Genomic DNA, 55,492 nt, shown 5'->3' on the forward strand with positions numbered 1-55,492 from the left:
TCATGATCCTATTTGATGAGGGCATCAGATTTTTAATCGCCACGAGTCGTTTCTGCGGGTTTTCCCAATAACTCGCTTCAGCAATTCCATCCGTATGGATCTGTTGGGAAAAAGTAACGGCTGCTCTTATCGTCACCACACAGATGTAGATGAAATCGATAAAAATAATAGAAACGTTTCTACGAACAACTATTGCATTTCTACCTGTCATGAAAAACCGCCAATGGCCTCCGGGAGCCGCTTCCCTGTCGCCTGAAATCAACAGCAGAATGGATTGTGGGGGATTGAATGAATAAATGGCTTGGCAATATTAGCGTCAACCTGAAGCTGGCCCTGGGCTTCGGCCTGGTATTGGCACTGACCACGGTCCTTGCCCTGACCGGCTGGATCAGCCTGGACAAGTTGATTTGGCGCAGCGACCGAATGAGCGATATCACCTTGTTGAACACGTTGCTGGATAAAGTGCGCGTGGCTCGCCTGCAGTACACGCTGAGCAATGGCGATGAAACCGCGGCACAGAACGTTCAGCTCAACATGGATGCATTCAGCACCCAGGACCAAAAGCTGATCAGCACGTTCAAGAGCCCGGTATTTGTCAAAATACTCCAGGAACAGTCGGTCATTATCGCCAAATTCCAGCAGTCGCTGAATAAGCTGCATGACGCCTATCGAGCCCGTAATAGTGAACGCCAAGCCTTCGGCGACAGCGGCGAAGTGGCCCTCAAGCTGATCGATGCGATCCGTGCTGGCGTGCTGCAAATGCCCCCAGGCGAGGTGGAGCGTTTCGAACGCTTCCAGGCCATCACCCAAGTCAAGGAACAGTTCCTGCTGAGCCGTTTCGAAGTGCGTGGTTACATTGCCAGCAACACGCCCGAGACCGAGCGCAAGGCTTTCGAGCAACTGGATAAAACCGTTGATGGCCTGAAACAACTGGGCGAGCATTTCAGCTCGTCCCAACCCGATGCATGGCGCCAGATGGAAGCCGCCCTGGGTAACTACCGAACGGCCTTTCTGGCCTACAGAACAGCGAGCAACACCGTTACCCTGACGGACAAGGAACTGGCCGAGCAAGTGGCCGCGATCTCGGCTCACAGCGATGCCCTTTACCAGGGGCAACTGGATAACCGCAATGGCGAAGTCGTCCAGACGCGCACGCTGCAATTGGGTAGCACCCTGTTGATCCTGCTGTTCGGCATTCTGGCCGCCGTCATCATCACCCGGCAGATTACCCGACCTATCCGCGAAACCCTCGGTGTCGTCGAACGCATCGCCAGCGGCGACCTCACCCACAACCTGATGGTCATCCGCCGCGATGAACTGGGGGTGCTGCAACAAGGCATCCAACACATGGGCGAGACCCTGCGCAACCTGATCAGCGGGATTCGCGATGGCGTCACGCAGATCTCCAGTGCCGCCGAAGAGCTGTCGGCCGTGACCGAGCAGACCAGCGTCGGCGTTAACAACCAGAAAGTCGAGACCGATCAGGTCGCCACCGCCATGCACGAAATGACCGCGACCGTGCAGGAAGTCGCGCGTAACGCCTCGCAAGCCTCGCAAGCCGCCGCGGATGCCGATAGCCAAGCCCGTGAAGGTGACAAGGTGGTTGCCGAGGCCATTGCGCAGATCGAGTGCCTGGCGGCGGAAGTGCTGCGTTCAACCGAGGCCATGACCCTCCTGCAACAGGAAAGCAACAAGATCGGTAGTGTCATGGACGTGATCAAGGCCGTGGCCGAGCAGACCAACCTGCTGGCGCTCAACGCCGCCATCGAAGCCGCCCGTGCCGGTGAGGCTGGTCGTGGTTTCGCCGTGGTCGCCGACGAAGTTCGCAGTCTGGCCCAGCGTACCCAGAAGTCCACCGAGGAAATCGAAGGACTGGTCTCCGGCCTGCAGAGCGGTACTCAGCAGGTGGCCAACGTCATGAACAACAGTCGCGGCCTGACCGACAACAGTGTTGAACTGACGCGCAAAGCTGGCGTGTCACTGGGAAATATCACCCGCACGGTGTCGAACATCCAGTCGATGAATCAGCAGATCGCCGCCGCCGCCGAACAACAAAGCGCCGTGGCCGACGAGATCAGCCGCAGCATCGTCAACGTGCGCGATATTTCCGAGCAGACCGCCGCCGCCAGCGACGAAACCGCCGCCTCCAGCGTCGAACTGGCACGGTTGGGCAACCAGTTGCAGATGATGGTCAGCCATTTCAAGGTTTGACCCAGCGCGGACTCACAATTTTGCCGGCGATCCTCTCACCAGGATCGCTATGCCCCGCGAACGCTTTGGTCGCGCGGACTCGACCAGGCGCCCTCGCGCGCTATGTGTCTAGCGGTCCGGTCATATGCGGTGAGGCGTCTCGGTTGGGAGCGTCAGGGGGCGGGGCGTAATGGAGCGTTCGTCGGAGGGAGGGTAAGCCGATCCTCGTCCAACGCTCGAAGTGGCAGATCTCCATCCAGGTAAAACTCGTCAAGCTGTGGAGGTGCAACACGGGTGCCGGACAGCATCGCGTGAACTTGTCCCCGGTGATGGATCTGATGCTGGAATAGGTGCAGCAGCAGGCGGTCAACCCGCTCCAGTACTATTCCCTCCGCCCGCACAACCCCTGCTTGGCGATCCAGTGAGCTCTGATCCAAGCGTTCGCAATAAGCTATCAGTCGGCTGTCTATAGCCGATTGAAGCTGTGCTATCTGATGAAGTGACAAGTCTAAAGGAAGTTCCTTACGTTGCCCTTCCAGATCAAACTCCAGTGCCGCGAGGTAGAACTGATCCACGTCCAATATATGCAACAGTGTTCGTTCAATAGAGGGAAAGAAACCCGTTCGTGCAGCCACGTATTCCTCGTGGCTTAACGCGAAGCATGCGTAAAGCAAGCGTCGGTTCGACCACTGGTTGTTTTGTGCCTGCGCCAGGAAGCTATTCATTGGGAATGGCCTAAAGGTTTGCTTGGGTCACAATGATAGTGTGCTTCTGCTCGACTCTGTTGAAAAAGTCGACCCGGGCTGGCGGTCCATGCATTGAGCGGTGAAAACGTCATTTTTGCACGCTGCTACGTGAAATCTGAGTTCTGTACCCTCTGCTCAAAACACGGATTTCAATCGCTGACGCGTACTTTTCTGTCGTGAAAACCGAGACCGACTTTCTCAACAGCGTCGGCCAAATGCAGCCGCTCACAATCGTTAGCGGATCGATGCAGGCGGGTGCCGTCTATCCTCTAATGTCAGACAGTATTTCCTGTGTATCCCTGTGGAGCAGTGCATGTTCAAAAACTTGAGTGGCCAGGTCGCGTTGGTCAGTGGAGCTGGCAGCGAACATGGGATTGGTCTCGCCATCGCGAGGCGGCTTGGTGACTCGGGTGCAAAGCTGATCATCACCGGCAGCAGTGCCCGCATCCATGATCGCGTCGCACAACTGAGCGCGGCAGGTTATAAGGTGGAAGGTCGCGTTGCAGATCTCACTCAGCCAGCTCAGGTCGTCGAACTGGTGAAATGGTCTGAATCACTATGGGGGCGGATCGATGTGCTCGTGAACAACGCGGGTATGGCCATTCAGGGTGAAGCCGAGGTGTTCTCCGACGTGGCCAATATGAGCGTCAATGTCTGGAACACCTCTATTGCCCGTAATCTGACCACTGCATTTTTGCTGACCCGCTCAGTGTTGCCGGGGATGCAGAATCGTCGTTACGGACGCATCGTCCATATCAGTTCTACGACCGGCACCCGCGTCAGCAACCCTGGTGAGGCAGCCTATGCGGCGGCAAAAGCCGGGCTTGTGGGGATGAACATGAGCTTGGCGCTGGAAGTCGCGCCATATGGCATCACCGTGAACTCTGTTGCCCCTGGGTGGATCGCGACGCAATCCAGCACAGCCGAGGAAATGACTGCCGCGCAGTATGTTCCAGTCGGGCGTGCCGGTAGGCCCGAGGAGGTTGCCGCCGCGGTAGCTTTCCTTGCTTCTCCAGAGTCCAGCTACATTACGGGCGAGCTTCTTGTGGTCGACGGTGGCAACTGCCTCTCTGAGAACAAAAGCCGCCGTTGAGGGCCGAGGAGCTTGGAGGATAAAGGGGGATCAGTTACAACGAGCAGTGGTCGCTATTCGACCCCATGCGGCCTGTCTGTGGCTGAGCTGGAGAACTTGTCAATATTGAAGGAGATAAAACATTGCAGCTTCTCCTGCGGATTCCATGAGCATCTGGACACCCATTCCACCAACATCCGGACACTGATTCCACGCTGATCACCTCTGCCCACTCTCTTGGGGTTGATAAAACCTCAACGCCTCGGCACTAGTTAACGCCTGAAAGCATGCCCCTTGGCTATCGAAACAATCAACAACGCTGGTAGCAACAATGCCAGCGTTACCCAGGGAATAGCACCTGCCCCCCATGTTTCCAGGAGAATGCCGCCGATCACACCACTGCCTGCAAACGCCAGATTGAAGACGGTCACCAACATTGATTGCGCAATATCAGCGCCGTCACTGGCAACATCAGCCAAGGAGGTTTGCAATAAGGTTGGCGCACCACCGAAGCTCATCCCCCACAGGACGATGCCGGTATAGATCACACTGGCGGGCAGGTCACCCAGGCCCAGGGCAAACGAAACGAGGATGAATGCTGTCAGGCTGAGCAATACCAGACTCCGAAGCCTGCCATCAATCAGCGTGCCGATCATCCATAGACCAAACAAGGCCGCAATACCGAATGAAAGGAGGCCCCGATCTATCTGATCGGCCAATCCAACGGAGGCCAGGAACGCGGCAATATAGGTATAGAGAGTGTAGTGGGCCAGGATCCAGAGCATGACCACCGCCAGCACTGGCCGCACGCCTGGGGTTTGCAGGACCTTGCGTAGCGGCAAGCGTCGATCGGAGCGTTGTCCGGGATAATCAGGCACTTTCAGATATATCCAGGCCATCAGCAAAAGGCTGAGTCCTGAGAGAGTCCCGAACACGCAACGCCATCCCAGCAGCTTGCCGAGCCAGGCACCTAGCGGTACGCCTAGGGCAAGTGCCAAAGGGATGCCGAGCATGGCCAGCGCCATAGCGCGACCGTGCTGCTGTGGGGCGACCAATCGTCTGGCGTAGCCGGCCAGCAGGCTCCAGGCCAGACCGGTTGCGATACCCACCATGAAGCGGGCAGCCTGCGTCAATGAAAACCAGGGCGACAGGGCGGTTACCGCATTACAGACGCAAAACACCCCGACAGCCAGTAATAGCACCAAGCGTCGACGCCAGCCCTGCAACGCGAGAGTCAATGGAATAGCCGCTAACCCTGAGCCCAGTGCACATAGGGTCACCATCTGACCAGCCCACGCTTGCGACACACCAAATGCCTCGGCGATTTGCGGCAAAAGTCCTGCTGGCACCGTTTCGTTGGCGGTGGCGATAAAGCTCCCCATTGTCAGCGCCAACAGGGCCGCCAATGGGAGACGCCCGGTAGTGAGGTATTCGGTATTGTCCGATGTCGTGAAAGAGCCATTTTCAAATTGCGATTTACCGGTCATGACCTGTGCTCGGAGGAATGGGAGACGTGAGTGTGATGAATTGCTACGGATTTGATAATTGGTCTACCATTTGATGAAACATCAAATTTGAATTGAATATGGCTACTGACCGATTGGGCGACATGCGTTTGTTTGTCGAAGCGGCGGCACTCGGCAGCTTGTCTGCCGCAGGGCGCAAACTGGCGCTGTCGCCGGCCGCGGCCAGCGCGCGACTTATCAAGCTTGAGGCGGCGCTGCGCACCAAGTTGTTTGATCGCACAACGCGACAGTTGCGCCTCACGGAAGAAGGTCGGTTTTATTTGCAGCAATGCTGGGTCGCATTGCGGGCTATCGATGAGGCGGAAGCGGGGCTTCAAGCCAGTCAAACAGAGGTGCGTGGCAAGGTTCGGATATCCGCATCTGCCGATTTTGGCCGCAATCTTTTAAATGACTGGCTTGAGACATTCAGTACATTGCACCCGGAACTGTACGTCGCGCTGACGTTGTCGGACTCGGTGTCAAATCTGATGCAGGACGATGTCGATCTGGCAATCCGGTTTGGACAGCCGCATGACAGCTCGATGATCGCCAGGCAGTTGGCTCCCAACTGGCGAGTACTGTGCGCTTCGCCTGATTATCTGGCGCGATACGGTGAACCCCAAACCCCTACTGACTTGCCTAGCCACAAGTTCATCGTGCTGGTGACGTCTGCAGGTCCATTGAACACCTTTCACTTTGTGGTGGATGGTCAGGAATGGAACCACACCGTTCCCATGAGCCAGGCATGGGAAACCAACGACGGCGCCCTCGCGCGCGCATGGGCGTTGGCTGGACATGGCATCGCACGCAAGACCATTTGGGATGCGGCAGCCGATGTCCGTGCTGGACGACTGAAAGTCCTGTTACCTGACTTTTGTATCCGAGAGGCCGGCGTCTACGCGGTATTGCACGGCAATCGTTACCGGATTCCCCGCGTGCGTGTATTGCTGGATTTCCTTACCGAGCATTTTGATCGCGCAACCGATGAGCTGTTGTCCGACCTTAAAGTACCTAATGCCTAATGTTAGGAAGTTGTCAGCCACGCCATACCGGATAAGCGTTGCCGTCAAGTGTGCAATGAGGTTGCCTAGGTCGGTTGTGCGGATTCCATGACCATCCGGACACCCATTCCACCAACATCCGGACACTTTCAGGCAGGCAGCAACGCAGGATTATTCACTACCATCGGCCTCTTTTCTCGAAGCGGTGTCCAAGTGGTCGAGCACTGGATCCTGGCGGTGCTGCGCAAAACCGGACGTGCCTGCTGATCTCTGGAATTTTATCCTGAATCTGAGCAACTGATGTCTGACCCGGGCTGACTAGGGCAAAACACTCCGGTGTGGAAGCAGCCAACAAGGGTTTTGACACACCCTGGGCCAGGAGTGGTCACAGGACAAAGCGCCCTCAATAGCGAACTCCCCAACGCTATAGTCACGAATCATGTCGGTCGCTGACAGGCGCATGTTGTGCCATCAGCTCAGCAACCCAATCGATGAACACGCGTAGTTTGATGCTGATATGTCGGTTTGGGGGAAATGCCACATAGATGGGCATTGGATCGAGGCTCCAATTCTCGAACAAGGGTACTAACTCACCGCGTGCTTCGAAGCTCTTGGACATGTACTTTGGCAGCCAAAGTACACCCAGCCCAGCAAGGCCGGCCGCGAGGTAGGCATTGCCATCGTCGACTGCCAGCGCGTAGCGACCTTTGATCTGGAGACTTTCAACGTGGTTGTGCATGGCATAGGGAACGGCTTTACCGGTACGCGCCCACAAGAAGCCGACGATACGATGATGCGAATCTTCCAGCTCCCGTGGATGCGTGGGCATACCGACACGTGCCAGGTAGCTCGGTGCTGCAAAAACGCCAAGCTGGAGGTCGCCTACCCGCCGAGCCATTAACGACTGATCCGTCAGCTCGCCGCCGCGCACCACGCAATCGACGTTCTCATCGATCATGTCCACGATACGATCGCTAACGCCCATGTCGATCTGGATGTCAGGGTATCGCACATAAAACGCAGGCAATGCTGGTACGAGAATCATGCTGGCCAGCGGGCTCGGCACATCCACTCGCAACCGGCCCCTGGGCAGCGTCGAGGCGCCGGAGAGGCTGGTCTCGGCGTCGTCCATGTCGGCCAGCAGCCGTAGCACTCGCTCGTAATAGACGGCTCCATCGGCAGTGACGTTGACTTTGCGAGTCGTGCGGTTGAGCAATTTGACGCGCAACCGAGCCTCCAGTTGCTGTACCAGTTGCGTCACGCTGGTCTTGCTCATATGCAGTGTTTCGGCCGCCTTGGTAAAGCTGCCCGCTTCTACCACTCGAACAAATGCCTGCATCGCATCAAAACGGTCCATTGCTACCCCAGGTATGGATCAGATTGTTTGGATTTCACAAACAGTGATAGTTAAGGTTGCTTGTTTATCGCCCAGGCGCAAGTCCTTACAGTCGCTCCATCGATAGTTTCGGGCCGGCTTTGACCCATTGATGGAGGTACTTATGACGCAACGTGATGTTGTTTTTCCGCCTGGACGCCAGGCGCTTTACGAGCTCAATCGCTATTCGCCGGCTATCAAGTCCAATGGCTTTCTATTTGTGTCGGGGCAAGTTGGTAGTAACCAAGACGGCTCGCCCGAACCCAATCTGGAGGCCCAGGTCCGACTCGCGTTCAGCAATCTGAATGCAATTCTGCTTGCTGCCGGTTGCACCTTTGATGATGTCATTGACGTCACGGTCTTCATCGTCGATCCCGAATCAAAGTTCGAGACGATCTGGAAGGTTGTGCCAGAGTTCTGGGGTAACGCGCCGCACCCGACGCTGACCGGCGTTGGCGTCACGTGGCTCTATGGTTACCAGTTCGAGATCAAAGTGATCGCCAAGCTTCCAGAAACTACCAGGAGATGATCTGACCCGCGATTACGTAAGCAAGAGCCGAACATGGATAAAACGGTTATGGCGGGTGAGACGGGTGGGTTCGAAGTGGTGTGAGTTGTAAGAAAAGGCTTTGTTCTTCTGTTCACCTTTTGTCCAGGAGCTCGCTGTCTCAACCGCCAAGACTCTGTACCAGACTCTCGAGCATTTCAGCGGTTGCACTATCCTGCGTCGGTTCCGCGGCTACAGGTACTCCGCGCTGACGCGCCAGACGGTATTCGCTCGGGGTGCAGTTGGCGAATTGCTTGAAGGCGCGGGCGAAGTAGGACGGGTCCTTGAAGCCGGCCTCATAGCCGATGCTGGTAATCGGCATCTGGCTGTTGTCGAGCAGCTCCTTGGCGAAGTTCATGCGCTTGTTCAAGATGTAGTCCGTGAAGCCGAGTCCGTAGGCTTCCTTGAACAGGCGGCTGAAGCGAAAGGTGGTCATGCCGCAGCGCTTGGCCAGTTCCTTCTGGTCGATGCTGTCGCGAAAATACTGGTCGATGTACAGCTGTACATTACTGAGCGCCTGGTGTTTCTGATGGCCGGGCGTCATTCGGATGCTGCCCGGCAGGGTCGGGGAATGGTCGATCTGCGCCGTCTTGCGTTGGTCGTTGACACGGCGGCGCAGCTTGTGGAGCTGGGCCACAGCCGCCAGGTAGCGATTCTTCTCGAAGGCTGAAAGGGGCAGCACCAGGTATTCCCAGACACAGGAGCGCATCGCCCATACGGCCAGTTCTTCGGAGTGCTGTACGGTGAACATGGTGATCGGAATGGTGGGGGCGGCGCGTTTGATCTCCAGCAACATCCTCAGGCCTGGTGTGTCAGGACGGTCAAAATGGATGCAGATCATGTCGGCTTGGATCTGGCTGGTGCACACGGGGTCTTTCGCCAGTCTGCAGTCGCAGGCGTCCTCAAACTGCTTGATCAGTTCGTGCGTGGAGCGATCGTGGGTCCGATCGAACCAGAGTAGTGACGGTTTCCTGATTTCGTTTGACGTCATGTGCTTGGCTCTGGGATTCGTACTGCCGTCCACTGAGTAGTATTGTCAATGTGATATCACTTTTCAGACTAAATCCTGATAAGAAGGTCTGAGTTTAGTTCTATGCGCTCTATGTTTTTCCCTGAAGACGGGGCTGGGTGGTTGTTTATTGTCAGGTTGGCGATGTCCTCGGGATCAACCGCTCGTCGCTTGTGAATCAACGACGTCGTATTTGCGAGTCATTCCTTGTTTTAAGTCTTTCCTTTCCCTGCCGTAGACGCTGATTACCCGGTCGTTGGCCGTGCCCGCAAAAAAGTCCTAGCGATAGGCAAAATCCTCCTAACCCTCTTGGCGGTGCGCTGACTAAGGTAGCCACAAGCAGTGCAAAAAGAGCTGCTTCCCCCGAAAGAACAACTATCGAAAATGAGGTGTACAAAATGACTCTGCAAACCATCAAAACTTCGGTAATGAAGTTCGCCAAAGATGAAGACGGCCTGACCATTGTGGAGTACGCAGTGGCCGGTGGGTTAATTACGGTATTGGTTGCCGCCGCATTCGTTCTTTTGGGCGGTGCCGTGAATACCAAGATCAGAGCGCTTTGCCAGGCCGTTAATGGCAACGTTGCCTGCTGATAACGGCAACATACGGGCGGGGCGCGATGATGTCCGTGGCGTAATCGGTTGTGATTGTTTTTTTGATAAAACTAGCCGATAGCTCAACCAACTTCACGTTGTCCCTGCCAATGTAGGTGCTGGGCCGTATGACTGCTGAAGTGAGGTGATAAAAATGACTCTGCAGACAATAAAAACTTCGATACGAAAGTTCGCCGAAGATGAAGAGGGCCTGACCATTGTCGAGTACGCGGTGGCCGGTGGGCTGATTACAGTCGCTGTTGCCACCGCGTTCACGCTATTGGGTGGCGCCGTGGATACCAAGATCAGGGCGCTGTGTCAGGCCGTTAATAACAACGTTGCGTGCTGACAATTAATCTCCAGTAGGGAGAAGCCCGATGTCCACGGAAATGCTGGTTTCGACTGTTTTGCTGATAGGACTGCTGGGCATGGCGGTGGTGAGCGATCTGCTGCGCCACCGTATTCCCAATACCTTGGTCCTGTTGGGACTTGCCTTGGGATTGGCCGGTCAGATGTATTCAGGGGGTGTGAGCGGATTGGGAGACGGTCTGTTGGGCCTCTTGATCGGTTTTGCCCTGTTCCTGCCCATGTACGCTCTCGGTGGCATGGCCGCCGGGGACGTCAAGTTGATGGCCATGGTCGGCAGTTTTCTACCCTTCCATTACGCGTTGTGGGCTGCGTTGTTCAGCCTGATAGCCGGTGGCGTGTGCGGTTTTCTGATAGTGCTGGTTCGCGGTCAATTGTTTAAGACCCTGGGGCGCTATTGGCTGATTCTGAGGGCGCAGGCCTACCTGGCGCCGACCTCGGATGAAGTGGCCGGCAAGCCGTTCCCTTATTCGATTGCCATTTTGCTCGGTACTTTGAACACCGTTCATTGGCAACTCTTTGCCAGTGGATTGGGAGGTTAGTCATGCACGTCGTCGAGAGTGATGCCTACCACAGTGAGCGTGAAGCAGTGCAGCGACTGGCGCCCCAGCCGTGCACGATCAGCGAGACGGGTCTGACGGATAGTTTTCTCGGCGAGTTGGTGTGCAAGCACTTGTACGACGCCGGTGTGCTGGACATGTCGCGGCTGGTGGAGCGCCTGGCGCTGACCGGTGCCGTCATGGAGGAGGTCCTGGCGTTTCTACGCAAGGATGGCCGGGTCGAGGTACTGGGTCAGTTGGGCGCGCAAACAGGCGGGCAATCGCTGCGTTATGGCCTGACTGAACGCGGCCGCGGCGCCGCCCGCGATGCCCTGTCGCGTAGCGGTTATATCGGCGCGGCACCCTTCCCGGTGAGCACCTACCGTTCCCTGCTCAAGGTGCAGACCATTCACCATGGACACATCAATGCTCACGATATGCGCACGGCGCTCAATGGCGTGGTGCTCACCGAGGAGATGCTCGATCAACTGGGGGTGGCGCTGAATTCCGGGCGCGCGATCATGATTTATGGCCCCGCCGGTACTGGCAAGACCTATGTCAGCAGTCGCTTGATTCGCCTGTTTGCCGAGGCCATCTGGGTGCCCCAGGCCATCGTGATCAATGAGTCGGTGATCGAGATCTATGACCCACAGGTGCATCAGCGCCTGGATGACAACGGTCAACAGAACAACCTGATGCTCAACGAAGGGATCGATCGTCGGCTGCTTTGCTGCAGACGCCCCATCGTCATCACCGGCGGCGAGTTGAGCATGGAACAGCTGGACGTACGTTATGACCCCTTCACCCGTCAGTACCAGGCCGCGTTGCAACTCAAAGCCAGCAATGGCCTGTTCATCATCGATGACATGGGCCGCCAGCGCATGGCGCCCGCCGAGTTGTTGAATCGCTGGATCGTCCCGATGGAGGAGAAGCGCGACTTCCTCAACCTGGGCGGCGGGCGGCATTGCGAGCTGCCGTTCGATCTGATTCTGGTGTTCTCCACCAACCTCAATCCCCTGGAGTTGGCCGATGAGGCTTTCCTCCGGCGGATTGGCTACAAGCTGCAATTCGGTTACCTGAAGCCCGATGAGTACGAACGGATCTGGCAGCAGGAGTCCGAGCGCCTGGGTATTCGTCATGACCCGCTGCTGGTGCGCTACGCGCTGCAGAAACTCTACGCCATTGAAGGCATGCCCCTGGTGCCTTGCCATCCCCGTGATCTCCTGAGCATGGCGCTCGATCGTCAGCGTTACCAGGGCGGTTCCGGGCCGCTGTCGCCGCAGGAACTGGAATGGGCCTGGCGCAACTACTTCGTCCAGCTCGACTTTCTTTGAGTAGGAGATACAGATATGAGCTCTCGTACTGTCACCCTGATTGGTGTTTCCCTGGTCATGGGCCTGGGTGCCGCCTGGATGGCCAACTCCTGGCTGAGCGCACGGCTCAATGCCAGCCCGGACGATCACCTTCGCAGCGTGGTCGTCGCCACGGTCGAGATTCCTTTCGGGCAGATGGTCGAGGCCCAGCAGGTCACGACCGTCCGCATGCCCATGGACACGATCCCGGACGATGCCTTCGATTCCAGCGACAAGGCGGTGGGCAAGATCGCCACGTTCGACATTCTGCGCGGGGACATCGTGCGCGGTGCGCGATTGAGTGAACACTTGGGTGGCAGCACCTTGGCCTCGCTGATTGCACCCGACAAACGGGCCATTTCGGTTCGAGTGGACGACGTGGTCGGTGTCGGCGGGTTCCTGTTGCCCGGTAACCGGGTCGATGTGCTGGCTACCAAGCACGCCGATGGCAACGGCAACAATGCCGTGTCCAGGACCATCCTCGAGAACTTGCGCGTGTTGGCGGTGGATCAGACCGCGGGCACCGACAAGACCCAGCCGGTGGTGGTGCGTGCGGTGACACTGGAAATGACCGCCGCCGAGGCGGAAGCCCTGGTCACGGCGCAGACCGAAGGGAAGTTGCAACTGGCCCTGCGCAATCCGTTGAACACCGAGAAAAAGCCGGCACCCGCCGCACCTGTTGCGCAGGCCGTCGCGATGGTGACCGAAACGACGCCAAGACGCGTGGTGCACCGTAGCGGCGCTGGCGCTGGCGGCGCTATCACCATTATCCGTGGCATCGAAGCCCATGTAGTCAATGTTCACTGACAGGACGTCATCGGCGCCTGGACACCCAGGCAGTAGTCTCGGCAAGTGAGGGATTGATGATGTGTCCTCGAATTCAACAGCCGTTTTCGATAACGCCAAGGCGCCAGCGGGGATCGGTGACCGTACTGATGGTGATCGCGTTGGCGGCGATCACCATGATGGCGGCGTTGGCGCTGGACGGCGGCCACCTGCTGCTGAACAAGACCCGCCTGCAAAATGCGGTGGACGCCGCGGCCCTGAGTGGCGCCAAAACCCTGAGTCAGGTCACCGGCGGTAGCGGCATTGCCAGCACCACGCGCACTGCCGCGCTGAATACGCTGACGCTCAATGCCAATGCCAGCGGCAACAGCGAATTGGCCACGGCCATCGGCGGCGGCGCGGGCACCTTCGCGGTGGTGGAACTGGCCAACAGCGTCTATGGGCCGTTCTCCTATCCGGGGCCGGCGAATGCCACCTATGTTCGGGTAACGGTACCGAGCTATCGCCTGAGCGGTTTTTTCTGGAGTTTCGTCCAGTCATTGGGCACTGCCGGTCTGGGCAACAAGGCGGTGGCGGCGATGGCCACCGCCGGACCGAGTCCGACCAGCCCCTGTGATCTCGCCCCGCTGATGGTCTGTGGCGACCCGACCAAGTACAGCCCGAGCACCGGGGTGTTCTGGGGCTACCACTTCGGCGATTTGCAGGATTTGAAAACGGGCTCCGGCACTTCGTCCGCGATTGGCCCAGGCAACTTTCAACTGCTCGATTTTGGTTCGGGTGGCAGTACGGTCCGGGATGACCTGGCCGGAGGCGGCTCGGAGTGCCGCAGCGTCGGGCAAAATGTCACGACCGCGCCGGGCAACAAGGTTGGCCCGACATCCCAGGGTTTGAACACCCGCTTCGGTCAGTACAACGGGCCGGTCAGCGCCGCGCAGTATCCGCCCGACCTGATCGTCAGCTATAGCACCCCCGTGATTATCTGGAACAGCTCAAGCACACCGCCGCGGGCGGAGTACAAGGGCCAGCCCGTCACGGCGAGCAACGGCACGCTCACCGCTGGCGGCAACGCAGTGCTCGGTTACAACGACTGGCTGGCGAGCTCTGCCGCGTGTGTCGCCGGCACAGGCAGTGGTTGCCAGAGCGGTGGGGTCTTCGAACGACGGATGCTGAAAGTCGTGATTGGCAACTGCACTGGACAAAATAACGGCGCCACTTCGATTCCCGTCCTGGGTTTTGGCTGCTATTTCGTGGTGCAGCCGGCCGGTAGCACGGGAAGCACCTCAGAGATCTTCGGCCAGTTCGTGCAGGAGTGCGAAGGCGACAACGTGCCGGGTCCCAATCCTTCGGGTGATACCGGCCCGCAGATCATTCAGCTCTATAAAACCTATATCAATGGTAGCGGCACTCCGAGCAACGACTCGTAGGAGGCGTCATGGGACTTCGTGCGTTTAAACAGCCCAAGGACGAGCAAGGCATGGCATTGGTGGAGTTCACCCTCATCCTGCCATTGCTGTTGCTGCTGTTGCTGGCCCTCGGTGAGTTTGGCCGAATGCTGTTTCAGTACAACACCCTGTTGCAGGCCAGCCGTGATGCGGGTCGTTACGTGGCCAGTCAGGCCTGGAATTCGACGCTCGGAACTGTCGCCCTGAGCAGCACGTTGCAGACCAATACGAAGAACGTGGCGGTGTATGGCGTGCCTGCCAACACCGGGACCGCAGTGGTGTCGGGGTTGACGACCGCAAATGTGGCGGTCTCCGCGTTGGGCACCGACCACGTGCAGGTCACCATCACCTACACCTTCTGCCCGGTGATCGGCGCAGGCAATTGTACCGGCTCGATTAGCGGACTGTTCCCCACTCCGATTGCGCTGAGTATTCCGCTGGTTGCCACGACTGTCATGAGGGTTCTGTGATGAATCGCAAACAGATGCGCGGGGTCTATGCGGTGGAGTTCGCCTTCATCGGCTTGTTGGTGTTCATTCTGTTGTTCGGCGTGCTGGAAATGGGCCGCCTGTATTTCACCGTGAATGCCCTTGATGAATCCGTGCGGCGCGGCGCGCGCCTGGCGGCGGTGTGCAATATCAGCGACCCGATCGTCTTGCAGCGGGCGATCTTCAATGCCGCGGGCAATACCGGTTCGAGCCAGCTGATCAGCAATCTGAACACCGGCAATCTGACACTGACCTATCTGGACAGCAACGGTGCCGTGGTCGCCAACCCCACCGACACCACCAGCGCCACGGGCTTCCGTGCGATCCGTTATGTCCAGCTGAGCCTGCAAGGCTACGTGTTCAATTTATTCATTCCCGGGTTTGGCGTGCCCATTAGCTTGCCCACCTTCAGGGCGACCTTGCCACGCGAAGCCCTTGGGCATCACTCCGAATCGGGGGAGGTCACTCCATGCTGAATATAAAGGAAACTCCATTAACTCTAGCGACCGGCAAACCCGGGCTGCGATTGCTGATCAGTAGTCGTGATGCCACGGCGTTGCGTGATCTGCAAGGCGTTTGCCAGCGCGTACCGAGCCTGGAAGTGAGCACTCGCCTGGTCAGCAATGGACATGTCGACCCACTCTACGGCCTGGAGCGGATGCCCGATCTGTTGTTGGTGCGCGTCAGCCACCTGTGGCGCGAGGAGCTGGCCGCGCTGTTACAGCGTCCGGCCCATGAGCGTCCGCCGCTGTTGGTGTGCGGTCTGCCGGGCGAGCAGGATGGTATGCGCCTGGCGATGCAGGCCGGCGCTCGCGATGTCCTGCCGGAGCCGATCGCCGAGACGGAATTGCTTGCCGCCTTGAGCCGCCTGGTCATTGAGGTCCGGGTCGGCAGTGGCACGGAAGGCAAACTGATCGCCGTAATGAGCGCCAAGGGTGGCTCCGGCGGTACCTTGCTGGCCTGCAACCTGGCTCACCAGCTCAGCGTCCAGGGTGGCAATACCCTGTTGCTGGACATGGACCTGCAATTTGGCAGCGTGACGCATTACCTGGATGTGGCGCAGTCGCACAGCCATCTGGAGGTGTTGCAGCAGGTCGAGGACATGGACGGTGTCGCGTTACGTGGATTTTGCAGCCACTTCAGCCCGACCTTGCATGTGCTGGGAGGGCGGGCCGGCGAGCTGGGTCTGCCGCAGGATGCCCAGCCCGAACAACTCGATACCTTGTTGCATCTGGCCAGCTCAAGTTATGACTGGGTGGTTGTCGACCTGCCGCGGCAAATCGACCACCTCACCAGCTCCGTGCTGGAGCAGGCGGACCGGGTCTACATCGTGGTGCAGCAGAGCGTCAGCCATCTTCGCGATGCCAGCTCCCTGATGCGGATTCTTCGCGAAGATCTGGGCGTGCGCGGGGATCAGTTGCAGGTGGTGGTCAATCGTTATGACAAGGCGGCGGCGATCAGTCTCAAGGATATCGGCGAGGCGCTGCGCTGCGTGAATCTGTTGAAATTGCCCAACGACTTCAACCTGGTCAGCCAGAGCCAGAACTCTGGCGTGCCGTTGGGGCTGCAAGCACCGCGGGCTCCGATCACCGTCGCCGTGCGCGCGATGACCGAGCAGTTGGCCGGTAACCAGATGGCTGGGAACAAAGGCTTACTCAAACGCGCCCTTAACCGTTTTTTCAGGGGATGAGCCATGATCAGCGACTTTCGTAACCGCCTGCGCAAACAGTCCGCCAAACCCGTCGTATCGTTGCTTGCCCCGCAGGGCGACGACCCGCTGGATCCAGCGGAGGAATTGATGGCATGGGAGCGCGCGGCGCCGGACGTTCTTTATGAGACCAAGAGCCAGGTCACCCCGGTGGAGGCCGAGTGGCGGGAAAAGATCTATCAGCAATTGCTTAAAGTCATGGACCTGTCCTTGCTCGATTCGCTTGAGCAGGCCGAGGCGACACGGCAGATTCGTGATATTTGCCAGCGTCTGCTGGATGAGCATTCAGCTCCCGTGAGTTCGATCAGCCGCCAGTTGATCATCAAGCAGATCACCGACGAGGTGCTTGGTCTTGGCCCGCTGGAGCCGCTGCTGGCGGATCACAGCGTGTCCGATATCCTGGTCAACGGCCATGCCTCGGTCTATGTCGAGCGCTTCGGCAAGTTGCAGAGGACCGATGTGCGTTTTCGCGACGATCAGCATTTGCTGAACATCATCGACCGCATCGTTTCCAGCCTGGGGCGGCGCATCGACGAGTCCTCGCCATTGGTGGATGCCCGGCTCAAGGACGGTTCGCGGGTCAACGCGATTATCCCGCCGCTGGCCATCGACGGACCGAGCATGTCGATCCGGCGCTTTGCCGTGGACCTGCTCAACACCGACAGCCTGATCCAGGTGGGGACCTTGACCCCGGCCATTGCCTTGCTGCTCAAGGCGATTGTACGTGGACGCTTGAACGTATTGATCTCCGGTGGCACCGGCAGCGGCAAGACCACCATGCTCAATGTGCTGTCCAGCTTTATTCCGCAAAATGAGCGGATCGTCACCATTGAAGACTCGGCCGAGCTACAACTGCAGCAGCCGCATGTGGTGCGCCTGGAAACCCGTCCGTCGAACATCGAGGGGCGTGGCGAGGTGAGCCAGCGCGAATTGGTGCGCAACAGCCTGCGGATGCGCCCGGACCGCATTGTCATCGGCGAAGTGCGTGGCGCCGAGGCGCTGGACATGCTGACGGCCATGAATACCGGCCACGACGGCTCGTTGACCACGATCCACGCCAATACCGCGCGCGATGCGCTGGGGCGAATCGAGAACATGGTGTCGATGACCGGCGCGACTTTCCCGATCAAGGCCATGCGTCAGCAGATTGCATCGGCCATTGATGTGGTGATCCAACTGGAGCGTCAGGAGGATGGCAAGCGGCGCCTGGTCAGCGTGCAGGAAATCAACGGCATGGAGGGCGAGATCATCACCATGACCGAGATTTTTTCGTTTGCCCGCAGTGGCATCGGCGAGCACGGTGAAGTCCTCGGCGATTATCGGCCCAGCGGCATGATCCCGGCCTTTCGCGATGTGCTGGGCAAGCGCGGCATCGTGTTGCCGCTCGACCTGTTCAGGCCTGAATGGATGGAGGGACGGCAGTCATGAACGCTATATCCGGTGAATTCATTCTGATTTTTCTCGGCATGGTGTTTATCGCCGTCTTCCTCCTGGCCCAGGGTGTGACGGTGCCGGTGTTCGGTGAGGCGGGCAAGATGCGCAAGCGCATTCGTGGCCGCCTGCACGTGCTGGAGAAAGCCAACAATCTGCCGAATATGCAGACCGTGCTGCGGCAGAAATACCTGACCCGCTTGTCGCCACTGGAGGCCTGGCTTGAACAACTGCCGTTCATGGCGGATCTGACCCAACTGATCGAGCAGTCCGGACATGAATATCGGGCCTATCGGGTGCTATTCCTCGGGATTGCCATGGGGGCGGGGGGCGCGGCCCTGGTCCTGTTGCTGGCGTCACCCTGGTGGATGGCGCTGGTGGTGGCGGTAGTGCTGGCTTCGCTGCCGCTGCTGAAAATCCTCCGTGACCGTAACAAACGCTTCGCGGCATTCGAAGAGGGCTTGCCGGATGCGCTGGATGCCATGTGCCGGGCGCTGCGCGCCGGGCATCCCTTCAACGAAACCCTGCGTCTGGTTGCCGAAGAACACAAGGGGCCGGTGGCGCATGAGTTTGGCCTGACCTTCTCCGATATCAACTATGGCAACGATGTACGCCGGGCCATGCTCGGTCTGCTGGAGCGTATGCCGAGCATGACGGTAATGATGTTGGTGACGTCGATCCTCATTCATCGCGAGACCGGCGGCAATCTGACCGAGGTACTGGAGCGTTTGAGTCGACTGATCCGCGGGCGCTTCCGTTTTCAGCGCAAGGTCAAGACCTTGTCGGCTGAAGGGCGAATGTCGGCCTGGGTATTGGTGTCCATTCCTTTTGTACTGGCGGCGGTGATCCTGGTCACAACTCCCAGCTATCTGCCGGTACTGACCAATGATCCGATCGGCCATAAGCTGATCATCGGGGCCTTTTGCGCCATGTTGGTCGGGATCCTCTGGATCCGCAAAATCATCCGGATTCAGGTTTAAGTGGTTTTCGCTACGCGGAGGTGCGGGTCATGGACTATTTACTCGGGTTGTTCAGTCGGGTGACGGGTAACGAGGCGCTGGCACGCCTGTTGTTCGTCAGTGCGATCGGTTTGAGCGCGGTGCTGGCGGTGGCCACCCTGATGCTCCTGTTGCTGGGGCTTCAGGATCCGATGCGGCGGCGTCTCGCGCTGATCAAGCGGGGGCATTTCGGCAGCGCGGCGGGACCGGATGCGCCGGGTAATCTGCAACTGTTGCTGGAGCGGGTCGGTCAGCGCTTTGGTTCAACTGAAGCCGCCCAGGCGTCCGAAACCCAGCTCCTGTTGATACACGCGGGGTACCGCTCATCTTCGGCGGTGCAGATGTACTGGGCGGTGCGCTTGCTGCTGCCGCTGATATTGGTCGGTCTTGCGCTGCTGGTGTTACCCCTGATTCCCAGGCTTACCCTGGCCCCGGGCATGTTGCTGTTGATTCTGGTAGCGGGTGTCGGTTGGTTACTGCCTGGACTGTATGTCAGCAAGCGCAAGCAGCTACGACAAGGCCGGCTGCGCGCGGCCTTTCCGGATGCGCTGGATCTGATGGTGGTCTGCGTGGAGTCGGGTCTGGCCTTGCCGACGACCATTGAACGGGTGGCCGAAGAGATGTCGGTCAGTCAGGTCGAGCTGGCTGAGGAACTGGCCCTGGTCAATGCGCAAATCCGTGCCGGCATCAGCAGTACCGAGGCGCTGAAGCAACTGGCCGTGCGCACCGGGCTGGAAGATGTGCAAGGCCTGGTCAGTCTCCTGGGGCAGAGCATCCGCTTCGGCACCAGCGTGGCCGATACCCTGCGCATCTATGCCGATGAGTTCCGTGACCGGCGTACGCAGGCAGCCGAAGAAATGGGCGCGAAAATTGGTACCAAGCTGATATTCCCACTGATTTTCTGTCTGTGGCCGAGCTTCTTTCTGATCGCGATCGGCCCGGCCATGATCGGCGTGTTCCAAGCCTTCGGGACTCCCTGAGGTAAGTACGAGCCCCTACCGAAGTAAGCCTGAGTCACCTACCGAGGTGACTCATTTGCTGCTCATGCTGCCCGATGCCTTCTGATCAAAATGCTCGGGAATCGGGTAGGTGAAGCTATTCAACCAGCGCTGCATGGCCAGATCACGTTCGGTGGCCGAAACGCTTTGCAGTTTGGGCGAGGCCACCACGCCGCGAATCTGTAGTTGCATCCACTGTTCGGTGCCTTGTTGCGGCGCCGAAGAGGGTCCTGGCTCAATTGCCCAGGCGGTCGTGGACAGGCAAGCCATGGACACTATCAACAGCCTCTTGGTCTTCATCTCGACTCCTCGAATCTTCTACTTGATCGCACTGGGTGAGGCCTCGACGACCTCCGCCGCGCGAGTCCCCTTGGAGGCCACCACTTTCTTGCCTGGGGCCTTGAGTTTTTCCGCGCGCGATTGCGCGTCCGTGACTTGCCTTGGACTCAGGCCGGCGCGGTTCGCCAGTTCGGCAGCCTGCTTCCAGTTATCCTGATAGATCAGCAACGTCACCATGTTGAGCGCCGCCAGTGCATCGGACTGCTTGAGTTCCATGGCGGTCAGAAATTCGAAACGTGCTTCATTGATCCGTTGTTGATTGAGGTAGACGACCCCCAGGTCATTACGGATTTTTTCGTCGGTGGGGGCCATCCTTTTCGCCCGCTCAAGGTGCTCCATGGCGGCCGCGTTATCGCTCCTGGCCGCGGCCAACTGGCCCAGGCCATGCTCGCCCTCAGCGGCCAGGCAAGTGCCGAGCAGGCCCTGATACAACGGTTCGGCCTCGTTACGCCCGAGCAGGCGCAGTATCCGCGCCTTGCGCAGGCGAACCTGAACCAGGTTGTCGGGTAGTCCTTCCAGGTTCGCCAGGCTGGCATACAAACGGCCATCGTTGATCATGTCGTCGGCCAGGTTCAGGCTCAACTGCTGGTCCGAACCTGGACTCGCGCAGCTACTCGGTCCCGAAGACAGGCCGTTGCTCGCGCACCCCGCGAGCATCACTGTCGCCGCTATGGTGATGAGCGCTTTCATTGCGAAAGTCCCATGCGATTGTCGAAGTCGCCGCTATCGAGGAAGTACATACGGTAGAAGTTCGGGTCGTAATTGCGCAACTGCTCGCCAGGCAATGACGGCAGTTGGGCGTTGGCCGCCAGTGGCTGGACCAGATGCGGGGTGACGATCATCAGCAGTTCGCGTTCTTCGCGGTTGATGGTGTTGTTGCGGAAGAACGCGCCGAGAATCGGGATATCGCCCAAGCCCGGAAACTTGTTCACCTGGGAACTGTTGTTGGTGCTGATCAGGCCGCTGATGACGAAGCTTTCGCCATCGGCCAGGGAAATGCTGGTGTCGGTGCGGCGCACGGTCAGCGCCGGGACCAGGACGCCGGCGATCTGCACCGCGTTGGTGAAGTCCAGCTCGCTGACCTCGGGGGCGACCTTCAGGGCAATGCGGTTTTTCTCGATGATGGTCGGGGTCAGGGTCAGGCGGACACCGAATTCCTTGTACTCGATGGAGATGTTGTTGCTACCCGAACTGGGCACCGGAATGGGGATTTCACCACCGGCCAGGAAGCTCGCGCTCTGCCCGCTGAGGGCCACCAGGCTCGGCCGGGCCAGGGTGTAGGCAAAGCCACTGCCTTCCAGGGCATTGATCATCCCCAGCACATTGCCGCCGCCAAAGCCGATATTGAACGTGCCGTTATTCAGCGGAATATTCGGCGCCAGACTACCAATGCGCCCAGGGGTCACCGTCACCCCGGGCACGGTGCCCGGCGAGCCGAACAGAAAGTTGCCGCTTTTGCCGAAGATCGACGTGCTGGCCTCTTTCAACTTGGTCCGGCTGACTTCGACGAAGCGAATATCGGTCTGCACCTGGCTCGGCAACAGCGGGTCTTCGGAAGGCACCGTGGACAAGCTGGTCAGTGCCGACGTGGCCTTGCCCCTGACGAACACCATGCTTTGGCGCGGTGTCGGCGAGCAGGCGGTCCAGACCATCACACTGGTGGTGCCCGGAGCGATGCCCGTGAGGATAAAGGCGCTGCCGCCGCTGGTTTGCACGTCGGCGATTTTCGGGTCGCCCACTGCCAGTTGCGTAATCGGAACCGGCATGCGCAGTTCATCCTGAAGCCCCTGACCGACTTCGAACACGCTGGGCAAACTGGCTAATTGCGAGCAATTGCTCGTCGCGGCCTGAGCCGCGTCCATGCCAAGGCCCATCCACAGCAGGCCATGAACGATTGTCTTGAAAGCAGGCACGGTACGATAGTTCATAGTAGGTACATCCTCGCCGAACGGGCTGTCTGTGGGCTGACCGGGTTGCCCCGGAGCGGCCCTCCAAACCACTGATGGGTTCCAGCAATATCCCTTGGTACCGCGCACGATCAAGCGTCAGACGCTGGTCTGACAGGTCCACTACTTGATCGCTGAACAAAATGTGGGCAACCCAGGCCGATATGGATTGCTCTTGGTTTGAAGGTAGTTCAATCAAGGCAAAGCGCCATGCAAAAAAACAAATGCCCCGACAAAGCGGGGCATTTATTTTTCTGAAGTTGGATTGTCGAAGGCCTGTTTGAGGAACCGATTGAATCTGCTCGTCGTTCCGGATGTGTTTGGGCAGACAAGGCTTCGGCGGCTGTAATGGTTTGCAGGTGCGAAGCATTGAACCGTGTAAATATTTCCTTTGAATGGCCTCGCCATTCAGCCAAAGACTAAACTTCTCCAGCCGGTGCAAGCGGACCCTCGGGCTCGGCGAACACACTCGTCAATCGCTCGATGCTGGCCTGCAGTAACTGCCTCAGTTCAGCCGCGTATTCATCGGCAAGAAGAGCGGCTGTCGTCGACGCCTGGCCATCCGTCAGGGCCTGCTCAAGTTGATCGGCTCTTCTTGAAAGCGCAATGGCACCCAAGGTACCCGCAGTGCCTTTGATGGTGTGCAGTACACGGGCGGCGCCTGCAAGATTTTTCGTTGCTATTTGCTCTTCCAGGTTCACGAGTTGTTTTTCCGTATCAGCGCCAAACATCTTCAGGACATTGCGTATCAAACTCAGGTTTCCATCCAGCCGCTCGACTATCGCAGCTCGGGTTTCAATGAGCTCGTCTTGTGTCATGCCCGGATAAAGGGCAACTGGGGCCAGGGGCGGTTCCGCGTCAAGGTAGGCGCGCAGCACCGAAACCAGTTGCTCGATGTCGATTGGTTTGCCGACATGCCCGTCCATACCCGCCTGCAAACAGGATTGTCGGTCGGAGTCGGACGCATTGGCCGTGATCGCAATGATCGGCAGTGTGACAAAACGCGGGTCGGCTCGAATTCTCCGGGTGGCTTCATAACCATCGATGTCAGGCATCTGGACATCCATCAGCACGGCATCGAAGGACTTGCTCCCCGTGGTCACGGATTGAACACCTTCGAAACCGCCTTCGGCCAACTGAACCGTTGCCCCCTCGGATCTGAGCAGTTCATCGATGACCTGACGGTTCAAGGCGTTGTCTTCAACCACCAGCAAGTTGAGGCCCTTGAGGCGCCCTGAGTGCTTTTGCCTGAGTGCCGGAGTCTCGGTCGCCGAGGTGACACCTTGCAGCGCGCGCAAAATGACCTCGGTCAGTTGCCGCGGTGTAACGGGTTTGGTGATGAAGTCGGCGAAAGGCGCATCGCCCCGATCCTGACTCTCGGCCAATATTTCGCGCCCGTAGGCGGTGATCATGACGACGACGGGGGGCGGTACCCGGCCTTTTATCGCGCAAATCAATTTTGCCGCGTTCACACCATTCAAGCCTGGCATCCGCCAATCCATCAACACCACGTCATAGCGTTCTCCCCCATGGACGGCTTCGCTGATCCGGCTCACGGCGTCAACGCCAGAGCTGACCAGGTCGGCCTGCCAGCCCAGGGTTGCCACCGTGCGCATCAGCAACTCGGCGGCAATCGGGTTGTCGTCGACCACCAGCAGACGCATCGACCGATCAGCGTGGAGCGGGATGTCCCTGGCCGTTGGGCTCGTATCCACATCAAGCCAGATATCAAACCAGAAACGGCTGCCCACATCCGGGCGGCTTTCCACCCGCAGATCCCCGCCCATCAGCTTGACCAGGCGCTTGCAGATGACCAGCCCGAGGCCCGAACCGCCGAAGCGGCGCGAGGTCGAGGCTTCGGCCTGATTGAAGCCTTCGAAGATATGCTCTATCTGCTCGCTGGTAATCCCGATGCCACTGTCCGTGACGGCAATCCGCACGTGGACCCTGGCATCGCTACGTTCCAGGAGTTCGAGGCTGACGATGACCTGTCCTTTCAGGGTGAACTTGAGGGCGTTACCGGCCAGATTGATCAATACCTGCTGCAATCGCAGTCGGTCGCCAATCAGGTCGCTGGGCAGGGCCGGGTCGAGATCGAACAACACTTCGATATCCTTCTGGCCCTGATTGCCGGCCAAGACGATACCGAGGTCTTGCATCAAGGCTTCGAAGTCGAACGGATGTCGATCCAGCTGGAGCTTGCCGGCCTCGATCTTCGAATAGTCGAGAATGTCGTTGAGCAGGCTCAGCAACGATTGGGCGGCCGTTTGCGCCTTGCTCACGTAGTCTCGCTGACGCAAATTGAGCGGGGTGAACTGGACCAGATGGAGCATCCCGAGCACCGCGTTCATCGGGGTGCGGATTTCATGGCTCATGTTCGCGAGAAATGACGACTTGGCCGCATTCGCCGCGTCGGCTTGCTCCTTGGCCTGACGCAGGCTGAGTTCCATCTCATGTCGGGCCGTCACGTCATGATTGATACCCGTCATGAGGACCGGTGTGCCACGTGCATCGCGTTCGACACGAACTCGCGTCTCTATTTGACGTATGCGCCCGTCGGGAAGTACGACGCGGTACAACGGCAGACGCTGTTCGCGTCCATCGATCACGGCATCGAGCGCCGTCATGACGATATCCACATCCTCCTCATGCAGGCGCGAACGCCAATGCTCGAAGTTCAGGCCCTTATCGAGCAACGCCTGCGAGTAGCCATAGATCTCGAACATACGATCGTTCCAATGCAACGTACCGTCGCCAAGGTTCCACGACCAAATACCGAGTTCAGCGATATCGGCGGCCAACAGGAGATGGTCACGGATGGCGGCAAGATCGCTACGCTGTTTTTTCTGTTCGGTGATATCGGTCATGACACAAACGAAGCAGCGTTCCTCGGTGCCCTTCATCGAGCCGGTGGAGACGTGGACCGCAAACACCGATCCATCCTTGCGCAAACCGGCCAACTCCACGCCACTACCGGTTTCAGTGAAGCCATCCTGCGAGAACCGCGCGCTGTAGTCGTTGTACGCGGCCAGGTGAGACTCCGGTACCAGTGTCCTGACATCGCGACCGATAATCTCTTGCGTGTCGTAGCCGAACTCCCGTCGGCCGGCACGGTTGATCGATCGCACTTTGCCTGTGCCATCGACGGTGATGATGGGGTTGACCGCTGTATCGAGGATCGCCCGCGTCGTTTCCAGGCTCGCGGCCAGTTCCTTTTCCGTTTTGCTTTGCAGGGTGATCTGGTGAGTCAGGCGCAGGCCGAAAAGCACCAATACGCAGACCAGCAAGCCGATACCCGTGGCATGCCACAGCGTATCCGACCACCAGGCGGCCAGGTTTTCATTCTGCGAGAGTGCTGCCGCGACAAACAGCGGATAGTCATGCAGGCTGCGGAAACTATTGAGGCGAAGCACGCCGTCTTGAGCCGATGCAGTGGAAAATGTACCGAACGCTCCCTGTAGACGGTGCTCGCGGAACAGCATGACGCTGGAAATGTCCGCGCCGATGAAGCGTTCTTCGAATGGCCGCCGCACCGCCATGACACCCGAGTCAAAAGCCAGGGTAACGGCGCCTTCCTGGCCGATGTCGAGGCGGTTATAAAACTGTGAGAAAAAATCGATATCGATCGTGGCAACGGCGACACCGGCAAAGCCGCCGTCTGGAGTGTCAATGCGCCGCGACACCGGAATGGTCCACTTGCCAGTCGACCGACTGCGTAGCGGAGCCCATAGATGCACGCCTCGATCAGTGTGACTCTGATGAAAGATGAAATATTCGCGATCAGAGTTGTTATAGCTGCGCAAAGGACCAGGCAATGCACTGGCGATCAACCCGCCATCGCGGTCGAACAGATAGAGGCCATCGAGTTGCTTGAGCTCGTTGCGCCGCGCGACGAAGGCCCGGTGCAGCCGCTCCAGCGCCGACGGGGCGGTGCCGTCGTGTTCGACACGCTCGACAATCCCGCTCAGGACAATGTCGGCTTCCTTGATCGTGTCGTCGGCGTGTTGGGACATTGCCCAGGCAAGATTCGCGGTGGCGGTCGTCACCTCGTTCAGTTGAACCTTGCGAGCGGTGACACTGCGCCAGATGTCGGTGCCAACGAGAACCGCGCAGATGATGAAAATGAACAGCGTCATTCGGGAGGTGAGCGAAAATCGGTAGGCCACGTTTGCGTTCCCGAGAAGTGGATCATCCATTGATAGCGCAGTCTGTATTAAACGTAATAGCCCGGCAACTTGTCCCTAAACTCCGCGTTCATCGACCTCAAGGTAGCCTCGCCCGCCCATCGACGGGCGAGCGATATTGATTGAATCGGTTCATCAGCCGCACTTTCAAGTCCAGGTAAAAAGACCCTAGCAGAACGGTGGCGCGCCGCTAATTGTCATTTATTGATCGAATCATGACTAAAACACGCGGTTCAAGACAGGCTCGCGAACATCGCCCTGGCCGCGTACAGAACACCGAAGATCGCCATCAGCAGCAGCAGGACGCTGGACGCGAAGCTGATCTTCGCCTGGTGCCGGATCGCGAAGGATTGCCGGGCGAGCAGGATGTAGAAGGTCATGACCGAGAAATCGATCACCGCCCAGAGCACGGCGAGCAATGCCACACTGTGGTTGAAGGAAGGTGTGACCTGGATGAACTGGGGAAAGAACGACACGAAAAAGATAATCTCCTTGGGGTTGGAAATGCCCACCAGGAAACCGTTGAAGAATCCGTTGCGCCGCTCGCCGGTCTTCGGCCGCGAGCTGCCACCGACCGGCGCCGAGCATGTTTCCCGGATCCCGTGTACGCCCAGGTAACCGATAAACAGGCAGCCGACCAGACTGACGACATTGATCAGCTGTGGGTTGAGCGAAAGGCTGCCGCTCAGGATAAGCGCCGCCAGCCACGCCAGTGTCAGCGATGCGCCATTGGTGCCGAGCATCGTCAGCAGCGCCCGGCCACTGCCGGCCCCCAGGCTGGTGTTGACCAGCAGCGCGACCACCGGACCAGGGGTCACGATCAGCAGGGAAATGCTGAGCAGGTAAAGCAGTAGCAGCGAAAGGTTCATCGAGAGTCGCCTGCGCGGGAGAATTGTGTCCGGCAAGCCTGAGGCGCGGAGGCCTGTTTGAAAAATGGATAAATCTGTGCCTCACTATGATTATTAGTCATAGTGAGGCGTACCCATGGCCGAACGTATCCCACCGCTCTATGCCCTGCGTGCCTTCGAGGTGGCGGCCCGATCCTGCTCGTTTACCCGCGCCGCCGAGGAACTGTCGCTGACCCAGAGCGCCATCAGTCGGCATATCCGCAACCTGGAGGCCCTGTTCGGTTGCCATCTGTTCGAGAGGAACGGTCCGAAACTGCAATTGACCGATGCCGGGCAACGCCTGGCCCAGGGCTTGAGAACCGGGTTCAAGGTGATTGAGGAGGCCTGCCTGCCTTTTCGCGCCAATGCCGAGCAACTGCGTCTGAAAGCCCCTTCCAGCCTGACCATGCGCTGGTTGTTGCAATCGTTGGAAAAGCTCAAGCAGGTGAATCCCGACTTGTCGGTGCAGTTGTCCAGTGTATGGATGGATGTCGATACCGTGGATTTCCACGCCGAACCCTATGATTGCGCGATTCTGCTGGGTGACGGGCGTTTCGGAGCCCAGGTCGAGTGCTGCAAGCTCTTCGATGAGTGGTTGATTCCGATCTGTTCCAGCCAGGTTCTGGGAACTGAGCCGTGGAGCCTCGAGACCCTGGAGCGCCACGAACTGATTCACTCGTCCACGGACCGCCGGGATTGGCGGCGCTGGTTGGCGGGGATGGGCTGGGAAGGGCGGGCCAGGGTGGAGCGCGGCAAGCTGTTCAGTACCCTGGACCAGGGGATCTCGGCCGCCATGCGCGGGCACGGCGTATCGATCGGTGACCTGTACCTGATCCTCGAGGATATCCGCGGCGGTTTGCTCGGACTGCCGTTCAAGACCGCCGTCGGCTCGGGAGAGGGTTACTACCTGGTCTGGCTTAAAAGCAGCTTGCGCAAGGAACGCATCCTGGCCTTTCGCGATTTCCTATTGGCTGAGGTGCCCGAAATGGATATGGCGGGCATCGAGTTTCGTTGAACGAGCTCGGCCTGGTAGCGGGCGGCGTCGGTCAAATATGAAAATTCTTTCACGATAGCCTGGGCACGCGGCGTCTATAGTCGATCCGCTCGTTCAAAAGCTTCCCTTGCCCGCCCACCCGCGGGCTTTTTTTTGCCTGCCCGTGGAGGGCGCTTGGCAAACAGGCAGGATAGCCGCCGAGGCGCGTACCGTTCGTCAGTCCCGTGGGGTTTTTCTAAACCTTGCCGGCCAAGTTATTTCCAATCCTTCAGCCAACCTGTTTTTTAAAGTGCTGGAGGAACCCCATGAGTCGAAAGGCCCCCCTGTTATGCCTCACCGCCCTTGCCCTGCTACTGGGCGCAAGCCTGGCGGGGCCGGTCAATGCCGGTACGCCCGCGCAGTTCATCGACACGGCCTCGGCGGCCGGGATTGCCGAGGTCGAGAGCAGTCGTCTGGCGATCCAGAAAACCTCGGCCACGGACATCAACAGCTTTGCCGTGGAAATGATCAAGGACCATACCGATGCCAACCGCGATCTGAAGGCCATCGCTGCCCATCACAATCTGCCCATGGCCCCAGAGGCGGAAATCCTCGACCGCGCCCGTAAGTTGATACTGCAGGTACAGGAAGGCGAATCCTTCGATATCGCCTATGTGGCCAACCAGATCAAGGCCCATGAGGACGCGATCCAGTTGTTCAAGGATGAGGCCGAGTCCTCCGAGTCCCCGGAGCTGAAAGCCTTTGCCATACAAACCCTGCCCAAGCTGCAGATGCACCTGGACATGGCCAGGAAGCTGGAAATGTCTCATCACAAGGGCAATTGAGCCAGGGCCCGGGGCGCTCAAGAGGGCGCCCTGGGGGTGTTGTCTGCACCATGGAGATGGTGCGTAGCCACATTCGATTTCTCATGTAAGGAAAAGCGATCAAAGGCGGCGACTAAGCGGCGTCAAAAATATACGATGTCCGCCAGGGCCTTTATCGAAGGCCCGCGTCGGAAGCGCAAGGCTGACGACGTTGACACACCCGCACGGCAAGGAATGTCTGGCGCGGCTGTTTTTCCATCATTTTATAGGGATGTATTGATGTGATTTCGATTCTTGAACTGCGCAATATCATTGAGCTCGGTTTTTTGCCCCTTCGTTGTCAGTGTACGGTGAGCCATGACAGCTCACTGACGGTGAAGGTCTTCGACCCGGAAACAGGGCGGGTGGACTTGTTGGTCACCGGAATTTCCACGGCCGGCTTGACCAGTGCCAGGGCTATTTCCAAGCTCGTGGGCGAATTGCGTGGTGAGCTGGCGGTCAATCAACGGGCCTTCTTCAATAGCGCGGAGCCAATGGTGGGCCGGGTGCGCGCCAAACTCTAGACGTCCGCCAGGGAAGCTCAGTCCGCGGAAATTTCGTTGAACGAGCAGTACTCATCCCAGTCCATGCCCAGCGCCTCGGCCACTTCACGGTGGACTTCCAGGCGCATGGCCTTGAGCTCCTCGGGCGTTTCGGCGACCAGTTGCAGGGTCAGTTCCCAAGGCTCGAGGCCGAGGTTTTCGGCTTCGTCCTCGAAGGCCCACTGGAACTGTTGCTGCTGTTCCTTCGGACTCAGCTCGCGGGTTTCTTCACGCAGGTGCGGGTGGGCGTCGAGGAACTTGCCGAGGGCGACCTCGTTTCGGGATTCTTTGGCAATCATGCTGGCGTCTCTGATTGGATGGCCGGGCGGCAAGCCGTCGGCGGGCTCGTGGGCCTGGTAAATACTGCGGTCATGCTAGCGAGTTCATTCTCGGATGGAAAGAATCGCTCGGTTCTACACGGCTGACAGCTTTACAACCCGGTATACGGATCGGCGGCGATAAGCGCATCTGCTGCTGGCGCCGGTGGGGTTGCCGGCGCTTGACCAGAATGCCGTGTGACGGCACCGTTTCAGATCGCCGATACCGATAGGCCGGTCCGTCGCTGCACGACTGCCCAGATCCCCAGCGCCAGGGTTGAAAGCAAACCACCGGCAGTGACGATGCCCCCCCAGCCATAGGGCCCGTACAACTGTGCCCCCAGCAGCGAGCCCAGCGCGCCGCCAATGAAATAGCAGGTGATGTAGCCGGCATTCAGGCGGTTGCGCGCCTGTGGTCGGAGCTTGAACACGGCGTTCTGATTGCTGACATGAATCAGCTGCACGGCAAAGTCCAGCACCAACACGCCGATCAGCAGCGCCGTCAGCGAATGCCCGGCAAAGCCCAGCGGCAACCACGACAACAGCAGGGCCAGCAGGCCCAGGGTAGTGGCGAATTCGCCCTTGCCGCGATCGGCCATGCGTCCGCCCAGGTTCGCCGCCATGGCGCCGACGGCGCCGGCCAGGCCGAACAGACCGATGACCCCATCCGAATAGCCGTAGGGCGGGCTGGCCAGGAGGAAGGCCAGGGGCGTCCAGAACAACGCGAACAGGCAGAAGGTCAGCAGGCCCAGGACCGCCCGCAGGCGCAGCACCGGTTCCTCGACGAACAGGCGGAACACCGAGCCGAGCAGGGCCGGGTAACTCAGTCCGGCATGCTGGCGATGTTCCGGCAGGGCGCGCAGCAGGGCGAAGGCGCAGAGGAACATCAGGCCGGCGGCCAGCAAGTAGATGCTGCGCCAGTCGCCGATGTCGGACAGCAGGCCCGCCGCGGTGCGCGCCAGGAGAATGCCCAGCAGCAAGCCACTCATCAGCGTGCCGACCACCCGCCCGCGCTGTTCGGGGGCGGTCAGGCCGGCAGCCATCGGTACCAGCACCTGGGCCACCACCGAGAACAGGCCGGCCAGCGCGGTGCCGAACAGCAGCCAGGGCAGGCTTGGCGAGAACGCACTGATCAACAGGCCGAGGGCGCTGAGCAAGGTCATGACGACAATCAGTCGGCGCTGTTCGAACAGATCCCCCAGCGGTACCAGCAGCAACAGTCCGGCGCCGTAGCTCAACTGGGCGGTGATGACGATGGTACCGGCGGTGCCGGTGCTCAGGCCCAGGTGCTGGGCGATGGTATGCAGCAGCGGTTGGGCATAGTAGTTACTGGCAACCGCCAGGCCGGTGGCAATTGCCATCAGCAGGATCAGGGCAGAGCTCAAAGGTTTATGTACGGCGTTGGCGTCGGACATTGACTGTCTCGTTATGGGAATTCGGTGCGCGAATTATCTGGAATGTCTTAGCATGACACCAATGCATTGTTTTCATTCTATTCATCTTGAAACGAGATATAGCCGATGAACCTCAAACAGATCGAGTACGCCCTGGCGGTAGCCGACGAGGGCAGTTTCACCCGTGCGGCCGAGCGCTGCCATGTGGTGCAGTCGGCTCTGAGTCATCAGATCGCTCGCCTGGAACAGGCTCTCGGTGCATCGTTGTTCGAGCGCAGTTCGCGTAAGGTCCGCTTGACCGCGGCCGGCGAGGCGTTTGTGCGTAGCGCGCGCCCGGCGCTGGAGGCGACCCGGCGGATTGTCGCCGAAGTGGCGGCGGCGTCCGGGGAGGTGCGCGGCAGTCTGTCCATCGGCAAGATCTCATCTCTGACCGAAGTCGACCTGGTGGGTTTGCTCGCGCGTTTCCACGGACTTTATCCACAGGTGGATATTCATCTGAACATGAGCAAGAGCGAGTCGCTGATGCTCGATGTGCGCGAACGGCGGCTGGACCTGGCGTTCGTCGGCTTGTGGCCCGGGGAAAAGATCGAGGGCCTGGCGCAGCGTTTGCTGGCGGAGGAGGAGTTGGTGGCGGTGCTGCCGCCCGGACATCCGCTGTGCCGTTTCGAGCGCCTGCCGCTGGCGCAGTTGGAGAACCAGCCGCTGGTGGATTTCCAGGCCGGCACGGCGGGGCGCCGCCAGACCGATGAGGCCTTTGCCGCGGCGGGCCTGCGCCATCGGGTGCAGTTCGAGGCGGGCAACGTGATGCTGGTGGGGGAGTTTGTGCGTCGGGGGTTGGCGTTGGGGTTGGTACCGAAGAAGATCGCCGAGGGCTTTGAAGGGGTGGTGACGCTGCCGGTGTCCGACGCGCCTTCGCGCCATCTGTACGCGGTCTGGTCGCATACGCCGACGCCTGCGGCCACGGCCTTTCTGCTGTTGCTGGAGCAGGCGTTGGCTGGGCGGGCTGCCGGCTGGTGAGGGAGAACGCTATCGCGAGCAAGCTCGGCTCCCACGGTTTGCGGATCGAACCGAAGTTCTGTGCACCAGCGCAATCCTGTGGGAGCCGAGCTTGCTCGCGAAGGCGTCAGTTCGGACAACCTCGCCTCAGGCGCTGAACCCACCGTCGATGGTCAGGCTGGCGCCGGTGATGTAGCCGGCTTCCGGCCCGGCCAGGTAGGCGACGAAGCTGGCGATTTCCTCGGCCCGGCCATAACGACCACTGGCCATGAGACTGATCAGGCTCCCGGCGAAATCGCTGTCGGCCGGGTTCATGTCGGTGTCCACCGGACCGGGTTGCACGTTGTTGATGGTGATGCCCCGAGGCCCGAGATCCCGCGCCAGGCCCTTGGTCAGGCCCACCAGCGCGGATTTGCTCATGGCGTACGGGCCGCCACCGGCGAATGGCATGCGCTCGGCGTTGGTGCTGCCGATATTGATCACCCGACCACCTTCGCCCATGTGCCGGGCCGCTTCCTGGGTGGCGATAAAGACGCTGCGTACATTCACCGCCAAGGTCCGGTCGAAGTCTTCCAGCTTGAACTCGTCAAGCGGTGCCATGGCCAGCACGCCGGCATTGTTGACCAGGATGTCGAGTCGGCCAAAGGTTTCGACGGTACGGCTGACCGCCTGGCGGATGGCGTTGGCATCGGCGCTGTCGGCCTTGATCGCCAGGGCCTTGCCGCCGACGGCAACCACGCGGTCCTGCAACTCCTTGGCCTTGGCCTCGGAACTGACATAGGTGAAGGCCACCGCGGCGCCCTGGGCCGCCAGGCGCGTGACGATGGCCGCGCCGATGCCACGTGAGCCGCCCTGGATCAGGGCCACTTTACCGTTGAGATTGGGTTCGCTCATGTCGTCCTCCAAAGTTCAAGGCCGGGAAAGGAAGGGGAGTGGCCTTGAACTTTGGAGGCTAGTATCGATCTCGGGTTACTGGCTGTGCAGGCGATAAACGTTACCATCCGTGTAAACCGTCTCGAGCCATTCGCCGAGCAGTCGTTGGGCCAACGCTTCGATGCCCGGTTTGACAAGCGGTCCCCTGCCGCCGGATAGTCTGGACGCCTGCCCAAGCACTGCTTTTCTCTCATCGACCGAATAATAAATAAATCGGAATCGGAGCTTCGGATGTCTGTACCCAGCGAGACGGCTACTCAAACTATTTCCTACAGCGATCTGGTGGCATTGCTCGCCCAGGTCTTCCTGTGCCATGGCACCTCGGCGGAAGTTGCCCGGGTCCTGGCCGAGAACTGCGCCAGCGCCGAGCGCGACGGCGCCCACAGTCACGGGGTGTTCCGGATTCCCGGGTATGTCTCCACGCTTGCCAGCGGTTGGGTGGATGGCAAGGCGATTCCGCTGGTCGAGGATGTCGCCTCCGGGTTTGTCCGGGTCGATGCCGCCAACGGTTTTGCCCAGCCGGCGCTCGCCGCCGCCCGGGCGTTGCTGCTGGAAAAGGCGCGCAGTGCCGGGATCGCGGTGCTGGCGATCCGCAACTCCCATCACTTCGCCGCGCTCTGGCCGGATGTCGAGCCCTTCGCTTATCAGGGCCTGGTGGCCTTGAGCGTGGTCAACAGCATGACCTGCGTGGTGCCCCATGGTGCCGAGCGTCCGCTGTTCGGGACCAACCCGATCGCCTTCGCCGCGCCGCGGGCCGGTGGCGATCCGATCGTGTTCGACCTGGCCACCAGCGCCATGGCCCACGGCGATGTACAGATTGCCGCCCGCGAGGGACGCAGCCTGCCGCCCGGCGTGGGTGTGGACCGCGACGGTCAGCCGACCTGCGACCCCAAGGCGATTCTCGACGGCGGTGCGCTCCTGCCGTTCGGCGGCCACAAGGGCTCGGCGTTGTCGATGATGGTCGAGTTGCTGGCGGCGGCCCTGACCGGCGGGAATTTTTCGTTCGAGTTCGACTGGTCGAAACATCCGGGCGCCAAGACCCCCTGGACCGGGCAGTTGCTCATAGTCATCGACCCGGCCAAATCGGCGGGGCAGGACTTCGCCGAGCGTGCCCGGACCCTGGTCAGCCAGATGCAGGGGGTCGGCCTGCAACGCCTGCCGGGGGACCGGCGTCATCAGCAACGGGCCGAGTCGCTGCGCGACGGGATCGTCCTGGCCGAGCGCGATCTGCGGCAGTTGCGCGCACTGGCCGGTCAATGAGCCTGGCCGCCTGGGGTGTGCGACGCTCCAGGCGCGCGGTTGACCCCTCCCTGGAGGAGGGGATGGTACTCGAGCGGTCTTCCCAGGTGAGTGAGCAACAAGGTCAGGGAGTCCGCATTGTCCAGGATGACGTCGACTCTTTTGTGTTCATCCGAGAAAAACACGCTGCGGGCTTCATCCAGATCCCGGGTTCCAGTGAGTTGCAAAATACGCTGTAAAGGTTTTCCCACCAGCTCGTACCAGTGCAAGTCGTCGTCATCGGGTTCTTTGAACAGTTCATTGGCGGGGGTGGTACTGGAGAAGGCGTGCTTCTGGATGCGCTCCAGAAGGTCGTGGCGAAGCCTGCCCTCCAGCGTGCTGGTATCCAACAGGTCGAGGAAGGGCCGGCTCGAATCCAGATAGCTGAAGTCGAGGGTATCGAGCACCAGATGGCTGGCTTCATGCAGCAGGACCGCGGCCATGTTGTGTCCCAGCAAGTCGAAGGTTCTTGGGCGCGTGGGGAAGTAGATCTGGAAGCCGGGATCGAAAAAACGCTCGGTCAGATAGATTCTCCTGGCCGTATCCTTGGACAAGGTGAACGCCTGGGTGCTCTGTTCCGGGTGCAGGGCCGAACCCACGACATAGCGTGGCGAGGTCTCGGGACTGAGCGATGGCTTGAGCAGTTCCCCGAGCAGCATGTGCGCGCGGAACTTGACTTTCTTTATCGTGAGTTCACTCAGCGGGGACATATCGAAGAACTCCTCCATGAAGAGACGGCGCTTTTGATCCATGGCGGTGCCGGAAAAAAGGTGGTCCAGATTCAGCAGGGCGGCGGTCAGATAGGCCAGTGCCTGTTCGTGTCCATGGCGGATCATGCGCGCCCGGTGGGGGTAGAGCCGACGGATGCTGTCCATCCCGATCGCCTGCACGCGCATTTCCTCGCGGATCGCTTTTTGGTTCATGCAATGATTGAACAGTTTCATTGCACCAGGTCCTCGATGCAGTGCCCTGGCCGGTCGAATGACCACTGTTGATGCCTGTCCTGTTGCAGCCAGGGGCCCCGGGTGTTGTCCTTGAAGACGCGCCAGCGTCGATCATCTTGCTGGACCTGAAAGACTTTTCCACCGACCACCGCGAAGGTGCTGCCGGTCGTTGGCTCGTGGTGCAGGCCACCGGCCAGATCCAGGGTCATGTCCTCCAGCGCCACGTCATGGGCTTCAAAAGCGAGGATCGCGGCTTTTTGCCCGCTTGTCAGGCGGCTGTCCGCCCAGGCAGGCATGGGAAAGGGCGACTCGATGACGCCCTCGGTTTCCGTTTGCGCGATTCCGGCGAGGCTCGACGGGCTCCAGCCCCGGCGCGCCACCGCCAGTTGTGCCAGGCTGATGACGAACGCCTCGATCGCCTCGCTCCAGTGATCCTGCCAGGCTTTTTCCGTCGCATCCTTGAGCTGCGCAAAGGTCTGCCAGATCAGCAGTGGCAAGCGCAACCGGCCGAGCAGGTACGTCCCGCCCTGGTAAAGACCGCCCTTGAGCCTGGACAGCACATTGCTCCAGGCTGGGCTCTGGTCTTGCACGCTTTGCCGACCGAGCAGGTCCTTGAGCAGCGCGGTCGTATCCTGGTAGAGCCGTTGGAACAGGTTGCCGCGTAGCGGATTGTCACTGATCGCCAGGGCCGCTCGCCGCGCCGTGAATACCTGTCGCGCGTAATGCTCGCGCCGCTCAGGGGCAAGTCTTTCGAGGACCCGTTGTTGCAGACTGGTCGAGTCCCGCAGGTCCGCCAGGAATGCCGCTTCATCGGGGTATTCCTGGAAAATCGGCTGGGGGCCCTGTGGGCTGAACAGGATTCGCGGGCCGCCCTTGCCGGGTTGCGGGCCGATCAGGTAGAAACCGGCCACCGGGTCGGCTTCGGACTGGGCGTTGCTGATCAATTCCACTGGGCGCAGGTCGATGCGCTGCCCGTTCAGGGGCTTTCTGGCGAGACCGTCCGGCATCGCCAGCAGGTGTTTGATAAAATCGTGGGCGGTCGCGGACAAGGTGTTCTGGATCACCTGGGTGAAAGCGTGCAGCAGGCTCTGCCAGAAAAAGTGTTGGCGAAAGGCCGGGTGGCGTTGGCTGTCGGACAGATAGGACTCGAGCAGGTTCGCATAGTGGCTGCCCACGGCGGCCTCTTGCACCAATGTCTTGAGGCGATCGGGGGTCAGTGCCTTGGGCAGGACACCTTCGAGCATGTGCACCCGCAGCGAGCTGTGGTCGATGTCGTCGAAGTGCCGCAGGGCGAAGTCGGTCAGCGATTCGCGAATGACCTCGGCGGCATTGCGCAGCGTCAGCACCACACTGATCTTGTCGGGGTCCAGCCGGGCTGTCGGAAAGTCCCGTGACAGCAGGCTCATGACCTTGGTCCTGGCATTGTCGCGGATATCGGGAATGTCCTGGTGATAGTCGGGCGTTGTCGCGGCGTCCTGGCGATAGCGGTCGAGCAGGGTTGCCAGGGCGAACTGGCGGCTGTCGCTGGTACCGGCCAACCAGCTTGGCATGGCCAGGTGCAGGGCGGCGTTCTCCGCGCCCTGGATGGCTTTCTCAAGCGCGGGCAGCGTCGAATGGGCGTCAAGACAAGACTGCAGATGCAGGTGAAAGTGCTCGCCCGAGTACCCTGAGGCCATGGCCTTGGCGAGATCGCCCAGCGCCTTGTCGACCAGCGAGTGCTGCTGATCGCCGGGCAAGCTGTTTCGAATGAGCTCAAAGCCCAGTGCCGGATAAGCCTGATGGGGGCTGGGTTGGTTTTGCGCCAGGGGTAAATTCGCCGGTCGTTCGTGTCTGGCGATGTTCTCCAGCAAGGCCAGGCGTTCCAGAGGGTCATGCAGGCGCCGTTGCAACTCCACTTCGGCGGCCTGAAACGAGTGGAAGGCTTGTGCTCCCTGGACCGGGGTCCAGAGCAGCACGCTTGCGCAATACTCGGTGTCCAGGCCGCCCCGTTCGGTCAGCAGAAAGCAGTTGTGCAGTTTGACCGGCGCTGCCGCCGCATCGGTCCTGAACGTCAGTGCGAAGGCGTCTGGAATGAATCCGCGCAAGCCGCGGCGCCGGTCCCGTCGATGGCCATCGAGCAGGTTGTCGAGCAGCTCCAGGTCGGCTTCCCGCAAGGCGCCCCGTAGCACCTTGAATTGTGCTTCACGGCGCAACCCGCAAATCACGGCTTCGCTCAGCGACTCGGACAGTTCGCCATATACGGAGCGTTGCTGGCGCAGGTAGTGCCCGAAAAAATCCGCCATGGCCTTGTCGACGATTGTGTTGAGCTGTGCGATGTCCAGGTTGGCGACGCGCGCCCAGTTGCCCTTGGGATCTTTGCTGAACAGGCCGCTATGGGGGGCCTTTGCCAGCGCGCCGCTGTGTTGGGTCAGGCGCTCCAGGAAATGCTCCACGAGGTTCTGCGAACGGCTGGGCACCTGCGTCGTATCGCCGAATGTGGGAAGGGCGGACGCATACTGATTGATGTAGAGGTTGTCGGGCGACAGCTTGCCGCCGTGGGCAAGGTTCAGTTCCCTGGACAGTTCGCTTTGGATGAAGCCCTTGAGGCTCGGGCGTCTGTCCAGCCCCTCGGCGAGGCGGGTCTTGAGCGTGTTCAGCGTTTTCAGCTGGTACCTGACGGTCTCCAGCGTCGGCAGCAGGGTGCGTCGCCGGCTCGGCTCGACGAGTTTCTCGCTGGGCGAAAGGTCCAGGCGGTGGCTCCAGCGACCCAGGGGCGTGAGTGTCGCCAGGCGCGGGTCGATCAAGGCTCGAACATCCAGTGCTTGCTCGAACGCCGCGGCGAGTGCCAGCGCGCCGTTGCTGGTGCGATAGCGCTCGAAGACGTATTTCACGTTATCCCGTTGTTTGGCGACAATGCTGTCGAGCTGTTCGGTGAACACCGACAGGTTGCCCGGTAGCAGCGCGGTGCCGGTGATTTGCGAGTTCTTCAAGTCAGCGCGTTCGCGCAGTGACAGGCCGTGGCGCAGCTCATCGCCTTGATCGGGGTCCTGAAGTCGTGCCTTGACCGAGGCCAGCAGTGCTGGTTCGCTTTCGAACGTCTGTAATCGAGCGGCGGCATAGAGGAAGAAACCTGGCTGTTGCTGGCGCTCGCTGCGCACGACAAAGGCGTTGGCCAGTACTGACGAGCGTTCGCTGGTTTTGATCTCCAGGGAGTAGACCGTCAGATCCCGCAGGCGCGTGGCTTCCAGAGGGTAGAGCCCGCACAGGAGGTAGCCGTCCTCGGGACTGAGTGCATTCCAGTCCCGCTCTTGCAGCAGTTCGGCTCGAAAGCGCGTGCCCATGGCGTCGATGAACAGCTCCTGGCGTGCTTGCCCGTTGTCGAGAGGCTCTTTCCAGAAGGCCCGCAGTGCGCTTTCCAAGTGGTTGATCAATTGGTCGGAGAGATTCGCAATGGTCTTTTCCCACGTCGCGGTATCCGTTACCGAGCAGACGTAGCCGGGGGCAACGAACTCGCGGGTCTGCCCCGTGGGCCAACCGCCCCGGTTGTAGCATTCCAGCAAGGTCTCGCTGAGCGACCGGGTCGAGATCCGCCGCAGTGGAAGCGAGGCCGCGTGCCCGTCCGAGGTCGGCGGTTCATAGCTGATGACCCGCAGGGAACTCAGGCTGACTTGGGCGAAGCGTTGGCCCAGCGTGCGTTCGAGCAGTTGGTCGAGCAGGGACTTCAGCGGGGGCAGCCTGAGCAATTCGTCATGCAGGTTCTTCAGGGTGTGGTCGAGGTTGTTTTCAATGGATTGGCGCCGATTGGCCTGGGTGATCTGCAGCGCTGTTTCCCGTGCGTTGGGGGCATCGCGCAGTTCCAGGGCTTCGGAGAACTCGTAGGGGGATGAATCGAGGGTCATGGTTTTTGCCTTCGTTCGTACTGACGAACCGCTGGGCACTGGCAGGCCAGGCTTGGCGGGGAATGGCAAAAACGCTATCGAATGGCGCGGCGGTGGAGGTGGTAGATAGTCCTTCGGCGGCCGTGTCCCTTGTCGGGCGACAAGGGACCGTACAAGCAGGGAGCAATCAGTGACGACGGCCCAGCAGCAGGCCGACCACCAGGCCGAAGCCAGCGGAAATCGCCACGGTCTGCCACGGATGGCCGCCGATATAGATTTCAGTCGCCTCGACCGCTGGCTGGGTGCTTTCACGCACATGCGTCACCGATTCCAGCGCCTGCTTGAGCTTCTGGCTGATCTGGCTACGCAGGCTCTCGCCTTCCTCGCCGACCAGCGAGGCGCTTTCCTTCAGCAGTCTTTCCGACTCCTGGATCAGTGCTTGCAACTCGCTGAAGGCCTGGTCCTTGATCTGGTCCTCGGCGGCTTGTATGGCGGATTTACGGGCCATGGCAATCTTCCTTTCAAGTGAGTGATGCGGTGAATAATGGGAGTCGGTTGGGCGGGGGAAAGTTGCAAGTTTTTCAGTCCGGGATCTTGGCTGGCTCCAAAATCCACGGCCGGATATTTCTATCGACAGTGTAAGATACGACTCTATTTACACCGCAGGATTTTCCAATGAGCTTCAATCTGGCTAACAAGTCCCTGGCCGAGCGTGCCGCCATCGAAGACGAAAAGTCGCGGCTGTTCGACCTCTGGCAGAGCAACCTGGGCAAGGCCAAGGGCGAGGCCGCGCGCCTGTTCGGCGAGCGTGCCAAGCGCAAGGGCAAGTGGGCGGAATGGGTGCGCGCGGAACTCGACACCTTGTCGCCGCCGGAATACACCAGCATGGTACGCAGTGAAGTCAACCGGCTGATGGCCGCGGCCAAGTAAGCCCGGGACTCACTCCACCCGGATGACACTATAGCGCTGGGCCACGCCGTCGACCTTGATCTCCACGTCGTCACCCTCCTGTTTGCCCAGCAACGCCGCGCCCAAGGGCGAGCGCGGGCTGATGACCGTGATCAGTTGGCCCGCGCCCTCGATCTTGAGTCCGGCGGCGTCGGGCGCCAGAAACAGCCATTGTTCGCTGCCGTTCTCGGCCTCGAGTGCCAGCAGGGCACCCAACTGGATACCGTTCCGCTCGTCGTAAGGACGCAGGGGCAGTTCCCGGCAGCGCTTGAGGGCCTGGCGGATTTCCTCCATGCGCCGGGCTTGTCCGGTGGCCAGGTATGAAGCCTCCAGGCCCAGGGTGTCGTACTTGTTCTCGGCGACGTTTTCCTCGTGGGTCGCGGTTTCGTAGGCGGTTTGCGCGGCGCGCTGCAAGACGTCGAGATCGATTTCCAGCTGTTCCAGGAGCCGTTGCCGCACGGCGTGTTTGTCCATCATGCTGATGTCGCTCAATTGCAGAACTGCAGCACGTTGGCCCGGCTCTTGTCAGTGGGCGCGGTCTGGTCCTGTTGCAGCCAGAACTGGCACTTGGGGTTGGACAGGTTGCGGTAGCTGCTGCGGGCCTGTTCCAGGCGCTGCTGTTCTTCGTTCTTGAAGAGGTTCTGTTTGTATTGCTCGAACATCTGCGTCGAATCGCCGCCGCTTTGCGGCGCGCTGGTGGTGACCGCGGGCGGCGGGTTAGTCAGTTGGCGGGCGGCCTCGGCCAACGGCGCCAGGGACTGTGGGACAAAGATCCGTGCCAGCAGCCAGGCCGTCAGCGCCAGGACCATGCCGCCCACCCAGATGCCCAGGGCGATGCTGGCGGTCAATTGCAGTGGATTGAGGCTGATATAGAGTGGACGACGCGCTTGTCGGCGGTAAGACATGGGACCTCCTGGCAGGGCGATTTGGAGCAAAGGGCGATTGTCGCATGAAGATTAATCGACATCGGCTCTTCTGCGCGCGTGGATTTATGCGGACAATCGAGGTTTTTGCCAAGCGGAGCCTGGAATGAAGGCCACCTGGGATATTTTCTGTACGGTTGTGGATAACTTCGGCGATATCGGGGTGACCTGGCGCCTGGCCCGACAGCTGGCCGCCGAACATGACTGTGCCGTGCGCCTGTGGGTCGATGACCTGCGAGCTTTCGAGCACCTGTGCCCGGCGATCGATGTCGCGCTCGACCGGCAGACGCAGCGCGGGATCGAGGTGTGCCGCTGGTCGACGCCCTGGGCGGCGGCACAGGCGGCCGATGTGGTGATCGCGGCCTTTGCCTGTTCGTTGCCCCATGCTTACATGGAGGCCATGGCGGCACGGGACAAGGCGCCGTTATGGCTCAATCTCGACTACCTCAGCGCCGAAGAGTGGATCGTCGGTTGCCACGGGCTGCCATCGGTCAAGTTCAGGCAGGTGCAGAAATACTTCTTTTTTCCGGGATTTCAAGCCGGGACCGGCGGTCTGTTGCGTGAAGCCGGGCTGCTCGAGCAGCGCCGGGCTTTTGTCCAGGATCCACGGGCGCGCGGTGATTTCCTGCGTGGACTGGGCGTCGAGCCGACGGACGGTGTACGGTTCATCTCGCTGTTCGCCTATGAGAACGAAGGACTGGCCAGCTGGCTCGATGCCCTGGCGATCGATCCCCGGCCAACCCGGTTGCTGGTGCCCGAAGGGCGTATTCTGGGCGATGTCCAGCAATGGCTGGGGCGCGCGGGCCTGGCGGCGGGTGCCCGTGAAGTCCGTGGCCAGCTGACGGTACAGGTGCTACCGTTCGTCCCTCAGGAGGATTACGACCGCCTGCTGTGGAGCTGCGACTTCAACGCGGTGCGCGGCGAAGACTCGTTCGTCCGGGCGCAATGGGCGGGGCGCCCGCTGCTCTGGCACATCTATCGTCAGGACGACGACGCTCACCTGGATAAGCTGGAAGCCTTTCTCGTGTTGTACACCCAAGGCCTCTCAGCGCCAGCCAAGGCGGCGTTCGAGGGCTGGTGGCGGGCCTGGAATACGGCGGGCGACATGGCCCCGGGCTGGAAGGCGGTGCTGGAAAACGAGCGCGAACTGACCGAACACGCCGAGCGCTGGTGTCTGGAACAGGCTTCGCGGACCGATCTTGCCACGGCGCTGGTGAAGCTTTACCTAAATTGGATATGATACGCGGCCTAGATTTATGTACATCCCATCCAAATTCGGATATTCGCAATGAAAACTGGTAAAGAACTGAAACCCGGTACCGTGATCCGTATCGACAACGATCCTTGGCTGGTTCAGAAAGCTGAATTCACCAAGTCCGGTCGTAACAGCGCGATCATGAAGACCAAGCTGAAGAACCTGCTGACCGGCTACAAGACCGAAACCGTCTACAGCGCCGACGATAAACTGGACGACGTGATCCTCGACCGTAAGGAAGCGACCCTGTCCTTCATCAGCGGCGACTCCTACACGTTCATGGACACCACCGACTACACCATGTACGAGCTGAACGCCGAAGACATCGAGGCCGTTCTGCCGTTCGTCGAAGAAGGCATGACCGACGTCTGCGAAGCCGTGTTCTTCGAAGACCGTCTGGTATCCGTGGAGCTGCCGACCACCATCGTGCGTCAGGTTGACTACACCGAAGGTTCCGCTCGCGGTGACACTTCCGGCAAGGTGATGAAGCCTGCCAAACTGAAGAACGGTACCGAACTGTCGGTAGCTGACTTCATCGAAATCGGCGACATGATCGAGATCGATACCCGTGAAGGCGGTTCCTATAAAGGCCGTGCCAAATAAGCACTGCTTTTCGCCGCACGAACAAAGAAGCCCGGACATGCTCCGGGCTTTTTTGTGTCTGCATATTTCTGGGGCGACACCGCGATCCCTTGTGGACAGGCTTGCCGGAGATGGCTTGCGTTTGAGCCACGCAAGGCTCAAGGGCCTCTTCGCGGCGGTGCGGCGTCCCGACAAGCCTTGCTCCTACAGTTTCTCGGCGGACACAGCAGCGGCGGACGACACAAACCTGTAGGAGCGGCCGGTCGACGCTCGATTGCCCGCGAAGACGTCGGTTCAGGCGCTGCCGGACGAAGGGGCTGCATCGCTGGCAATCCTACCGAGGACGATGTTTATTTCAGGTGTTCTTTCAGCTCTTGCGAAGCCTGCAACATGGCCGAACGCACTTCCGGCACCTGGCTGACCACATTGAGCAAGCCGAAGTCGTGGATCATGCCGTTGTAGCGCACGCTGGTCACCGCTACGCCGGCCTCATCCAGCTTGCGCCCGTAGGCCTCGCCCTCGTCCCGCAGCACATCGGCCCCGGCGGTCTGGATCAGCGCGGGCGGCAGGCCCTTGAGCTGATCCGGGGTCGCGCGTAGCGGCGAGGCATAGATCTCGCCGCGTTGCTTGGCGTCCGTGGTGTAGTTGTCCCAGAACCATTTCATCATGTTCTTGCTGAGGAAGTGCCCCTCGGCGTACTGGTTGTAGGATGCGGTTTCGAAATTGGCATCGGTCACCGGCCACAACAACAGCTGGAACTTGATCGCCGGCGTACCCTTGTCCTTGGCCATCAGGCTGACCACCGCGGCCATGTTGCCGCCGACGCTGTTGCCGGCCACGGCCAGGCGCTGGCCATCGAGATTGATCTCCTTGCCGTGCTCCGCGACCCATTTTGTCGCGGCGTAGGCCTGGTTGATCGCCACCGGGTAGTGCGCTTCCGGGGACGGCGTGTAGTTGACGAACACCGCCGCCGCACCCGACCCGACCACCAGGTCACGCACCAGTCGCTCGTGGGTCGGGAAGTCCCCGAGGACCCAGCCGCCACCGTGGAAGAACATGAACACCGGCAGCCTGCCCTTGACCCCGGCCGGTCGGACGATGGTCAGTTGCAACGGCTTGCCGTCGACCTGGATGGTCTTCTGGCTGACGTCGGCACGCGGCAGGGTCAGCTTGACCCCCGACTGCGCACCGGACAGCACGGCACGGGCTTCTGTCGGCGTCATCTGTTCCATCGGCTTGCCGCCGCCGCTGTTCAAGGCATTGAGAAACGCCTGGGTGTTGTATTCGACATCACCGGCGAAGGCGCTCTGGACGGACAGCGCGAGCAGGGTACCGGTCAGGACTTTGCTGAAAGTGTTCATGTTCGGATCCTTGAATGACGAGATGGTTAGACGCTGACGTGCAGACGTACGTCGACGTTGCCACGGGTGGCGTTGGAGTACGGGCAGACCTGGTGGGCCGCCTCGACCAGGCTCTGCGCGTCGGCTTGTTCCAGGCCCGGCAGGCTGATGTGCAAGTCGATATCCAGGCCGAAACCACCGGGAATCTGACCGATGCCGACATGGGCGGTGATCGCCGCGTCGGCCGGGATCTGGCGCTTGCTCTGGCTGGCGACGAATTTCAGGGCGCCGATGAAGCAGGCCGAGTAACCGGCGGCGAACAGTTGTTCCGGGTTGGTCGCCGCACCGCCGGCACCGCCGAGTTCTTTCGGGGTGGCGAGCTTGACGTCGAGAACCTGGTCACTGGAAACCGCACGACCGTCACGGCCACCGGTGGAGGTTGCGATTGCGGTATAGAGCGTTTGCATGGTGAGCCTCGTCATTTGAAGTTTGTAATTATGCGCAAAATGTTAGCGCGTTAACTAAGTGCGGGATAAATGTATCTCGCAAATATTTTGCGCGCAAGATAAATTTTCAAAAAGCTGGATTCGATTTTTACGGATGGGTCGGGGAGGGAGCTTAACGGTAACCGTGAGGGGATAGCCGCGAGCCGGATCGCCTCCGCAGCTAGGAGCGATCCGACTTTTCTGTAGGAATGGCCGGTGGACGTTCGATTGCCAGGGCTCAGGGCGAAGCGCTGAAAAGGCGAAGGCTCAGAGGCTGTCTTGCAAATGTCCGCGCAAAGCCAGCAGCTCGGCCTGGAGGGCGCGCAGGCGTTCCAGGGAGTCGCCGCTGGCGGCGAGTATGCACTGCGGGATACCCCGTGCCTGCTCGCGCAAGGCCCGGCCCTGTTCGGTCAATTCGACGATGACCACGCGCTCGTCCTCCTTGCTCCGGGTCCGGCTCAGCAGCCCCTCGCTTTCGAGGCGCTTGAGCAGGGGGGTCAGGGAGCCCGGATCGGTCAGCAGGCGCGTGCTGATCTCACCCACGGTCAGGCCGTCCTTCTCCCAGAGCACCATCATTGCCAGGTATTGCGGATAGGTCAGGTTGAGGGCCTGGAGCAGGGGTTTGTAGACCTTGGTCATCAACAACGAGGTGGAGTGCAGGGCAAAGCACACCTGATGGTCCAGAAGCAGGTCGTCACAGTTGTCGCGGTTGCTGGTCATTGCTAAAGCCTTATGCGTTACGTCCGATGAATCTAGCGGTCAAATCTTTAATGCGCTAGAGAATTCTCCCACCTTGGTGTCGTTCCAGTCCGCTTTGCAGGACCAGGTCCCAAGGTGGCACGGGCCTGAAACGGCTCTTGAGCAACTCCAGCAGCAAGCGGCTGCGGGAGTTGGCCGGTTGTTCCAGGCGTAACGGGTAGACACCGGCGGGAAAACTGCCGGTTTCCGGGACATAGAGACACAGCCCAAGCTGATCGGTCAGGGTTGTAGGATTCATATGGGGTTGCATGCGCGACATTGGCATAAGCATTTTGCGTTGCTGTGCGTTTCCGCGTTAGCACGGACTGCGTAGCATGCAGGCCATTGAGTGGGGAGGTGGTTGTGATCGAATTGATTGAGTACGGGGTTCTGGGCGTCCTGATGGGCGCGGTGGGCGGTTTGTTCGGTATTGGCGGCGGCCTGATCGCGATTCCGGTGCTGGGTATCCTGTTCGGGCTGGACCAGCAGTTGGCCCAGGGCACGGCATTGGTGATGGTGGTACCCAATGTGGTGCTGGCATTGCATCGCTATAACCAGCGCAACCGTATCGAGTTGCGTCACGCGCTGCCGCTGGTGCTGATGAGTTTCTGTTTTGCCTGGCTTGGCGCCCTGTGGGCGGTAGGGTTGGACGCGCGCAGCATGCGCCTGGGCTTTGTCGGTTTCCTGTTGGCCTTGTCGCTCTACAACCTGGTGCGGGTGTTCATGGCGCCAGCCGCGGTTTATCCGCGGATGCGTTATCCCTGGCCCTGGCTGGGCGTGCTGGGCGCGGCATCGGGAACCATGGGGGGGCTGTTCGGCGTCGGTGGCGCCGTGGTGGCGACGCCGTTCCTGACCAGCGTTTTTGGCACATCGCAGGTAGTTGCCCAAGGGCTGTCGCTGGCCCTGGCGCTACCCAGCACCAGTGTCACGCTGATTACCTATGCGCTGCACCATGAGGTCGACTGGGCCATGGGGGTCCCCATGGCCGTGGGGGGGCTGTTGAGCATAAGTTGGGGGGTGAAGGTGGCCCACGCCTTGTCGGAAAAGCTCCTGCGTATCTTGTTCTGTGGCTTCCTGATGCTCTGTGCGGCGTTGCTCACACTTAAAGTCTGAAGCCCTCGACGATGTGCTCGGCCAGGCATTCGGTGATCGGCGAGGGTTTGTTCGGGTTCCGCAACAGCATGATATTGGCCAGTGGCAACTGCGGCAGTCCCTCGGCCTCGCCGAGAATGCGCAAGTCCGGGGTGATCAGGCTTTCCAGTTGCGCGGTGACCGCCAGCCCGGCGCTGACCACCGCCATGATCGCCGCCAGGCTGGAGCAGTTGTAGGCCAGGCGATAGTCCCGGTTCCGGGCGTCCAATGCATTGCAGACCCACTCGGTGCAGAAACAGTCGTTGCTGGGCATGGCCAAGGGCATGACCGCTTGCTCGTGGGTACTGAAACATTGGGCCTCTGCCCAGACCAGCCGCTCCTGGCGCAATAATTGGCCGAGTTCGTTGCCTGGTTTGCGGGTGACGATGGTCAGGTCCAGGTCCTGGCGTTGCAGCAATTGCACGGAGGACTCGCAGTTCACCTCGATCTGGATCAGCGGGTAGAACTGCGCGAAGTGCGACAGGATACCTGGCAGAAAGCGCATCACGTAGTCGTCCGGCACGCCGATCCGCACCATGCCGACCATATGTGGGTCGCGCAGGGTATTGAACACTTCGCTATGCAACTTCAGGATCCGCCGGGCATAGCCGAGCAGGACCTGCCCCTCGACCGTCAGTCGGACCTGGCGCCCGTCGCGCTGGAACAACTGGCGTTTGAGCACATCTTCTTCCAGGCGCTTCATCTGCATGCTGACGGCCGACTGGGTGCGATTGACCTGTTCGCCGGCCTTGGTAAAGCCGCCTTGATCGGCAATCGCAACGAAGGTGCGCAGGACGTCGGTATCGATGCTCGGGTAGCTGGACAATTCATCAATCTCTGAGATGTATTGCATAAAAAACATTCGTTGGATTGATCTTAGCCTCAAGCACAGACTTTCGTCATCCCAACAGGAGGATAGGATGATGAAAGGTCAAAAAGGTTTTGTGTTGATGGGTGGGGCCGGGCACTCGGTGTTTTCGTTGCGGGCCTTGTGGCAGCGGATTGCCCGTTGGCACGAGGTGTCACGCGAGCGTCGGCTGCTGGCGACGTTGAATGACGAGGCGCTCAAGGACATGGGGCTCAGTCGCGCCGATGTCGAGCAGGAAACCCACCAGCACTTCTGGAGCGATCCACTGGGCAAGGGCCGTTGATGGCGCTACACAAATAGTGGGCGAGTGGGGTAGTTTGCGGGTTCACAAGGAGGCGTGCATGCCCGCGGACCAATCGTTTTCATTGCAGCAAGCCCGGCGCCTGGCGCTGGCGGCCCAGGGGTTCCAGGGGCGCAAGACCCAGGCGCTGGTCAAGCCGCCGCAGCTCAATCGGCTGATCGAACGTCTGGGCGTCGTGCAGATCGATTCGGTCAATGCGCTGGTACGTTCGCATTACCTGCCGCTGTTCTCGCGCTTGGGCAACTATGCCCCTGACCTGCTGGACCAGGCCGCCTGGAGTCAGGGGCGGCGGCGTACCTTGTTCGAATACTGGGGGCACGAAGCGTCGTTGCTGCCGATGTCGCTGTACCCGCTGCTGCGCTGGCGCATGCGGCGGGCGTCTCGTGGCGAGGGGATCTATCAACAGATGGCGCGTTTCGGCCGCGAGCAACAGGCGACCATTCGCCGGGTGTTGGCATTGGTCGAGGAGCGCGGCGCGTTGGGCGCGGGCAGTTTGTCGAGTCGTGAGGAAAAGGCCGGGCCCTGGTGGGATTGGAGTGCCGAGAAGCATGCGCTGGAATGGTTGTTCGCCGCCGGTGAAGTGACGGTGGCTGGGCGTCGGGGCTTTGAGCGCCTCTACGATCTACCGGAGCGAGTCATTCCCGCGGCGGTGCTCGGACAGCCGCTGGTCGAGGAGGCCGAGGCCCAGCGCGGTTTGTTGCGCCAGGCCGCGACGGCCCTCGGAGTGGCGACGGAGAAGGACCTGCGTGACTATTTTCGGCTGGACCCCGGCGACAGTCGGGCGCGCCTGGCGGAGTTGCTCGAGGCGGGGGAGTTGCAGGTGGGCGAGGTGCGGGGCTGGCGCCAGCCGGTGTATTGGCGGCCCGACGTCAAGGTCCCGCGCCGGATCGAGGCCAGTGCGTTGTTGTCACCGTTCGACTCGCTGATCTGGGAGCGCAGCCGTACCGAGCGCTTGTTCGATTTCCGTTATCGCTTGGAGATCTATACGCCGCGGCACAAGCGGGTGTATGGCTACTATGTGTTGCCGTTCCTGCATGCTGAGCGGATTGCCGCGCGGGTCGACCTGCGGGCGGAGCGGGCACTCGGGCGGTTGGCGGTGCACGCCGTGCATGAAGAAGAGCCGGGGCTGGATGAGGCGGGGATGGCGGCGTTGGCCGTCAACTTGCGGCAGTTGGCCGAGTGGCTGGGCTTGCCGGATATTCAGCTCAATTGTCAGCGGGCCAGTGCGCAGCGGTTGCGCGGGTTATTGTAGGCGCGGGCTATGTTGGCGCCTGTGAAGGCCTCTTCGCGGGCAAGCACCGCTCCGACAGGTTTCGGGTTGTTCACAAAATCCCGGAACGACTCGGATACCGTGGGAGCGGTGCTTGCCCGCGAATAGGCCCTAGCAGGCAACAAAAAACCTACTGACTCAACGCCGCACCTGCTTCAACGTCTCGGCAATCAGAAACGCCAGCTCCAGCGACTGATCGGCGTTCATCCGCGGGTCGCAATGGGTGTGATAGCGATCCGACAAGCCATCCTCGGTAATCGGTCGCGCGCCACCGATGCACTCGGTGACGTTCTGCCCGGTCATCTCGATATGAATCCCGCCGGCATAGCTGCCTTCGGCCTGGTGCACCTGGAAGAACTGCTTCACCTCGCCGAGAATCTGCGCGAAATCCCGGGTCTTGTAGCCGCTGCTGGCCTTGATGGTATTGCCGTGCATCGGGTCGGAGCTCCACAGCACCTGCTTGCCTTCGCTTTCCACCGCGCGGATCAACCGCGGCAGGTGATCACCGACCTTGTTCGCGCCCATGCGCACGATCAGGTTCAGGCGGCCCGGGTCGTTGTCCGGGTTGAGGATGTCGATCAGGCGGATCAGCTCGTCGGTGTTCATGCTCGGACCGACCTTGACCCCGATCGGGTTGTTCACCCCGCGCAGGAACTCGACGTGGGCGCCATCGAGCTGGCGGGTGCGGTCGCCAATCCAGAGCATGTGCGCCGAGCAGTCGTAATAGTCGTTGGTCAGGCTGTCGCGCCGCACGAAGGCTTCTTCGTAGTTCAGCAGCAACGCCTCGTGGGCGGTGAAAAAGCTGGTTTCGCGCAATTGCGGCGAGCTGTCCATGCCGCAGGCGCGCATGAAGGCCAGGGTTTCATCGATCCGGTCGGCCAGTTGGCTGTACTTCTCGGCCAGGGCCGAGTTGGCGATGAAGTCCAGGTTCCACTTGTGCACCTGGTGCAGGTCGGCAAAACCGCCCTGGGCGAAGGCGCGCAACAGGTTCAGGGTCGCGGTGGCCTGGTGATAGGACTGCAGCAGGCGGTCCGGGTCCGGCACGCGGCTTTTTTCATCGAACCCGATACCGTTGACGATATCGCCACGGTAGGCCGGCAGGGTCACGCCATTGATGGTTTCGTCGTTGCTCGAGCGTGGCTTGGCGAACTGACCGGCCATGCGTCCGACCTTGACCACCGGGCAACCGGCGGCAAAGGTCATGACAATGGCCATTTGCAGCAGCACCTTGAAGGTGTCGCGAATCTTCGCCGCCGAGAACTCGGCGAAACTTTCCGCGCAGTCACCGCCCTGGAGCAGGAAGGCCCGACCCTGGGTGACTTCGGCGAACTGACGACGCAGTTCGCGGGCTTCCCCGGCGAATACCAGCGGCGGATAACCGGCCAGGCTTTGCTCGACGCGCAGCAGGTGCGCGGGGTCCGGGTACTGGGGTTGTTGCTGGATCGGCAGGGCGCGCCAGCTGTCGGGGCTCCAGGGTTGACTCATCATGAACTCGAGGATTGACGGTGGGAGAACCATGTTAGCAGCAATTAGTGCGTGACCTGCTCTGTCGGCTTGGCTGACAATTGCGCTTTTCCCGCTTGCAAGGATATGAAATGGCTGAGGAGCGCGTGGAGCGTCTGCTCGCTGAAGTGCACGATGCCTTCGGCATGATTCGAGTCCTTGAAGTGGACGATTACCGCTTTCTCGAGTTTGGCGATGCCATCGAGCAGAGTTGTGTGTTCACCGCCGACCCCAGTTGGCTGGAGTACGACTACACGCGGGCCATGCTGATCGGCGCTTTGTGCCACGAGGCGCCGGAGAGTGCGCTGTTTCTCGGTTTGGGGGCCGGCACCCTGACCCAGGCGTGCTTGCGGTTCCTGCCGCTGGAGGATGTCGAGGCGATCGAGTTGCGCCCGGAGGTGCCACGCCTGGCCATCGAGTACCTGGGGCTGGATGACGATCCGCGCCTGTATATCCGCGTCGGCGACGCGCTGGACCTGCTGGAGACGGCGGAGTCGGCCGACCTGATCTTCGTCGACCTGTATACCGATGTCGGCCCCGGTGTCGGTCATCTGGCCTGGAGCTTTCTGGAAAACTGTCAGAAAAAACTCAATCCCGGTGGCTGGCTGGTGATCAACCAATGGGCCACCGATGACGGCAAGCCACTGGGCGCGGCGTTGTTGCGCGGGCTTTATCACCGGCACTACTGGGAGCTGCCGGTGAAGGAGGGCAATGTCATCCTGATCGTGCCGGCGGACCTCGACCAGGAACTGGACATGCGTGCGTTGCAGGGACGGGCCGATGAACTGGCGCCGCGCCTGGGTTATTCGTTGCAGACCTTGATTGGGGTGATTCGGCCGGCGACCTGAATGGAGGGTGATGGCGCGGAGCACGAGCAAGCTGGCGCTATCCGCGCCTTGTCATAATCGATAATTTCAGAAGCCTCTTATTGTCAGATTCTACCAATATCAGGGTTGTATTCTGTCCAGGTAGATTGATCGCTTCTGACTCATTTTTGTGATGCAGTTGTTGATGAGCGTTTCATGGGCAGGAGAGGACGGGTCAGCTAAAAAAGATTCAAGCTCACAGTTACTATCGCGTAACGCTAGCCAGGCTCGTTGAGAGTTTTTGAGTTTTGAAAGGTAGCGGTCCCCAGTTTCTGGAGAGGGACTGTATTGTTCTTTGATTCGGGTGATCAATTTTTTGTAACTCTCATTGAGTTTTTTATCTGCGCTTTCTTTTTCTACGTTTGCACAAATGTCTATTTGCGCGCTGACTGTTATATTTGTGCAGTCAAGTGCGTGGGTGTTGCCTGCTAGCAACCACAAAGTCACGGAAAATAGATGGCTAAGTCTTTTTTTGATAATGGTCATTGTTGGTGCTTTCTTAAGTAGTTTGCGCGCTGCCGGGCTGGTTCGTATTGACTGATTGTTTGTGTGTTTTCTATATAATTTATCAGTTCGGAAAAGCTATTTTTCATGCCTGCTTTCATTGGGTTTGGACCGGCGGTAAAACCTTGATAAACGAAATCGACAAGGATATCTTTGATGATGGGGTTAAGTGATTCCCATGCCTCCCGTTCGGCTAGGTCTTCTGTCCAATTGTTATAGTTGACTATCGTTCTGTTGATATAATCTGGATAAATCAAGTCAAAGAGGGCGTGCTCTTGTTTGTGTGTGATGTTTCCTATTGGCGCGAGATGGTCGTTGACGAATTGGGCCGCCTGACTACCCTTTAGGCCGGCCGCCTCGGCGAGTTTTGAGGCTTGAACATGAGGGATGCCCGCCGCAAGCATATGGTTATAAATTTCTGATTGGCTTCTTGTGCCCATATCGTAACCTCGGCCTATTGTTACCCCCGATAGATTATTTCCGGGCCAGTGGATATGGCGACTGTAATAAGGAGAGCCCGGAATGTCATTACCTTCAGCGTCGAATGTAATTCGACCTGGTTTTTGATATACGACGTTTTTGTCGCTGTGAAAACTCATCATCAACACGATCATATGGAAGTGCCACGCCTTACCCTCCAGACTGATCCCATGCCGCCCAGCCAACTCCGCCCACCACGACAGTTTCTTTATCCGCGCTTTTGCAACCTGCCATTGCTCAGGCCTGACGCGTCCCGTTTGGGCCCAGAGCGCATCCAGCTCATCCCACTTTTGCGCATTCCAGAACCACTCGCTTTCATAATGGGTAATCAGTCGGCCCATCGCTTGCGCATGCCAAGGCCTGCCCCGTGCGGCACGGATTTCCTCGTGTCCCAGGCGTTCGTTCGCGCCGATATTCAGGAGCCCGTGCAGCCGTGAGCGGATCGGCCCTTTTCCGGCGCTGTTCGCCAAGGCTCGGTAATGACGACGCTGCTCAGTGCTCAGGTCCGCCTGCCATGAAAGATGGTGTGCAAGGTTGTCGGCATTTCGACTGGTCTCGCTGATACATTCATACCCCTCCCATTCCCACGGACTATGACGAGTCGTCAGCAGGTCCTGCTCCAATACCCAACCGCCGACGATTTCACCGGATTCGTTCGGCAACTGATTTTCCAGGCGCCACCAGCGGCGGGTGTAAGTGATGGAGGTGCCGGGGAGAGTTTCGGTGACGCTCAATTTCGACTCGGGTGGCAAAGACTCCAGCATCCCGACCGGCAGGATCATTTGTGCACCCAGCAGCGCTCCGGGGTCGTTGATGTCCGGCGGGTTATGGCTGTTGATATCTTCACGGTGGGGGACCACCCGGCTGCTGCCTTTGTAGAGTTTCAACAAAGTGCGTTGGTCGGTGGGAAGATAAGCGGCGTACTCACGACTTCGAGCGATAAAGCCGGGCACATCCTCGCAGCTGAAAACCTCCAGGTGCAGGAGGTTCCTGGGGCTGTCCTCGCTGAGTTCCTGATATTTGCCGACATGGCCGATCAGTTCGCCGGCCTTGATCCTGATCGGTTCCTCCAGCACGACAACGCGATTCCTTGCTTCTGGTTCGCTGTTGGCCTCCAGCGCATCCAGCCAGACAAAACCCGGTAGAGGATCGTGCTCATCGACCACCAGAGGCGGCACACACTCGCCGCTGACGATTTTCAGCAATTTGCGGAATTTGCCCACTGCTCCCGCGTTGCCGATCCTGATTGTGCTGCCGACAGGTAATAGCCCCAGTGGATGACCATGGGCATTGGCCGTGGCGCGAACGTTCAAGCCGGTCTGCTGCTCGGCGGGAGCATCCCTGGCGCCATTGCCGATCAGATAGCGATCCGGCCCCAAGGCTGTCATTTCTGCTTTGAACACCCAGCCAGTGGACGGTGCCAGTCCCTGGATCGCGGGGCTGACGCTGATAATCTCCAACCATTTGTCCGCCTCCGGCGCGGTCTTGGTCATGACGGTTGTGCCCCGTGGCAGGACAGCCAGGATCAGCCCATGATCCGCTTGACCTTTCGGTGCGGCCCGGACCCTCAACCCAAGGGTCTTGTCCTGTGCATTGGCTTTGATCCGATAGACGCCGCCGCCCCAGAACGCGGGGCGGAGCAACCCTGGGCTGGCCTGGTAAGCCGCCCAATCCAGCAGGTGCATGTACAGGCTGTACACAGTCAATGTCGGCGCGGGAGGTGCATACGAGATGCCTGTAAGGGGAGGCGGTTGCAAGCGATGCCTGACCAGTACAAAGCCGCTGGAAAACACCGTCGAACGCTGCTCGAAGCTCGAGGTCGGATAGTGTTCGTCGATGCGATAGGCGATCACCTCGCCGTCGGCCAGGCAAAAGACCTCGCGTTTGTCCGAGATCAAACCCGTGGCGTCATCGAAATGAATGCCTCCGTGCCAAAGCCCTCGCCGTCCCAATGGGTAGTAACCGCCTTCGGCCTTTGCCAAGGCCTTGAAGTCGCGGTGGGGATCGTAAGGGGTCTGATGCTCTCCCTTTAAGGGAAATGACCAGTTTTTAGTTATGAACATCACTGTCATCGCGGCACGCTCATCTGTGAATTCCTGTCTGGGTTGAAGGGCGCGGTGGGGTTCAGTCGGAAAACCCCGTATCGATCGCCAGTTCTGTCTGCTGCTGTTCCCGCCCCCCTTCGGCGACGGCGGCTTCCAGCCGCAACGGCGGCGGCGCGTGTTCCACCGCCCCTGGCAGCAACGGCCCCTTGATCCGCGGTCCAGAGCCGACGCCCGGGGCCTCGTCGGCCTCGGGGCCGTTCAAGGTGATGCCGTTGGCGTCGAGCTTGATGAAATGCCCGCCGACTTTGAAGGTCAGTTCCTCGTCCGCCTCGATCACCACCTTGGCTCCGGCCCGCAGGTGGATCTCCTGCCCGGCATCGATGAAATAACCCCGTCCGGCCTTCACCTGTTGGCTGTTGCCAACCATCAGGTAGTCATCGCCTTTCACTTCGACCCGGCGGTCCTGGTGCACGGTGTGGTGCTCCTGCGCCTTGAGCTCGCAGTAGCTGTTGGCCGCCACGCACTCATGCCGTTCATGGCCGACGGTGACCGACAGGTTGTGCCCGATCTGTTGTTGCCAATCGCGCTGGGCATGCAGATAGATCTGTTCCTGGCCTTTGAGATCTTCGATACGCAGTTCATTACTGCCGCCAC

General features: G+C 60.0%; 55 protein-coding genes and 1 pseudogene (1 of these 56 cut by a window edge). 29 read left to right on the plus strand and 27 right to left on the minus strand.

From position 1 onward, the window contains the following. Window positions 1-211, minus strand: a 211-nt coding sequence (locus PFEN_RS30570) for a hypothetical protein (RefSeq protein WP_224770930.1), incomplete at its 3' end; no start/stop codon positions are given. Between the two features lie 212 nt (window positions 212-423). On the opposite strand from PFEN_RS30570, the pseudogene PFEN_RS31380 reads away from it, so the two are divergent. Continuing rightward, window positions 424-1,305: pseudogene (locus PFEN_RS31380) on the plus strand (methyl-accepting chemotaxis protein); the annotation flags it as partial. A gap of 201 nt (window positions 1,306-1,506) precedes the next feature. Further along, window positions 1,507-2,211 carry a methyl-accepting chemotaxis protein gene (locus PFEN_RS31385; RefSeq protein ID WP_412071419.1) on the plus strand — a complete coding sequence of 235 codons (705 nt, stop codon included), beginning with the start codon at window positions 1,507-1,509 and terminating at the stop codon, window positions 2,209-2,211. Between the two features lie 152 nt (window positions 2,212-2,363). Here PFEN_RS31385 and PFEN_RS08730 read toward each other — a convergent pair whose 3' ends face one another. Further along, a complete protein-coding gene (locus PFEN_RS08730; protein ID WP_191486445.1) occupies window positions 2,364-2,915 on the minus strand; it encodes a DinB family protein in 552 nt (183 codons plus the stop codon). Between the two features lie 334 nt (window positions 2,916-3,249). On the opposite strand from PFEN_RS08730, the gene PFEN_RS08735 reads away from it, so the two are divergent. Beyond that, window positions 3,250-4,029: an SDR family NAD(P)-dependent oxidoreductase gene (locus PFEN_RS08735; protein WP_191486446.1), complete on the plus strand. Its 780-nt coding sequence runs from the start codon at window positions 3,250-3,252 to the stop codon at window positions 4,027-4,029. 251 nt (window positions 4,030-4,280) lie between these two features. Here the strand turns inward: PFEN_RS08735 and PFEN_RS08740 are convergent, their stop codons facing one another. Next, on the minus strand, window positions 4,281-5,495 hold the full coding sequence (locus PFEN_RS08740; protein WP_191486447.1) for an MFS transporter: 1,215 nt from the start codon (window positions 5,493-5,495) through the stop codon (window positions 4,281-4,283). Between the two features lie 98 nt (window positions 5,496-5,593). On the opposite strand from PFEN_RS08740, the gene PFEN_RS08745 reads away from it, so the two are divergent. After that, window positions 5,594-6,535, plus strand: coding sequence for a LysR family transcriptional regulator (locus PFEN_RS08745; RefSeq protein ID WP_191486448.1), 942 nt, complete (start codon window positions 5,594-5,596; stop codon window positions 6,533-6,535). A gap of 409 nt (window positions 6,536-6,944) precedes the next feature. On the opposite strand, the gene PFEN_RS08750 is transcribed toward PFEN_RS08745, so the two are convergent. Next, window positions 6,945-7,871, minus strand: a complete 927-nt coding sequence (locus tag PFEN_RS08750) for a LysR family transcriptional regulator (RefSeq protein WP_191486449.1) — start codon at window positions 7,869-7,871, stop codon at window positions 6,945-6,947. 142 nt (window positions 7,872-8,013) lie between these two features. Here PFEN_RS08750 and PFEN_RS08755 point away from each other — a divergent pair, with 142 nt between their 5' ends. Further along, window positions 8,014-8,418 carry a RidA family protein gene (locus PFEN_RS08755; RefSeq protein ID WP_191486450.1) on the plus strand — a complete coding sequence of 135 codons (405 nt, stop codon included), beginning with the start codon at window positions 8,014-8,016 and terminating at the stop codon, window positions 8,416-8,418. Between the two features lie 139 nt (window positions 8,419-8,557). On the opposite strand, the gene PFEN_RS08760 is transcribed toward PFEN_RS08755, so the two are convergent. After that, a complete protein-coding gene (locus PFEN_RS08760; RefSeq protein ID WP_191486451.1) occupies window positions 8,558-9,427 on the minus strand; it encodes a helix-turn-helix transcriptional regulator in 870 nt (289 codons plus the stop codon). Window positions 9,428-9,843: 416 nt separating this feature from the next. On the opposite strand from PFEN_RS08760, the gene PFEN_RS08765 reads away from it, so the two are divergent. The 12 genes from PFEN_RS08765 to PFEN_RS08820 all read left to right on the plus strand — a co-directional run bounded on the left by PFEN_RS08765 (window position 9,844) and on the right by PFEN_RS08820 (window position 20,128). After that, window positions 9,844-10,038 (plus strand): Flp family type IVb pilin, encoded by a 195-nt coding sequence (locus PFEN_RS08765; protein WP_040065653.1) that lies wholly within the window; start codon window positions 9,844-9,846, stop codon window positions 10,036-10,038. Between the two features lie 154 nt (window positions 10,039-10,192). Continuing rightward, window positions 10,193-10,387 (plus strand): Flp family type IVb pilin, encoded by a 195-nt coding sequence (locus tag PFEN_RS08770; protein WP_191486452.1) that lies wholly within the window; start codon window positions 10,193-10,195, stop codon window positions 10,385-10,387. A gap of 28 nt (window positions 10,388-10,415) precedes the next feature. Then, on the plus strand, window positions 10,416-10,946 hold the full coding sequence (locus PFEN_RS08775; protein ID WP_191486453.1) for a prepilin peptidase: 531 nt from the start codon (window positions 10,416-10,418) through the stop codon (window positions 10,944-10,946). Window positions 10,947-10,948: 2 nt separating this feature from the next. Then, window positions 10,949-12,277, plus strand: a complete 1,329-nt coding sequence (locus tag PFEN_RS08780; protein WP_191486454.1) for an AAA family ATPase — start codon at window positions 10,949-10,951, stop codon at window positions 12,275-12,277. A 15-nt stretch (window positions 12,278-12,292) separates the two neighbouring features. Next, window positions 12,293-13,102 (plus strand): Flp pilus assembly protein CpaB, encoded by an 810-nt coding sequence (gene cpaB / locus PFEN_RS08785; protein ID WP_191486455.1) that lies wholly within the window; start codon window positions 12,293-12,295, stop codon window positions 13,100-13,102. A 56-nt stretch (window positions 13,103-13,158) separates the two neighbouring features. Next, window positions 13,159-14,505 carry a TadE/TadG family type IV pilus assembly protein gene (locus tag PFEN_RS08790; protein WP_191486456.1) on the plus strand — a complete coding sequence of 449 codons (1,347 nt, stop codon included), beginning with the start codon at window positions 13,159-13,161 and terminating at the stop codon, window positions 14,503-14,505. A gap of 8 nt (window positions 14,506-14,513) precedes the next feature. After that, on the plus strand, window positions 14,514-14,993 hold the full coding sequence (locus PFEN_RS08795) for a TadE/TadG family type IV pilus assembly protein (protein WP_191486457.1): 480 nt from the start codon (window positions 14,514-14,516) through the stop codon (window positions 14,991-14,993). Continuing rightward, window positions 14,993-15,487: a TadE/TadG family type IV pilus assembly protein gene (locus PFEN_RS08800; protein ID WP_191486458.1), complete on the plus strand. Its 495-nt coding sequence runs from the start codon at window positions 14,993-14,995 to the stop codon at window positions 15,485-15,487. Before PFEN_RS08795 ends, PFEN_RS08800 begins: the two co-directional genes overlap by 1 nt. Next, complete coding sequence (locus PFEN_RS08805) at window positions 15,481-16,701, plus strand: AAA family ATPase (protein WP_191486459.1); 1,221 nt, start codon at window positions 15,481-15,483, stop codon at window positions 16,699-16,701. Before PFEN_RS08800 ends, PFEN_RS08805 begins: the two co-directional genes overlap by 7 nt. A gap of 3 nt (window positions 16,702-16,704) precedes the next feature. Continuing rightward, window positions 16,705-18,147: a CpaF family protein gene (locus PFEN_RS08810; RefSeq protein WP_191486460.1), complete on the plus strand. Its 1,443-nt coding sequence runs from the start codon at window positions 16,705-16,707 to the stop codon at window positions 18,145-18,147. Further along, window positions 18,144-19,130 carry a type II secretion system F family protein gene (locus PFEN_RS08815; RefSeq protein WP_191486461.1) on the plus strand — a complete coding sequence of 329 codons (987 nt, stop codon included), beginning with the start codon at window positions 18,144-18,146 and terminating at the stop codon, window positions 19,128-19,130. Before PFEN_RS08810 ends, PFEN_RS08815 begins: the two co-directional genes overlap by 4 nt. A gap of 29 nt (window positions 19,131-19,159) precedes the next feature. Continuing rightward, entirely contained in the window at window positions 19,160-20,128 is a 969-nt protein-coding gene (locus tag PFEN_RS08820) for a type II secretion system F family protein (protein WP_191486462.1), read from the plus strand. Window positions 20,129-20,179: 51 nt separating this feature from the next. On the opposite strand, the gene PFEN_RS08825 is transcribed toward PFEN_RS08820, so the two are convergent. The 5 genes from PFEN_RS08825 to PFEN_RS08845 form a co-directional block, all read right to left on the minus strand. Then, the gene (locus tag PFEN_RS08825) at window positions 20,180-20,446 is read right to left on the minus strand and encodes a DUF3613 domain-containing protein (RefSeq protein ID WP_191486463.1); all 267 of its coding nucleotides are present in this window, start codon (window positions 20,444-20,446) and stop codon (window positions 20,180-20,182) included. An 18-nt stretch (window positions 20,447-20,464) separates the two neighbouring features. Further along, entirely contained in the window at window positions 20,465-21,175 is a 711-nt protein-coding gene (locus PFEN_RS08830; RefSeq protein ID WP_191486464.1) for a tetratricopeptide repeat protein, read from the minus strand. Next, a complete protein-coding gene (locus PFEN_RS08835; RefSeq protein WP_191486465.1) occupies window positions 21,172-22,413 on the minus strand; it encodes a type II and III secretion system protein family protein in 1,242 nt (413 codons plus the stop codon). Before PFEN_RS08835 ends, PFEN_RS08830 begins: the two co-directional genes overlap by 4 nt. Window positions 22,414-22,850: 437 nt before the next feature. Next, the gene (locus PFEN_RS08840; protein WP_191486466.1) at window positions 22,851-26,597 is read right to left on the minus strand and encodes a response regulator; all 3,747 of its coding nucleotides are present in this window, start codon (window positions 26,595-26,597) and stop codon (window positions 22,851-22,853) included. 251 nt (window positions 26,598-26,848) lie between these two features. Beyond that, window positions 26,849-27,484, minus strand: a complete 636-nt coding sequence (locus PFEN_RS08845) for a LysE family translocator (protein ID WP_191486467.1) — start codon at window positions 27,482-27,484, stop codon at window positions 26,849-26,851. A 115-nt stretch (window positions 27,485-27,599) separates the two neighbouring features. Here PFEN_RS08845 and PFEN_RS08850 point away from each other — a divergent pair, with 115 nt between their 5' ends. The 3 genes from PFEN_RS08850 to PFEN_RS08860 all read left to right on the plus strand — a co-directional run bounded on the left by PFEN_RS08850 (window position 27,600) and on the right by PFEN_RS08860 (window position 29,862). Further along, on the plus strand, window positions 27,600-28,517 hold the full coding sequence (locus tag PFEN_RS08850) for a LysR substrate-binding domain-containing protein (RefSeq protein WP_191486468.1): 918 nt from the start codon (window positions 27,600-27,602) through the stop codon (window positions 28,515-28,517). Between the two features lie 284 nt (window positions 28,518-28,801). Next, window positions 28,802-29,320: a DUF4142 domain-containing protein gene (locus PFEN_RS08855; protein WP_191486469.1), complete on the plus strand. Its 519-nt coding sequence runs from the start codon at window positions 28,802-28,804 to the stop codon at window positions 29,318-29,320. A 260-nt stretch (window positions 29,321-29,580) separates the two neighbouring features. Further along, the gene (locus PFEN_RS08860) at window positions 29,581-29,862 is read left to right on the plus strand and encodes a DUF1652 domain-containing protein (protein WP_191486470.1); all 282 of its coding nucleotides are present in this window, start codon (window positions 29,581-29,583) and stop codon (window positions 29,860-29,862) included. 17 nt (window positions 29,863-29,879) lie between these two features. Here PFEN_RS08860 and PFEN_RS08865 read toward each other — a convergent pair whose 3' ends face one another. Together PFEN_RS08865 and PFEN_RS08870 are read right to left on the minus strand one after the other, a co-directional pair. After that, window positions 29,880-30,179 carry a DUF6388 family protein gene (locus tag PFEN_RS08865; protein WP_191486471.1) on the minus strand — a complete coding sequence of 100 codons (300 nt, stop codon included), beginning with the start codon at window positions 30,177-30,179 and terminating at the stop codon, window positions 29,880-29,882. Window positions 30,180-30,409: 230 nt separating this feature from the next. Further along, window positions 30,410-31,612 (minus strand): MFS transporter, encoded by a 1,203-nt coding sequence (locus PFEN_RS08870; RefSeq protein WP_191486472.1) that lies wholly within the window; start codon window positions 31,610-31,612, stop codon window positions 30,410-30,412. 105 nt (window positions 31,613-31,717) lie between these two features. On the opposite strand from PFEN_RS08870, the gene PFEN_RS08875 reads away from it, so the two are divergent. Then, window positions 31,718-32,608, plus strand: a complete 891-nt coding sequence (locus tag PFEN_RS08875; protein WP_191486473.1) for a LysR family transcriptional regulator — start codon at window positions 31,718-31,720, stop codon at window positions 32,606-32,608. A gap of 126 nt (window positions 32,609-32,734) precedes the next feature. Here PFEN_RS08875 and PFEN_RS08880 read toward each other — a convergent pair whose 3' ends face one another. Continuing rightward, window positions 32,735-33,481 carry a 3-oxoacyl-ACP reductase family protein gene (locus tag PFEN_RS08880; RefSeq protein ID WP_191486474.1) on the minus strand — a complete coding sequence of 249 codons (747 nt, stop codon included), beginning with the start codon at window positions 33,479-33,481 and terminating at the stop codon, window positions 32,735-32,737. A 270-nt stretch (window positions 33,482-33,751) separates the two neighbouring features. Here PFEN_RS08880 and PFEN_RS08885 point away from each other — a divergent pair, with 270 nt between their 5' ends. Further along, on the plus strand, window positions 33,752-34,780 hold the full coding sequence (locus tag PFEN_RS08885; RefSeq protein WP_191486475.1) for an Ldh family oxidoreductase: 1,029 nt from the start codon (window positions 33,752-33,754) through the stop codon (window positions 34,778-34,780). Here PFEN_RS08885 and PFEN_RS08890 read toward each other — a convergent pair. The 3 genes from PFEN_RS08890 to PFEN_RS08900 all read right to left on the minus strand — a co-directional run bounded on the left by PFEN_RS08890 (window position 34,774) and on the right by PFEN_RS08900 (window position 40,107). After that, window positions 34,774-35,742, minus strand: a complete 969-nt coding sequence (locus tag PFEN_RS08890) for a hypothetical protein (RefSeq protein ID WP_191486476.1) — start codon at window positions 35,740-35,742, stop codon at window positions 34,774-34,776. The two genes, PFEN_RS08885 and PFEN_RS08890, sit on opposite strands and share 7 nt — an antisense overlap. Next, a complete protein-coding gene (locus tag PFEN_RS08895) occupies window positions 35,739-39,620 on the minus strand; it encodes a dermonecrotic toxin domain-containing protein (RefSeq protein ID WP_191486477.1) in 3,882 nt (1,293 codons plus the stop codon). Before PFEN_RS08895 ends, PFEN_RS08890 begins: the two co-directional genes overlap by 4 nt. A gap of 166 nt (window positions 39,621-39,786) precedes the next feature. Continuing rightward, a complete protein-coding gene (locus PFEN_RS08900) occupies window positions 39,787-40,107 on the minus strand; it encodes a DUF883 family protein (RefSeq protein ID WP_191486478.1) in 321 nt (106 codons plus the stop codon). Window positions 40,108-40,274: 167 nt separating this feature from the next. Between PFEN_RS08900 and PFEN_RS08905 the strand changes: the two genes are divergently transcribed. Further along, window positions 40,275-40,529: a hypothetical protein gene (locus PFEN_RS08905; protein ID WP_017125856.1), complete on the plus strand. Its 255-nt coding sequence runs from the start codon at window positions 40,275-40,277 to the stop codon at window positions 40,527-40,529. Between the two features lie 9 nt (window positions 40,530-40,538). Here PFEN_RS08905 and PFEN_RS08910 read toward each other — a convergent pair whose 3' ends face one another. Together PFEN_RS08910 and PFEN_RS08915 are read right to left on the minus strand one after the other, a co-directional pair. Beyond that, entirely contained in the window at window positions 40,539-41,021 is a 483-nt protein-coding gene (locus PFEN_RS08910) for a GreA/GreB family elongation factor (RefSeq protein WP_191486984.1), read from the minus strand. 14 nt (window positions 41,022-41,035) lie between these two features. Next, complete coding sequence (locus tag PFEN_RS08915) at window positions 41,036-41,452, minus strand: hypothetical protein (protein ID WP_191486479.1); 417 nt, start codon at window positions 41,450-41,452, stop codon at window positions 41,036-41,038. A gap of 124 nt (window positions 41,453-41,576) precedes the next feature. On the opposite strand from PFEN_RS08915, the gene earP reads away from it, so the two are divergent. Next, window positions 41,577-42,710, plus strand: a complete 1,134-nt coding sequence (earP, locus tag PFEN_RS08920; RefSeq protein WP_191486480.1) for an elongation factor P maturation arginine rhamnosyltransferase EarP — start codon at window positions 41,577-41,579, stop codon at window positions 42,708-42,710. Window positions 42,711-42,758: 48 nt separating this feature from the next. Next, on the plus strand, window positions 42,759-43,328 hold the full coding sequence (locus tag PFEN_RS08925; RefSeq protein WP_017125860.1) for an elongation factor P: 570 nt from the start codon (window positions 42,759-42,761) through the stop codon (window positions 43,326-43,328). A 329-nt stretch (window positions 43,329-43,657) separates the two neighbouring features. On the opposite strand, the gene PFEN_RS08930 is transcribed toward PFEN_RS08925, so the two are convergent. From PFEN_RS08930 to PFEN_RS08945, 4 genes are all read right to left on the minus strand, one after another. Beyond that, a complete protein-coding gene (locus tag PFEN_RS08930) occupies window positions 43,658-44,668 on the minus strand; it encodes an alpha/beta hydrolase (RefSeq protein WP_191486481.1) in 1,011 nt (336 codons plus the stop codon). A 26-nt stretch (window positions 44,669-44,694) separates the two neighbouring features. Further along, window positions 44,695-45,114, minus strand: a complete 420-nt coding sequence (locus PFEN_RS08935; protein WP_191486482.1) for an organic hydroperoxide resistance protein — start codon at window positions 45,112-45,114, stop codon at window positions 44,695-44,697. A 285-nt stretch (window positions 45,115-45,399) separates the two neighbouring features. Then, entirely contained in the window at window positions 45,400-45,852 is a 453-nt protein-coding gene (locus PFEN_RS08940) for a MarR family winged helix-turn-helix transcriptional regulator (RefSeq protein ID WP_191486483.1), read from the minus strand. Window positions 45,853-45,907: 55 nt separating this feature from the next. Next, complete coding sequence (locus PFEN_RS08945; RefSeq protein WP_191487004.1) at window positions 45,908-46,129, minus strand: hypothetical protein; 222 nt, start codon at window positions 46,127-46,129, stop codon at window positions 45,908-45,910. A gap of 104 nt (window positions 46,130-46,233) precedes the next feature. Here PFEN_RS08945 and PFEN_RS08950 point away from each other — a divergent pair, with 104 nt between their 5' ends. Beyond that, the gene (locus PFEN_RS08950) at window positions 46,234-46,983 is read left to right on the plus strand and encodes a sulfite exporter TauE/SafE family protein (protein WP_191486484.1); all 750 of its coding nucleotides are present in this window, start codon (window positions 46,234-46,236) and stop codon (window positions 46,981-46,983) included. Here the strand turns inward: PFEN_RS08950 and PFEN_RS08955 are convergent. Then, a complete protein-coding gene (locus PFEN_RS08955) occupies window positions 46,973-47,827 on the minus strand; it encodes a LysR family transcriptional regulator (protein WP_191486985.1) in 855 nt (284 codons plus the stop codon). The two genes, PFEN_RS08950 and PFEN_RS08955, sit on opposite strands and share 11 nt — an antisense overlap. A gap of 97 nt (window positions 47,828-47,924) precedes the next feature. Here PFEN_RS08955 and PFEN_RS08960 point away from each other — a divergent pair, with 97 nt between their 5' ends. After that, window positions 47,925-48,152, plus strand: coding sequence for a DUF1127 domain-containing protein (locus PFEN_RS08960; RefSeq protein WP_191486986.1), 228 nt, complete (start codon window positions 47,925-47,927; stop codon window positions 48,150-48,152). Window positions 48,153-48,210: 58 nt separating this feature from the next. Beyond that, on the plus strand, window positions 48,211-49,422 hold the full coding sequence (locus tag PFEN_RS08965) for a winged helix-turn-helix domain-containing protein (protein WP_191486485.1): 1,212 nt from the start codon (window positions 48,211-48,213) through the stop codon (window positions 49,420-49,422). Between the two features lie 156 nt (window positions 49,423-49,578). On the opposite strand, the gene PFEN_RS08970 is transcribed toward PFEN_RS08965, so the two are convergent. Beyond that, window positions 49,579-50,925 (minus strand): class II 3-deoxy-7-phosphoheptulonate synthase, encoded by a 1,347-nt coding sequence (locus PFEN_RS08970; RefSeq protein ID WP_191486486.1) that lies wholly within the window; start codon window positions 50,923-50,925, stop codon window positions 49,579-49,581. Between the two features lie 110 nt (window positions 50,926-51,035). Here PFEN_RS08970 and PFEN_RS08975 point away from each other — a divergent pair, with 110 nt between their 5' ends. Further along, complete coding sequence (locus PFEN_RS08975) at window positions 51,036-51,791, plus strand: spermidine synthase (RefSeq protein WP_191486487.1); 756 nt, start codon at window positions 51,036-51,038, stop codon at window positions 51,789-51,791. Window positions 51,792-51,890: 99 nt separating this feature from the next. On the opposite strand, the gene PFEN_RS08980 is transcribed toward PFEN_RS08975, so the two are convergent. The 3 genes in view from PFEN_RS08980 to tssI are tightly spaced (at most 52 nt apart) and all read right to left on the minus strand, a layout consistent with a single transcriptional unit that may run on beyond the window. Then, window positions 51,891-52,295 carry a lysozyme inhibitor LprI family protein gene (locus PFEN_RS08980; RefSeq protein WP_191486488.1) on the minus strand — a complete coding sequence of 135 codons (405 nt, stop codon included), beginning with the start codon at window positions 52,293-52,295 and terminating at the stop codon, window positions 51,891-51,893. Beyond that, window positions 52,292-54,865, minus strand: coding sequence for a hypothetical protein (locus tag PFEN_RS08985; protein WP_191486489.1), 2,574 nt, complete (start codon window positions 54,863-54,865; stop codon window positions 52,292-52,294). Before PFEN_RS08985 ends, PFEN_RS08980 begins: the two co-directional genes overlap by 4 nt. A 52-nt stretch (window positions 54,866-54,917) precedes the next feature. After that, window positions 54,918-55,492, minus strand: partial view of a type VI secretion system tip protein TssI/VgrG gene (tssI, locus tag PFEN_RS08990; protein WP_191486490.1) — the end only. 1,453 nt of this gene lie beyond the right edge of the window; the window shows 575 of its 2,028 coding nt (coding positions 1,454-2,028); its start codon lies beyond the right edge, outside the window; it ends in the stop codon at window positions 54,918-54,920.

It is taken from the genome of Pseudomonas sp. FEN (assembly GCF_904067045.1).
GTDB lineage: Bacteria > Pseudomonadota > Gammaproteobacteria > Pseudomonadales > Pseudomonadaceae > Aquipseudomonas.

Coding starts and splice junctions, on each gene's coding strand:
- PFEN_RS31385 (WP_412071419.1), top strand. CDS start 1,507: ATGACCGCGACCGTGCAGGAAGTCGCGCGTAACGCCTCGCAAGCCTCG.
- PFEN_RS08730 (WP_191486445.1), bottom strand. CDS start 2,915: ATGAATAGCTTCCTGGCGCAGGCACAAAACAACCAGTGGTCGAACCGA.
- PFEN_RS08735 (WP_191486446.1), top strand. CDS start 3,250: ATGTTCAAAAACTTGAGTGGCCAGGTCGCGTTGGTCAGTGGAGCTGGC.
- PFEN_RS08740 (WP_191486447.1), bottom strand. CDS start 5,495: ATGACCGGTAAATCGCAATTTGAAAATGGCTCTTTCACGACATCGGAC.
- PFEN_RS08745 (WP_191486448.1), top strand. CDS start 5,594: ATGGCTACTGACCGATTGGGCGACATGCGTTTGTTTGTCGAAGCGGCG.
- PFEN_RS08750 (WP_191486449.1), bottom strand. CDS start 7,871: ATGGACCGTTTTGATGCGATGCAGGCATTTGTTCGAGTGGTAGAAGCG.
- PFEN_RS08755 (WP_191486450.1), top strand. CDS start 8,014: ATGACGCAACGTGATGTTGTTTTTCCGCCTGGACGCCAGGCGCTTTAC.
- PFEN_RS08760 (WP_191486451.1), bottom strand. CDS start 9,427: ATGACGTCAAACGAAATCAGGAAACCGTCACTACTCTGGTTCGATCGG.
- PFEN_RS08765 (WP_040065653.1), top strand. CDS start 9,844: ATGACTCTGCAAACCATCAAAACTTCGGTAATGAAGTTCGCCAAAGAT.
- PFEN_RS08770 (WP_191486452.1), top strand. CDS start 10,193: ATGACTCTGCAGACAATAAAAACTTCGATACGAAAGTTCGCCGAAGAT.
- PFEN_RS08775 (WP_191486453.1), top strand. CDS start 10,416: ATGTCCACGGAAATGCTGGTTTCGACTGTTTTGCTGATAGGACTGCTG.
- PFEN_RS08780 (WP_191486454.1), top strand. CDS start 10,949: ATGCACGTCGTCGAGAGTGATGCCTACCACAGTGAGCGTGAAGCAGTG.
- cpaB (WP_191486455.1), top strand. CDS start 12,293: ATGAGCTCTCGTACTGTCACCCTGATTGGTGTTTCCCTGGTCATGGGC.
- PFEN_RS08790 (WP_191486456.1), top strand. CDS start 13,159: ATGATGTGTCCTCGAATTCAACAGCCGTTTTCGATAACGCCAAGGCGC.
- PFEN_RS08795 (WP_191486457.1), top strand. CDS start 14,514: ATGGGACTTCGTGCGTTTAAACAGCCCAAGGACGAGCAAGGCATGGCA.
- PFEN_RS08800 (WP_191486458.1), top strand. CDS start 14,993: ATGAATCGCAAACAGATGCGCGGGGTCTATGCGGTGGAGTTCGCCTTC.
- PFEN_RS08805 (WP_191486459.1), top strand. CDS start 15,481: ATGCTGAATATAAAGGAAACTCCATTAACTCTAGCGACCGGCAAACCC.
- PFEN_RS08810 (WP_191486460.1), top strand. CDS start 16,705: ATGATCAGCGACTTTCGTAACCGCCTGCGCAAACAGTCCGCCAAACCC.
- PFEN_RS08815 (WP_191486461.1), top strand. CDS start 18,144: ATGAACGCTATATCCGGTGAATTCATTCTGATTTTTCTCGGCATGGTG.
- PFEN_RS08820 (WP_191486462.1), top strand. CDS start 19,160: ATGGACTATTTACTCGGGTTGTTCAGTCGGGTGACGGGTAACGAGGCG.
- PFEN_RS08825 (WP_191486463.1), bottom strand. CDS start 20,446: ATGAAGACCAAGAGGCTGTTGATAGTGTCCATGGCTTGCCTGTCCACG.
- PFEN_RS08830 (WP_191486464.1), bottom strand. CDS start 21,175: ATGAAAGCGCTCATCACCATAGCGGCGACAGTGATGCTCGCGGGGTGC.
- PFEN_RS08835 (WP_191486465.1), bottom strand. CDS start 22,413: ATGAACTATCGTACCGTGCCTGCTTTCAAGACAATCGTTCATGGCCTG.
- PFEN_RS08845 (WP_191486467.1), bottom strand. CDS start 27,484: ATGAACCTTTCGCTGCTACTGCTTTACCTGCTCAGCATTTCCCTGCTG.
- PFEN_RS08850 (WP_191486468.1), top strand. CDS start 27,600: ATGGCCGAACGTATCCCACCGCTCTATGCCCTGCGTGCCTTCGAGGTG.
- PFEN_RS08855 (WP_191486469.1), top strand. CDS start 28,802: ATGAGTCGAAAGGCCCCCCTGTTATGCCTCACCGCCCTTGCCCTGCTA.
- PFEN_RS08865 (WP_191486471.1), bottom strand. CDS start 30,179: ATGATTGCCAAAGAATCCCGAAACGAGGTCGCCCTCGGCAAGTTCCTC.
- PFEN_RS08870 (WP_191486472.1), bottom strand. CDS start 31,612: ATGTCCGACGCCAACGCCGTACATAAACCTTTGAGCTCTGCCCTGATC.
- PFEN_RS08875 (WP_191486473.1), top strand. CDS start 31,718: ATGAACCTCAAACAGATCGAGTACGCCCTGGCGGTAGCCGACGAGGGC.
- PFEN_RS08880 (WP_191486474.1), bottom strand. CDS start 33,481: ATGAGCGAACCCAATCTCAACGGTAAAGTGGCCCTGATCCAGGGCGGC.
- PFEN_RS08885 (WP_191486475.1), top strand. CDS start 33,752: ATGTCTGTACCCAGCGAGACGGCTACTCAAACTATTTCCTACAGCGAT.
- PFEN_RS08890 (WP_191486476.1), bottom strand. CDS start 35,742: ATGAAACTGTTCAATCATTGCATGAACCAAAAAGCGATCCGCGAGGAA.
- PFEN_RS08895 (WP_191486477.1), bottom strand. CDS start 39,620: ATGACCCTCGATTCATCCCCCTACGAGTTCTCCGAAGCCCTGGAACTG.
- PFEN_RS08900 (WP_191486478.1), bottom strand. CDS start 40,107: ATGGCCCGTAAATCCGCCATACAAGCCGCCGAGGACCAGATCAAGGAC.
- PFEN_RS08905 (WP_017125856.1), top strand. CDS start 40,275: ATGAGCTTCAATCTGGCTAACAAGTCCCTGGCCGAGCGTGCCGCCATC.
- PFEN_RS08910 (WP_191486984.1), bottom strand. CDS start 41,021: ATGGACAAACACGCCGTGCGGCAACGGCTCCTGGAACAGCTGGAAATC.
- PFEN_RS08915 (WP_191486479.1), bottom strand. CDS start 41,452: ATGTCTTACCGCCGACAAGCGCGTCGTCCACTCTATATCAGCCTCAAT.
- earP (WP_191486480.1), top strand. CDS start 41,577: ATGAAGGCCACCTGGGATATTTTCTGTACGGTTGTGGATAACTTCGGC.
- PFEN_RS08925 (WP_017125860.1), top strand. CDS start 42,759: ATGAAAACTGGTAAAGAACTGAAACCCGGTACCGTGATCCGTATCGAC.
- PFEN_RS08930 (WP_191486481.1), bottom strand. CDS start 44,668: ATGAACACTTTCAGCAAAGTCCTGACCGGTACCCTGCTCGCGCTGTCC.
- PFEN_RS08935 (WP_191486482.1), bottom strand. CDS start 45,114: ATGCAAACGCTCTATACCGCAATCGCAACCTCCACCGGTGGCCGTGAC.
- PFEN_RS08940 (WP_191486483.1), bottom strand. CDS start 45,852: ATGACCAGCAACCGCGACAACTGTGACGACCTGCTTCTGGACCATCAG.
- PFEN_RS08945 (WP_191487004.1), bottom strand. CDS start 46,129: ATGAATCCTACAACCCTGACCGATCAGCTTGGGCTGTGTCTCTATGTC.
- PFEN_RS08960 (WP_191486986.1), top strand. CDS start 47,925: ATGAAAGGTCAAAAAGGTTTTGTGTTGATGGGTGGGGCCGGGCACTCG.
- PFEN_RS08965 (WP_191486485.1), top strand. CDS start 48,211: ATGCCCGCGGACCAATCGTTTTCATTGCAGCAAGCCCGGCGCCTGGCG.
- PFEN_RS08970 (WP_191486486.1), bottom strand. CDS start 50,925: ATGAGTCAACCCTGGAGCCCCGACAGCTGGCGCGCCCTGCCGATCCAG.
- PFEN_RS08975 (WP_191486487.1), top strand. CDS start 51,036: ATGGCTGAGGAGCGCGTGGAGCGTCTGCTCGCTGAAGTGCACGATGCC.
- PFEN_RS08980 (WP_191486488.1), bottom strand. CDS start 52,295: ATGACCATTATCAAAAAAAGACTTAGCCATCTATTTTCCGTGACTTTG.
- PFEN_RS08985 (WP_191486489.1), bottom strand. CDS start 54,865: ATGACAGTGATGTTCATAACTAAAAACTGGTCATTTCCCTTAAAGGGA.